Consider the following 55,478-nt stretch of genomic DNA (forward strand, 5'->3'; position numbering starts at 1 on the left):
CCTCGCGGGCCCCTCCCGCGGCGGTTCGCGGCGCATACGATGCAGGGGTGCCGAGGTGTTCACCACCTCGGCATTGCCATGCCTGGAAGAGACCGCTCGGAAGCAGTACCGGACGGCGCGGCCGCCGCCGCACCGCCCGGAGGGACACCCCGTAGGAGAACCATGCGCCTTTCCCGTCGTGCCGTGCTGCCCGCGGCCCTGGCCCTGACCGGGCTGGCCGTCACCGCGTGCGGCGGGGGTGCCGAGGCCGAGGAGCGGCCCGCGAAGCGGGCGTCCGCCCCGTCCTCCGCCACCGCGACGCCCTCCGGCTCTCCCTCGCCCACCGCGGTTCCCGAGAAGCCCGCGCCGCCCGCCGAACTGCTGCGCGGCGCCGCCCGCGTCGTACGGCCCGAGATGGCGCCCGCGAACGGCGAGAAGGTCGGCGTCGGGCAGCCCATCGCCGTCGTCTTCAAGGGGCAGAAGATCGCCAAGGAGCTGCGCGCCGGTATCGAGGGACGGCTGAAGGTCTCCACCTCCCCGAACATCCCCGGTGCCTGGCACTGGAACGAGTCCAAGGGCGACACCCGGGTCCACTTCCGGCCCGAGAAGTACTGGCCCGCAGGCACCAGGGTCACGCTCGACGCGCGTCTCGCGGACGTGAAGCTCGCCCCCGGCACGGCCGCCGCCGGCGACCGCACGGTCTCCTTCACCGTCGGCGACTCGATGATCAACACCGTGGACCTCAAGGCCCACACGATGACCGTCGTCCGCAACGGCGAGACCCTGCGCACCATCCCCGTCAGCGGCGGCGACGAGAAGAAGTACAAGACCCGCGACGGCATCAAGACCATCCTGGCCAAGGAGGGCCGGGTGATCATGGACTCGCTGTCCATCGGCATCCCGCGCAACCATCCGGACGGCTTCTACGGCTCGTACGACTACAGCATGCGCGAGACGATCAGCGGCGAGTACGTGCACGCGGCGCCCGACAACGCCGAGGCGTTCGGGAAGGAGAACGTCAGCCACGGCTGCATCGGCATGTCCACCGAGGACGCCAAGTGGCTGTACGAGCGGACCCTCAAGGGCGATGTCGTCCAGGTCGTCGGCAGCTCCGGCAAGCCCATGGACCACTTCGGCAACGGCTACGGCGACTGGAACCTGAGCTGGCAGGAGTGGCTGGCGGGCAGCGAGTTGGGGATCCGCACGGGCTGAGGTCGGGGAACCGGGGATCAGAGGTTCAGGGATTTAGGGAACCAAGTTCCGGGATACAGGCGGGACTTCCCGGGTTTCGCCGACTCGGCTCGCTCGCCGGAGTGAGCGGGTTTTCCCCAAGTCCCCCCGTTCCTGCGGATTGCCCCGAGGTTGTCCACAGGTCTGCACACGCTGCGGATTTCCTGCGTATCGTCGTGGCGTGCGGTACCGGCAGAAGGTGCCGTGAAGGGTCGTGAAGAACTGTGCGGGGCCGCGCGGCGCGTGGCCCGGCCGGGGCGGGGGAGAGGCGGTGAGCGGTGTGACGGGCATCCGTCGGACGACGCGACAAGCGGCGACGGCAGCGGGGATCTCGCGGGCGGAGCCCGGCGGAGCGCCGGCGCGGTCCGTGCCCGTGCGGTATGCGCTGCTGCCGTTGCGGATCTTCCTCGGGGTCACGTTCCTCTACGCGGGGTTCGACAAGCTCTTCGACCCCGCCTTCCTGGCGGAGAGCGGCCCGGGCTCGATCGAGGAGCTGATGCGCGCGGTGCGCGACTCCAGCGCCGCCCCGGGCCTGGTCGACCTGGCGCTGAGGAGCCCGGCCGGCTTCGGTCACGCGATAACGATCGGCGAACTCGCCGTCGGCGCGGGCACCTTGCTGGGCGCGTTCGCCCGGCTCGCGGCAGCCGGCGGTGCCCTGATCTCACTCAGTCTGTGGCTCACCGTCAGCTGGTCGGCCACGCCCTACTACTACGGCAACGACCTGGCCTATCTGATGGCCTGGCTGCCGCTGGTCCTCGCCGGTGCCCCCGTGCTCTCGGCCGACGCGCTGTGGGCGCGGCGCCGGGGGAGGCGGATACGCGCGGGCCAGGCCCGAGGGCGGTCGGACACCCGCGGCGGGTCCCCCGGCTGACCCTGGCCCCCCCGGCTGACCCCGGCCCCCGGCCGGTACGGGCAGCGGCACCGGGCCGCCGAGTGGTCGCGGCGCCTGCCGAACCGGCGCGGGCGGCGGCTTCCTCAGCGCGGGCCCGGCCCGTCCGGCCCCGTCGGCTCCGTGCCGCGCGAGCGGCGCCGCCGCATCAGATACGCGAGGAAGGAGACGGCCCCGGCCGCGCAGAAGCCGACGCCCAGAGCGGGCAGCAGCGCGAAGAAGGGGAAGTGCCAGACACCACGGGCCGCCGCGAGGTAGGCGGCGCAGCCGCCCAGCAGGACCAGCCCGACGACCAGCTTGCCCGGTTCGAACTCATGGCGTCGCATACGTCACCTGCACCTGACCGATACCGACCTTGAGCCGGACGTCCAGCGTGCCGTGCGAGGGCTGCCCGGCACGGGGCTCCAGCGTCAACTGCTTCTTCTGTCCGGGCCGCAGATCGACCTGGTCCCGGGCCTCGCCGGGCAGCCGGACGTCACCGATGCCCAGGTCGATGCTCAGCCGGGCCGTGGCGTTCGCGGGGACGACCAGCGTGAGCTGCCCCGCGCCGACCTCCGCGCTCGTGCGGACCGTGCCGCCCCCGCCCCCCTCGGGCAGGGCCAGGCCCGTCAGGTCGAGGACGCCCGTGCCGCTGCCGATCCGGTACTCGCTCTGCACGGCGGCCGTGGTCGTCGGGTGCCAGGTGGCGCGGGTCCAGTCGGCCGTCACCGACTTCGGCAGGGCGGCCGCCCCGGTCAGCAGCGCGGCCGTGAGCACGGCCGCGACCACAGTGCCGCCGCCCGTGCGGCCGTAGCAGGAGCTGACCACCATGCCGAGCCCGAAGACACCGAGCGCACAGGCCAGACCGATCTCCAAGGAGGTGCCCAGCGGATGGTGATGCCAGGTCAGACCGACACCGAGCGCGAGGGCGAGGAGGGCCGCCAGGAACGTCCAGCCGCCGAGCGGCCGGCCTGCGGCGGGCCGCCCGGCCGGCGGCCGCGCCGCCGCACGGTCCGCGCGCGGGGCCCCGGCGGGGGCGCCGGCCGTCGCGGCCGGGGCCTCCGGCCCGGCCGGGGCGGGGCTGTCGTCCGGCCCCCACAGATAGCCGGTGTGCGCGGCGCCCGTGCCGGGCGTGCCGGCGGCGCCGGGCCTGACGAGCGGGTCGCGCCACCACGACGGGGTGCCCGGCGCGGGCGGGGCCTGGGTCTCCGGGGGTGCCTCCATCGTCTTCTGGACGGCGGCGTCCTCCTGGCCCTCCGGCCTGCGGCGGTACTGCGACCAGTAGGCGGCCCCGGCCGTGGCTATGGTCAGCATCAGCGCGAACGACATCACGGCGCCGTTGTTGAGCATGGACAGGAACAGTCCGCAGCCCACCAGGGCGCACAGCACGGCCGTCAGCGCCGGACCCTCGACCCGCCCGGAGAGCAGCCTGCGGCCCTCGCTCTCGTCCTCGCCCTCCAGCGGGATCAGCAGCCACGCGAAGCCGTAGACGATCAGCCCGAGGCCACCGGCGACGGCGAGCACGCCCAGCACCACGCGGAAGATCACCGGGTCGAGGTCGAAACAGCGGCCGAGGCCGCCGCAGACGCCACCGACCACCTTGTGCTCCCGGCTGCGGCGCAGGGGCGGCCGGGCGGCCGGCGGATCACCGTGAACCGCGTCGGTCCGCCGCGCGTCCTCGCTGGTGGGTGTGTTGCTCATACGCACATGGTGTCAACCGGAAGGCGCCTGCGGCACATCTGACGACCCTGGCCGTTCCCTGAGATCGCCCCTGAGAAATTGCCGGATATCGTGACGTGTCGAACACATGCAGGGGAAACCGGAGGGGTGCAGGGTGTCTGAGTCAGTCCCGTCCGCGTCGGCGTCCCCGGCGTCCGGGCCCAGGCCGGGACCGGGTGCGCTGGTCGCCGGGCGCTACCGGCTGCTGGAGCGGGTCGGCCGCGGAGGCATGGGCACCGTGTGGCGGGCGGAGGACGAGCTGCTCGGCCGGCAGGTGGCCGTCAAGCGGCTCCGTGTCTCCCCGTACCTGGACGAGGACGACCTGGCCACCCTCTACGAGCGCACCCGCCGCGAGGCCCGCAGCGCCGCCCGGATCACGCACCCCAATGTGGTCGTCGTCCACGACGTCGTCGAGGACGAGGGCCTGCCGTGCATCGTCATGGAGTACGTGCCCTCGACGACACTCGGCGACGTCCTCAAGGAAGGCACCGTCACCCCTGACGAGGCGGCCCGGATCGGGCGCGGCATGATCGCGGCACTGCGGGCCGCGCACGCCGCCGGGGTGCTGCACCGCGACGTCAAACCCGGCAACGTCCTCCTCGGGGACAACGGGCGGGTCGTGCTCACCGACTTCGGCATCGCCCGGTCCACCGGCACCTCGACGCTGACCAAGACCGGCGAGATGGTCGGTTCCATCGACTACATCGCCCCCGAGCGGGTCAAGGGCGCCAGACCGGGCCCGGCCTCCGACCTGTGGGCGCTGGGCGCGACCCTGTACGAGGCGCTGGAGGGGCAGCCCCCGTTCCGCAGGGACACGGCCGTCGAGACGGCGTACGCGATCGTCATGGACCCCCTGCCGCCCCCGCGCCGGGCGGGGGAGCTGACCCGGCTCGTCGAGACGCTCCTGGCCAAGGAGCCGGACCTGCGGCCCCCGGCCGAACTGGCCGAACAGATCCTGCGGGAGCCCGCGGCGCGGCCGCCGACGGCCCGCATGGCCGTGCCGGACGCGGACCGCGCACCCTCCCCGGCCGCGCCGGAACCCGAGGGCGCGGAAGCCGCCGCCGGGCCCGAGGCCGCCGGGCCGGCCGGCCCCGTCCGCGGCGAGGACGCCGCGCGTGCGGACGCGGAGGCGCCCGCCGCCGCGGTCCCGCAGCCCGACGCGGCCACCGGCACGACGGCGGCGGCGACGGCGGCGACGGCGGCGACCGCGCCCACGGTCCCGGTGCCCGGTGCGGCCTCCGGGCCCTCCGCGGCCGGGGGCGAGCGGACGGCGGCCGAGGCCGCGCGAGCAGCAGCCGACGGCACGGCCGCGAGCGGCGGCACCCGCAAGAGCCGTGCCCTGCTGTGGGGTTCGGCGGCCGTCGTCGCCGCGGCCGTGCTCGCGGGCGGCGCGTACTTCCTGATACCGGGCTCCGGCACCGACGACGGCTCCGGCACCACGGCCGCCCCCCGGCCGGCGGAGGAGTCCGGGGGCGGCCGCACCGCGTCGGCGTCCCCGGCCGCCGAACCCGTGGCCGTGCCTCCCGGCTACCGGCTGGCGGAGGAGAAGAAACTCGGCTTCTCCGTACCGGTGCCGGGCGGCTGGGCCCGCGAGGCCAAGTCGCCCGGGGAGATCAACTACCTCTCGCCCGACGGCCTCGTCGGTCTCAAGATCAACGTGCGGGAGAACGCGAGCGCCGACCACCTCCAGCACTGGAAGGAGGTCGAGAAGGAAGTCCGCAAGAAGGTCGACAGGTACCAGCTGCGCGGCATGCAGGCGACCACCCACCGGGGAGAGCCGGCGGCGCTGTGGGAGTTCGGCTTCCAGGGGCGCGCCCGCTCCTGGCGGGCCGTCGACCTCGGCTTCGGGCGTCCGGGCGGCACGGAGTACGCGATCTACCTGAGCGCGCCGGAGGAGCAATGGGACAGGTACCGTCCCGTCTTCGAGGCCGCCCGCGACGGATTCCGCCCGCACCGCTGAGCGGGCTCGGCGGAGCCCGGTGCGGTTCCCCGGCGAAGCCCGGTGCGGTTCGGCCCCGAAAGGGCGTGGTGCTGTACCGGCGCAGCGCTCGGCGCCCGCCCGGCCGATTCCCCGGGTCTTCCCCGGGTCCCGTCAGGGACGACCCTGATACCCCGACCGCCCCCGACATGTGACGATCGGACCATGACCAGCCCGACACCGACGCAGCCCCGTGCCGGAGGCGCCTGCGCGCCGCCCGCCGACGGCCCCCCACTGCGCAGGCTCTACCGCAGTGCCGAGGGGCGGATGCTCGGTGGCGTGGCGCGCGGTCTCGCCGGCCACCTGGGGGTGCCCGTCTCCTGGGTGCGCACCGTCTTCCTCGCGCTGCTGCTGGCCCAGGGCATGGGCGCGGTGCTGTACGCGGTGTTCTGGTTCGTGGTGCCGCTCGGCGTCGGCGGGGTGGAAGTGCCGCGCCCGGCGCCCGCCCCGGCCGACGCCGACGGGCGCCGGCGACTGTTCGTCCGCAAGCCCGAGGCGGGCCAGGTCCTCGCCCTCGTCGCGCTCGTCATCGGCGCCGCGATCTTCGCCGACAATCTCCACCTCGGCCGCGCCAACGCCTATATCTGGCCGCTGGTCCTCATCGGCGCCGGCGTGGCCCTGGTGTGGCGGCAGGCCGACAACGCCCGCCGCGCCCACTGGATGGAGGTCGGCCGCCGCAAGCGTGTCCTGCCGCTCGCCCGGGGCGCGGCCGGAGTGGCCCTCGCCGGCATCGGTGTCACCGGCATCGTCGTGCTCCAGGGCTCGGCCGAGCGCCTGGGCACGGTCCTGCAGGCCTCCCTCGCCGTGCTGGTCGGCATAGCGCTGCTCATAGGCCCCTCGCTCGTGCGCATGGCCCAGGACCTCTCCGCCGAGCGCACGATGCGCATCCGCGCCCAGGAGCGCGCCGAGGTCGCCGCCCACGTCCACGACTCCGTGCTGCACACCCTCACCCTGATCCAGCGCAACGCCGAGGACGCTCGCGAGGTCGCCCGCCTCGCCCGCGCCCAGGAGCGGGAGCTGCGGGCCTGGCTGTACCGGCCGGAGGGCCGGGGCAAGGACGAGGCCGAGGAGCCCGAGACCCTCGCCGAGGCCGTCAAGGCGGCCGCCGCCGAGGTCGAGGACCACCACGGGGTGCCCATCGAGGTCGTCGTGGTGGGCGACTGCCCCCTCGACGAGCGGCTCGGCGCACAGATGCAGGCCGCCCGCGAAGCCATGGTCAACGCCGCCAAGTACGGTGGCGAGGGCGGTGCCGTCCAGGTCTACGCCGAGGTCGAGGGGCACACGGTCTTCGTCTCCGTGCGCGACCGCGGACCCGGCTTCGACGTGGACGCGGTGCCCGAGGACCGGATGGGCGTCCGTGAATCCATCATCGGCAGGATGCAGCGCAACGGCGGCACGGCGAGACTGCGCTCCGTGCCCGGTGGGGGAACCGAAGTGGAGCTGGAAATGGAGAGGGCGGAGAAGACGTCATGACGACCGAGGAGACGGCGGAGCGCCGGGTGCGGGTGGTGCTGGTCGACGACCACCGGATGTTCCGCACGGGCGTGCAGGCCGAGATCGGGGCCACGGAGCGGACGGGCGTCGAGGTTGTCGGCGAGGCCGCCGACGTCGACCAGGCGGTCACGGTCATCACCGCGACCCGCCCCGAGGTCGTCCTGCTGGACGTGCATCTGCCCGGCGGCGGCGGGGTCGAGGTGCTGCGGCGCAGCGCCGCGCTGATGGCGGACGCGGAGCGGCCGGTGCGTTTCCTCGCGCTGTCCGTCTCCGATGCCGCGGAGGATGTCATCGGTGTCATTCGCGGCGGGGCGCGCGGCTATGTCACCAAGACCATCACCGGCACGGATCTGGTCGACGCGGTCTTCCGGGTCAAGGAGGGCGACGCGGTGTTCTCGCCGCGCCTGGCCGGCTTCGTCCTCGACGCCTTCGCGTCCAGCGACGCCCCGCCGGTCGACGAGGACCTCGACCGGCTCACCCAGCGCGAGCGCGAGGTGCTGCGGCTCATCGCCCGGGGCTATGCCTACAAGGAGATCGCCAAGCAGCTGTTCATCTCGGTGAAGACGGTGGAGTCGCACGTCTCGGCCGTGTTGCGGAAGCTGCAGCTGTCCAACCGCCACGAGCTGACCCGCTGGGCGACGGCCAGGCGCCTGGTCTGACCCGGGGCACGCAGGGGGGAAGAAGCGGAACCCGGAGGGCTCGCGGGCCATCTACATCGGACGAAAGGCTCTCGTCCGCAGGGCCGGCCGGGGCCCGCTCCGGGGCCAGACTTCCGAAACGAGAGCTCGATGAGTCTGACGGGAACGCCGTTCCTCCTGACCGCGATCGCGCTGGTCGTGCTCGCCCTCGCGCTGCCGCTGGCGCTGTGGACGAAGGTGCGCGGCCCCGGGCTCGTACGGCAGGCCGCGCGGCTGGTCATGCTGCTGTTCGCGCAGGCCACCGCGATCGTCATGGTCTTCGTGCTGGTCAACAACGCCAACGGTCTCTTCGACACCTGGGGCGATCTGCTGGGCACCGGCGATCACGTCAAGGCGGCGGCCGACCTCGGTCCGGACGGTACGGGCGGCAAGTCGCTCGCCGAGGAGCCGAAGGTGCGCCAGCCGTTCCGGCCCGCCTCCGATGCGCGTATGGGGCCGGGCGTGCAGGAGACCCAGCTCAAGGGCCGGGTCTCGGGCGTCGAGGGCGAGGTGTACGTGTGGCTGCCGCCGCAGTACGACGACCCGGCCTACAAGGACAGGAAGTTCCCGGTCGTGGAGGTGCTGCCGGGCTTCCCGGGCTCGGCCAAGGCCTGGTTCGGCACGCTGGAGGTCAACACCCAGCTCAAGCCGATGATGGAGAAGGGCGAGATCGCCCCGTTCATCGTCGTCGCGCCCCGCACCACGCTCCTCGGCGACGTCGACACCGGCTGCGCGAACGTCCCCGGCAAGGTCAACGCCGACACCTGGCTGAGCGTCGACGTCCGCAAGATGGTCGTCGACACCTTCCGGGCCTCCGACAAGCCCGAGGGCTGGGCCGTCGCCGGCTACTCGGCGGGCGCCCACTGCGCCGCGAGGCTGGCCGTCGCCCACCCCGACCGCTACCGGGCCGGTGTCGGCCTGTCCGGCTACAACGACCCCGGTGCCGAGTCCGCCTCCCTCACCGCGAAGACCCCCGAACTGCGCGACGCGAACAACCCCTTGAAGATGCTGCAGCACGCCGCGACCCCGCCGCACGTGGCCCTGTTCCTCTCCGGTGCCAAGGGCGACGGCTACGAGGGCGGGCTGGCCGTGAAGCAGGCCGCCAAGCCCCCGACGACGGTGCAGGTGGTGCAGGTCCCCGACGGGGCGGGCGGGCACGGCACGGCCGTGTGGAAGCGGCAGGTCCCCGACGTCTTCCGCTGGCTGACCCAGCAGCTCAAGGCCGGCTGACCCAGCAGCTCAAAGCCGGCTGATCCGGCGGACCGCCCGGAGCCGACTCGCCCCGGCCGGGCGCTCACTCCGGGCGCTCACTCCGGCCGGGACGCCCCGGCGAACGGCATCTGGTCGATGGGCGCGATGCGCACCGGCGCTCCCGGGTGCGGGGCGTGGATCATCCTGCCGTCGCCGATGTAGAGGCCGACGTGGCTGACACCGGAGTAGAAGAACACCAGGTCGCCCGGGGCGAGTTGACTCCTGGCGATGCGCCGGCCGGCGTCGATCTGCGTATAGGTGGTGCGCGGCAGCGACACCCCGGCGGCCTGCCAGGCGGCCTGGGTCAGCCCGGAGCAGTCGAACGCCCCGGGGCCGGTCGCCCCCCACACGTACGGCTTGCCCAGCGCCGAGTACGCGAAGGCCACGGCCCGGGCCGCGCGCTCCGTCGGGGCCCGTGTGCCCGGGGCGGGCAGGGCGTGGGCGGCGGTCCGCAGCACCGCCGACGGGACGTCGGAAGCGTCGTCCGCGCCGTCGCCCCGTTCCGCGGTCTCCCGGTCGTCCTGCGGCAGCCGGGCCAGCAGGCGCCGGGCGTCGGCCAGCTTCGCCTCGATGGTGCGCTTGTGCCGGGCGAGCGCCTCCTGGCGGCTCCTGAGCTCGGCGAGCCGGGCGTCGGCGGTGGCCCGCACCCGGCGCACGCCGCGCAGCCCGTGCTCGTAGCGGCCGAGCGCGGCGGACTGCTCGCTGCCCGCGCGGTCGGCCAGCTCGGCCTGCTCCAGGAAGCGCTCGGGCGAGGACGACAGCAGCAGCCGTACGGTCGCGGGGATGCCGCCGTCGCGGTACTGGGCCGCGGCGTAGGCGCCCAGGGCGTCGCGGGCCGCGTTCAGCTGCCGGGTGCGGCGGGCGGCCTCGTCCCGCAGCCGCTCCAGCGCCGCCTCGACGCGGTCGGCCTGCTCCTTCGCCCCGTTGTACTGCTCGGTGGCCTCCTCGGCCTGCCGGTAGGAGCGGTCGACCTCGGCCCGCAGCTGCGCGGGGGCCGGGCGGCCCGCCGCGTGCCCGACGCCCGTCGGCGCGGTGGCGGTGGCGGCCCCGGCCAGGGCGAGCGTGGCCGCCGTGCGCACGGTGCCGGAGGCGAGCGGATGCTGTCTGGGCTTGCGGTGCGTGGCCACCTCGGCCGTCACTTCCTTCCACCTGCGTCTGCTGCCCGCCGTCGGCGCGCCCCGGGCCGGTGGGACCCGGTGGCGCCGTCCGCACGGTGGCCGGAGGCGGTCCGGACGAGGGGGGAGCGAACGGACCGCCACCGTCTTGGGGAGGACGCTAAACCGGCGGCCGACGCAGGTACGGGCATGACCACTAGTGGCCGGAATCGGCCGTGGCGTGACCGCTGGTGACCGTCCCGCTCGCGGTCGCGCGGACGGATACATCCGGCGCCTGACCGAAGCCGCGTTCCTGCCGCGCTCCGCCACCGACAGCTGCTATGCGGCCCGGGGCTCCCGCCGGGCGCGCGGTCCCCGCCGGTTAGGGTCGTGCCTCATGGACGTACTGATTCACGCCGTCGTCGGCCTGCACATCATCGGCATCGCCGCCCTCCTCGGCGGCTTCATGACCCAGATGAAGGCCATGGGCAAGGGCACGGCGCGCATGGTCCCCGCGATGCTGCACGGCGCGCTGACCATGCTGGTCACCGGCGTGGCGCTGGTGGGCCTGCACCAGGGCCAGGGCGACACCGTCAACACCGTCAAGATCGGCGTGAAGCTCGCGCTGCTCGTCGTGATCCTCGGTCTGGTCTACGTCAAGCGCGACGAGGAGAAGGTCGCCCCCGCCGCTTTCGGTACGGTCGGCGCGCTGACCGCGACGAACGTCTTCATCGCCGTCCTGTGGGTGTGACCGCGGCACTCGCGCCCGCGTGACCTCCGCTTTTTTCGTGGGGGAGCGGGAAGTTGCCGGGAGGCGGGACCGGCTGTCGGTGCGGCGGCCTAGACTCGGGAGGCGATGAGCAGCCTCTTTGACGACAGCTTCCTGGCGGACCTCGGCCCTGCGGACGAGGAGCTCCCCCCGCCGCCCGAGGGCGAGACCCCGGAGCCGGTTCCGCACGACCTCTTCGGCGGCGCCTTCGACGCGCCGGTGCCGCGCGAGGCGTACTACCGCGACGGCGCGCCGCGCCCCGCAGTGGACCCGGCCGCGCTGCTGGAGGGGATGAACGAGCAGCAGCGTGCCGCCGTCGTGCACACCGGCTCGCCGCTGCTCATCGTCGCCGGCGCGGGCTCCGGCAAGACCCGGGTGCTCACCCACCGCATCGCCCACCTGCTGGGCTCCCGGGGCGTGCACCCCGGCCAGATCCTCGCGATCACCTTCACCAACAAGGCCGCGGGCGAGATGAAGGAGCGCGTCGAGCAGCTCGTCGGCCCGCGCGCGCACGCGATGTGGGTGATGACCTTCCACAGCGCGTGCGTGCGGATCCTGCGCCGCGAGAGCAAGAAGCTCGGCTTCACCTCCTCCTTCTCGATCTACGACGCCGCCGACTCCAAGCGGCTCATGGCGCTCGTCTGCCGGGATCTGGACCTCGACCCCAAGAAGTTCCCGCCGAAGTCCTTCAGCGCGAAGATCTCCAACCTCAAGAACGAGCTCATCGACGAGGAAGCCTTCGCGGCCAAGGCCGCTGGGGGCACCTCCCAGACGGAGTCTGGGGGAGGGTTCGAGAAGACGCTCGCCGAGGCGTACACGATGTACCAGCAGCGGCTGCGCGAGGCCAACGCGCTGGACTTCGACGACATCATCATGACCACGGTGCACCTGCTGCAGGCGTTCCCGGATGTCGCCGAGCACTACCGGCGCCGCTTCCGGCACGTCCTGGTCGACGAGTACCAGGACACCAACCACGCGCAGTACACGCTGGTCCGTGAGCTCGTCGGCACGCCGGAGACCGCCCCCGAGGGGCCCGCCGAGCTGTGCGTCGTCGGTGACGCCGACCAGTCCATCTACGCCTTCCGCGGCGCGACGATCCGCAACATCCTCCAGTTCGAGGAGGACTATCCGGACGCCACCACGATCCTGCTGGAGCAGAACTACCGCTCCACGCAGACGATCCTCAATGCCGCCAACGCCGTCATCGAGCGCAACGAGAACCGCCGCCCGAAGAACCTGTGGACCCAGGCCGGCGCGGGCGCGTCCATCACCGGCTATGTCGCCGACACCGAGCACGACGAGGCGCAGTTCGTCGCCGACGAGATCGACCGGCTCACCGACGCGGGCGAGGCGAAGGCCGGCGACGTCGCCGTCTTCTACCGCACCAACGCCCAGTCCCGTGTCTTCGAGGAGATCTTCATCCGCGTCGGCCTGCCCTACAAGGTCGTCGGCGGGGTGCGCTTCTACGAGCGCAAGGAGGTCCGTGACGTCCTGGCCTATCTGCGGGTGCTGGCCAACCCCGAGGACGGCGTGCCGCTGCGGCGCGTCCTCAACGTGCCCAAGCGCGGCATCGGCGAGCGCGCCGAGGCGATGATCGACGCGCTGGCGCAGCGCGAGCGGATCAGCTTCGCGCAGGCGCTGCGCCGCGTCGACGAGGCGTACGGCATGGCGGCCCGCTCGGCCAACGCGGTCAAGCGCTTCAACGCCCTGCTGGAGGAGCTGCGGACGGTCGTCGAGTCCGGCGCCGGCCCCGCGACCGTCCTGGAGGCGGTCCTGGAGCGCACCGGCTACCTCGCCGAACTGCAGGCGTCCACCGACCCGCAGGACGAGACCCGCATCGAGAACCTTCAGGAACTCGCCGCCGTGGCCCTGGAGTTCGAGCAGGAGCGCGGCGAGGACGAGCCGGGCACGCTCGCGGACTTCCTGGAGAAGGTGGCGCTCGTCGCCGACTCCGACCAGATCCCCGACGAGGACCCGGACGGCACCGGCGTCATCACGCTGATGACCCTGCACACCGCGAAGGGCCTGGAGTTCCCGGTCGTCTTCCTCACCGGCATGGAGGACGGCGTCTTCCCGCACCTGCGGGCCCTGGGCCAGACCAAGGAGCTGGAGGAGGAGCGCCGCCTCGCCTACGTGGGCATCACCCGGGCCCGCGAGCGGCTGTACGTGACGCGGTCGGGCATGCGCAGCGCGTGGGGCCAGCCCTCCTACAATCCGCCGTCGCGGTTCCTGGAGGAGATCCCCGAGCAGTACGTGGAGTGGCGGCGTACGGGCCCGGTGGCGCCGCCGCCGTCCGCGCCGGCGTCCTCCGGAGGTCTCTCCGGCGGCGGCATCGTCTCCGGTTTCGGCTCCCGCAAGGCGGGTCCGTCCGGCTTCGCCACGCGGCGGGCGAAGGACCGGCCGGTGGTGTCCCTGGCGATCGGCGACCGCGTCACGCACGACTCGTTCGGGCTCGGCACGGTCGTCGCGGTCAAGGGCAGCGGCGACAACGCGGAGGCGACGATCGACTTCGGCGACGAGAAGCCGAAGCGGCTGCTGTTGCGGTACGCGCCGGTGGAGAAGCTCTAGCGGTTCCGGTGGCGGCGGGGCCCCGTGTCGGGGCGCCCCATCACGTCGGGTCCAGGTCGTGGTTGCGCAGCCACGGCAGCGGGTCGACGGCCGAGCCGCCGGGCCGTACCTCGAAGTGCAGGTGCGGGCCGGTGGAGTTGCCGGAGTTGCCGGAGTAGGCGATGACGTCCCCGGCCTTGACCTTGCCCGAGCGGACCCGGGTGCTGCTCAGGTGGCAGTACCAGGTCTCGGTGCCGTCCGGCGATGTCACTATGGCCATGTTGCCGTAGGCCACGTTGTACTGGGTGCGGACGGTGCCGTCGGTGGCGGCCATGACGGGCGTGCCGTAGCCGACGGGGAAGTCGATGCCGGTGTGCACCGACATCCAGTTGACGCCGGCCTGTCCGAAGTACGCGCTGAGCCCGTGCTGGTTGACGGGGAGGACGAACTTGGGGCGCTCGGCCTCCTTGCGCGCCGCCTCTTCCTCCTTGCGTTTGCGCTCCTCCTCCTGGCGTGCCTTGAGGTCGATGCGCTCCTGGGTGCGGTTCGCGCGCGTCGCGAAGTCGTTGGCGCCCTGGCTGAGTCCGGCGAGCTGGGTGTCGAGTTTGCTGTTGGCCAGGGAGGCCACGGCGGAGGTGTCCGGGGCGGCGGCGGTCTGCGTGTGCTTGACCGGATCGCCCTGCCCGCCGGAGACGGAGGCGGCCGCGATCCCGGCGACCCCTATGACGGCCGCCGAGGGCACGGCGACGGTCAACAGGGCCTTGCGGCGCGGGCGGTAGCCGGTGCGGGAGGCGGCACCCCTGCGGCGGCCGTGGCCGGCCGGCCCGGCCGGCCCGTCGTCGTGGCCGCTGTCGTCGCGGCCGCCGTCGCGGCGCGGCGGGGGGACGAGCCCGGAGAACGCCTCCATGGTCCGGGTCTCGGCGGCGGCGATCTCCTCCGCCGTGCCGCCGGTGCCCTCGGCCGTGGCCCCGTCGGGTGCGGTGGCCGCGAAGGGGCTCGTGAGGTCGACCATCAGTGTCGGCTCGTGCGGCACCTCGCCGGAGGGGCCGGGGTCGCCGAGGGTCGTGTACGCGCCGGTGTCCCAGGTCTGTGTCCGGGCGCCGGTGTCCGTGCCCCAGGCCGGGGTCTGCTCCCAGGCGCCGGTGTCCCAGGCGGGGAAGCTGTCGCCGGTGAACCAGCTCCGCTCCGGCTCCTGCCCGCCGGCCTGCGTGGGGAAGGGGAGTCCGGTGCTGCTGTCGCCGTTCCAGCCGGTCTGGTCGTGGTGGCCCCAGCCGGAGGTGTCGTAGGAGACCTGTGTGCTGTTCCAGTTGCCGGTGTCCCACAGGTGGCCCGCCGTGGTGTCCCACTGCCCGGTCTGCCCTTGGCCGCTGTCGCCGAATTCCCAGAACTGCGTCTGGCCGGTGGCGCCGTGATACGGGTCGGTGCCCGCGAGCTGTCCCCAACTGCCGCTGCCGCCACTCCAGTCGGCCGCGGCGCCGTGACCCCAGGAGGCTCCGGTGTCCCAGTTCTGTCCCGGGGTGTGGCCCCAGGTGGTGTCGTGGCCGTCCGGCACGGCGTAGCCGTGCTGCGTGCCCTGCTGCTCGTACGACGTGTAGCGCCCGTAGGAGACATCCTGCGCGGGACCGGCCGGGCCGGGGCCCGCCGACGGGTGACGGTCGTTCACCACCACTTCTCTTTCGCCTCGGGAGCAGGAGAATTAGCGGCGACTGTAGCGGGCACTATGGGATGGCGACAATCTTCGTCACGTTTCGGACGTTCGTGGGAAGGGAATTTAGCCGCCTTTCGGTGGACTGAACCCTGATGGATCGATTTGGCGTTCGGATTCAGTTCGATTCTTTTCGAGTTGAGGCGGACTTTTCTCGCGAACCGGGCCGCTCTCCCCGGGCCGTACGCTGAAGGGTCAGGCCGCGTAAGGCCTGGACCCCTGAAGGGTCAGGCCACCGACACCGCGCCCGCGGCCCCCGTCGCGGGCCGGCGCGTGGTCAGCGCCTGGCGGATGCCCGCCACGACCTGTCCGTGCACCGGCAGTGCCAGATGCCCCACGCCCGTCACCCGCACATTGCGGGCGTCGAGATCCGGGTGCTCGATGCGCGCGGTCTCCACCGGAACCATGATCTGGTCCAGGTCGCTCCAGAAACCAATGAAATGCGTGGCGCATCCGGGCGCGGGCGCGGCGAGTTCCGTCACGACATCGGAGGCCGGGCGCATCTGCCGCGCCAGGGGGTGCAGGGAAATCAGTGACGCGAGACGGGTGCCGTGGTGCGGGGTGCCGAGCGTGACCAGGGTCCGTACCCGGCTGTCGCCGCCGAGACGCTGCACGTAGTAACGGGCGATCAGACCGCCCAGGCTGTGGCCCACGATGTCGACGCGCTCCCGGCCCGTGCGCGCGCACAGCCCGTCGACGTGCAGGGCGAGGTGGGCGGCCGCCCTGCGCACATCGCGGGTCAGCGGGGAGAAGTTGAGGCAGTCGACGTCCTGCCAGCCGTGCCGGTGCAGCGAGCGGCGCAGCAGCACGAAGACCGAGCGGTTGTCGGCGAAGCCGTGCAGCAGCAGCACCGGCAGCCTGTCCCCGTCCGCCTCGCCGTCCTCCCGTGCCGGCGACGCGTCGTGTGCTGCCGGTGGCGGGGGCGGGGGTCTGCGCTCCTGCCGCACGCCCGTCGGGTAGACGAGCAAGTGCCCGGCGAGGATGGCGAGTTCGAGCGCGGTCGAGCGGACGAGCACCGCAGAGGGGCGCAGCAGCGCGCAGAGAATGCCGAGAAGAGGCAAGGGCAGGGCACTCATGGCCGACCTCCCGATGGCACACAGAAGGCGGCGGCGTGCCCCCGTGCGCACTCACGGGCAGCCGAACGGTCTGCCGCACCGCTGCGCCGGGCGGCTGACGGCACAGTGGTGCGGCGACCTCGTCGCGGCTCCCCTCGCTACCGCCCGGTGATCCGCGACCCGCGGGGACCCGGGTGGTACGACGACCCGTGTGACGCGGAAGGGCGGGGGCGGTGCGCAGCGAACGTGTTGTCCCACGTGTGATTTCCCCAACGCTCTCCTCCGCGAAACGACCGGGTGCGGGATGCTGGGGATAACGTTCGTTCACCTTCCCGGGCCCACAGTCCGGGGCACCTCGTGGCAGCCCGCCGGCAGCCGTATTCGGGAGGCAGTGATGGGAGTGACCGGTCCGATCCGCGTGGTGGTGGCCAAGCCGGGGCTCGACGGGCACGACCGCGGGGCGAAGGTCATCGCACGCGCGCTGCGCGACGCCGGTATGGAGGTCATCTACACCGGGCTGCACCAGACGCCGGAGCAGATCGTGGACACCGCGATCCAGGAGGACGCCGACGCGATCGGCCTGTCCATCCTCTCGGGCGCGCACAACACCCTCTTCGCGCGGGTCGCCGAGCTGCTGCGGGAGCGCGACGCGGCGGACATCCTGCTCTTCGGCGGCGGCATCATCCCCGAGGAGGACATCCCCCCGCTCAAGGCGCTGGGGGTGGCGGAGATCTTCACGCCGGGCGCGACGACGGCGTCCATCGTGGAGTGGGTCACCGCGCACGTCCGTCAGCCCACCGACGCCTGATCGTCGGACGCGGTCCGCCGTCGGCTCCTTCTGTGAGCGTAATCACGGCTTGAGTGTGACCTGTGATTTAGGGAGCTCCGCCCGGCGGGGATAACCTGCGAGACGGACATGCCGCGTCAACGGTGAACGTGTGCCGCCCTCGTCATAGATCGCGTCCTCACGCTGCCGCGCGGCACGCCCGCGCAGACAACGAACCGCGATATCCATGGAAAAGGGACGGACGCGCGTGGACCTGTTCGAGTACCAGGCGAGGGACCTCTTCGCCAAGCACGGTGTACCGGTGCTGGCCGGTGAAGTCATCGACACGCCTGAGGCGGCGCGCGAGGTGACCGAGCGGCTGGGCGGCAAGGCCGTCGTCAAGGCGCAGGTGAAGGTCGGCGGCCGCGGCAAGGCCGGTGGCGTGAAGCTGGCCGCCTCCCCGGACGAGGCGGTCGAGAAGGCCGGCCAGATCCTCGGCATGGACATCAAGGGCCACACGGTCCGCAAGGTCATGCTCGCCGAGACGGCGGACATCAAGGAGGAGTACTACGTCTCCTTCCTGCTGGACCGCACCAACCGCACCTTCCTGGCCATGGCGTCCGTCGAGGGCGGCATGGACATCGAGGAGGTCGCGGCCACCAAGCCCGAGGCGCTCGCCAAGGTGCCGGTGGACGCCAACGAGGGCGTGACCGAGGCCAAGGCCCGCGAGATCATCGAGACCGCCAAGTTCCCCGCGGAGATCGCGGACGGCATGGTCGAGGTCCTGCAGAGCCTGTGGACCGTCTTCGTCAAGGAGGACGCCCTCCTCGTCGAGGTCAACCCGCTGATCAAGAGCGGTGAGGGCAAGCTCATCGCGATCGACGGCAAGGTCTCCCTGGACGACAACGCCGACTTCCGCCAGCCGGGCCACGCGGAGCTCGAGGACAAGGCCGCGGCCAACGCGCTGGAGGCCGCCGCCAAGGCCAAGGGCCTGAACTACGTCAAGCTCGAAGGCGAGGTCGGCATCATCGGCAACGGCGCGGGTCTCGTGATGAGCACCCTCGACGTCGTCGCCTACGCCGGTGAGAACCACGGTGGCGTCAAGCCCGCCAACTTCCTCGACATCGGTGGCGGCGCCTCCGCCGAGGTGATGGCGAACGGCCTGGAGATCATCCTGGGCGACCCGGACGTGACGTCCGTCTTCGTCAACGTCTTCGGTGGCATCACCGCCTGCGACGAGGTCGCCAACGGCATCGTGCAGGCCCTGAAGCTGCTCGCCGACAAGGGCGAGAACGTCACCAAGCCGCTGGTCGTGCGCCTCGACGGCAACAACGCGGAGCTGGGTCGCAAGATCCTGTCCGACGCCAACCACCCGCTCGTGCAGCGCGTGGACACCATGGACGGCGCGGCCGACAAGGCTGCCGAGCTGGCCGCGGCCGCGGCGAAGTAAGGGACGAGGACTCCAACAACCATGGCTATCTTCCTCACCAAGGACAGCAAGGTCATCGTCCAGGGGATGACCGGCGCCACGGGCATGAAGCACACCCGGCTGATGCTCGGTGACGGCACCAACATCGTCGGCGGCGTGAACCCGCGCAAGGCCGGCACCTCCGTCGACTTCGACGGCACTTCGGTCCCGGTCTTCGGCTCCGTCGCCGAGGCGATGGAGAAGACCGGTGCCGACGTCACCGTCGTCTTCGTGCCGCCGGCCTTCGCCAAGGCCGCCGTGGTCGAGGCCATCGACGCGGGCATCGGCCTGGCCGTCGTGATCACCGAGGGCATCGCGGTCCACGACTCCGCCGCCTTCTGGGCCTACGCGCAGTCCAAGGGCAACAAGACCCGCATCATCGGCCCGAACTGCCCCGGTCTGATCACCCCGGGCCAGTCCAACGCCGGCATCATCCCGGGCGACATCACCAAGCCCGGCCGGATCGGCCTGGTCTCCAAGTCCGGCACGCTGACCTACCAGATGATGTACGAGCTGCGCGACATCGGCTTCTCGTCCTGCGTCGGCATCGGCGGCGACCCGGTCATCGGCACCACGCACATCGACGCGCTCGCCGCGTTCGAGGCCGACCCCGACACCGACCTCATCGTGATGATCGGTGAGATCGGCGGCGACGCCGAGGAGCGGGCCGCGGACTTCATCAAGGCCAACGTCACCAAGCCGGTGGTCGGTTACGTGGCCGGCTTCACCGCGCCCGAGGGCAAGACGATGGGCCACGCCGGCGCGATCGTCTCCGGCTCCTCCGGCACCGCGCAGGCGAAGAAGGAGGCCCTGGAGGCCGCGGGCGTCAAGGTCGGCAAGACCCCGTCCGAGACCGCCCGCCTCGCCCGTGAGGCGCTGGCCGGCTGACCGTGAGCCGCGCCGCCTGACCTGACGGTCCGGCACCCGTGGGCCCGTACCCCCGTCAAGGGGTGCGGGCCCGCGACCGTTTCAGGGCGACTGGCTCCGGTTTTGTGCCATCTGAGGCGACACGACGGCTATTTCGCGATACCGGCCGTTGCGCCCTGTTGTTGGCAGCATGGCCCCCGTGACCCAATATGCCGACCACAGCCCGCCGTTGTCGCCGCTGTCCTCGCGCGGCCGGTCCAGGGGCGGCCCGGGCCGCCCGCCCCTGACGGGCACGGTCTTCCTCGGCGGCATGGTCGCCGCGGGCCTGGGGCTGGGCACCTTCGCCGTCCTCGTCCTGCTGCTGTGGATCATCTCCCCGTACCCCGACGGCGGCCCCGCCGGGGCGCTGCGTGTGGCCGTCGACGTGTGGCTGCTCGCGCACGGCGCCGACCTCGTGCGCACCGAGACCCTCTCGGGCGTGCCCGCGCCGATCGGACTGACCCCCCTGCTGCTGACCGTGCTGCCCTGCTGGCTGCTGTACCGGGCCGCGCGCGGCGCCCTGGAGCCGCGCGAGGAACTCGGCGCACCGGCCCTCGACGACCCCTTCGCCGACCTCCTGCGCGACGACGACGGCGCGGACGGCGGTACGGACGCGGGTACGGACGACGGCGCCCCCGACCACGACGACGGCCGCGCCGCACCGGGCACGGGCGGCACCCGCCGCGAGCCCGGGGCGCGCCCGGCGCTGCCCGTCCCCCCGCGCACCGCCGTCCTCGCTCTCGTCGGCGGCTATCTCGCGGTCGCCGCGGCCGCCGCGCTCTACGCCTTCTCCGGGCCCGTACGGGTCGACCCGCTCAGCGCGCTGCTGCATCTGCCGCTGCTGGCCGGGGCCTCCGCCGCCGTCGGCGTGTGGGCGGCGGCGGGCTGCCCGAGCGCGCTCCCGGAACCCCTGCGCAGGGCCGTGGGCGGGCTCCCCAAGGGCGTACGGGGCTGCTTCACGCGCCCCCGGCTCGCCGCGGCGGTACGGGCCGCGGCGGCGGGCCTGACCGTGCTGCTCGCCGGCGGCGCGCTGCTGGTGGCCGGCTCCCTGGCCGTGCACGCGGGCGCCGCCCGCGACGCCCTGCTCCAGCTGACCGTCGCCTGGTCCGGCCGCGCGGCCGTGCTGCTGCTGTGCGTGGCGCTGCTGCCGAACGCCGTGGTGTGGGCCGCGGCCTACGGGCTGGGGCCCGGCTTCCTCGTCGGCGCCGGCAAGGTGGTGGCCCCGCTGGCGGTGGCCGGCTCCCCGGGGCTGCCGCGCTTCCCGCTGTTCGCCGCGTTCCCCGCGCCCGGGGTGCCGGGCCCGTGGGCGCTCGGGGTCGCCACGGCCGTACCCGCGGCGGCGGGCGTCGCCCTCGCGTACGGGGCCGTACCGCGCCGGGCCGCGGCCCTGAACACCTCCAGGACGCTGGAGACGGCCGTGACCGCCCTGCTCGGCTCCGTGCTGTGCGCCCTGGGCGCGGCCCTGCTGGCGTACGGGGCCTCGGGCGCGCTCGGCAACGACACCCTCGCCGCCTTCGGCCCCCCGTGGCGGCCCGCGGCGGCCGCGGCCTTCGCCTGGACCGCCGCGCTGGGCGTCCCGGGCGCGGTCGTCGTGCGCTGGCACCGCCGGCGCGCCCTGCGCCGGGGGAAACGGGACGGCACGCTCGTACCGGCCTGGTGCCGGGGCGCGGTGGCCGCGCTCGGCGTGCCGCCCCTGCCGCGGGCGGCGGCGGGGCGGGAACGGCACCGCCCGGCCGCCGCGCCCCGGGGCGGCTGGTGGACGGGGGCGGCGGCCTGGCTGGGCTTCGCGGCGGGCGGTCAGGCCCGGCCGGCCCCCGCCGCGCGTCCCGCGCGCGACACTCCCGTCGCCCCGCACGGGGACGGCGGGACCCGGCCCGTCGACGTGCTGCCGGTACGGCCCTCGCCCGAGGGCACCACCGGGCAGCGCCCGGCCCCCGACCCGGCCGCGCCCGTACGGCCCGGCCCCGGGGCGGGCGAGCGGCCGCGCCGCTGGGCGCGCTGGTGGGGCGGACCGGGGAAGGCGGCCCCGGGAGGGAAGGCGAGGGCGGGGCGGGGCCGGCACGGCCGCCCGGCCCGCGAGGCCGCGAGCCGGGCCGGGGGCGTCCCCGAAGGGGTGCGCGCTCCGGACTCCTGGCACGACTCGGGCTCCCGGCGGGCCCGTTGGGCGGCGATGCGGGAGTCCGGTGGCGGCCTGGTCCCGGAGTTCGACCCCATGGACGTGCCGGGCCCGGACGACTGACGCCGGACGGGGCCCGGCCGCGGCGGCTCAGTCCTGCTGCTTGAGGATCGGCCGCAGCTGCTTGGGCAGGTGCGTCTCGCAGGACTGGCGGGAGGTCTGGGTCAGGGCGTCGTCCACGCACGTGTAGTAGTCGCTGTAGACGACCTTGAAGACGAAGGTCGCGGCGACGATCGCCAGGGCGAGGCCGCCGGTGACCAGACCGCTGACCGCCGCCGTCGTCTGCGGACGGAAGCCGCCCTGCGCGGGCTGCGGTGCCGGGGTCTCCGGATCGGGGCGTACGGGCTTCCCCCGCAGGGAACTGACGCCCCAGTAGACCGACAGCGCGCCCAGGAGCAGGGCGATCTCGGGGACGCCGAACAGGGCGAAGAAGAACCCCCACATACCGGCCAGCAGCGCGTAGCGCGCCCGCCGCTGGGCCGGGTCGGAGGGGTCCCAGCGCGGCCCGGCCGGACGGCCGGGCGACGGCTGCTGCGGCGGGCCGCCGAAGCCGCCCTCGTGCCGGCCCGGCTGCCGGCTGCTCCACTGGCTGCCCCAGGCCGGCGGCTGCTCGCCGCCCTCCCCGCCGCCGGAGCCTTCGGAGCCACCGGAGCCGCCGGTGTCCTCCCCCTGCTGTCCGGCGGGCCGGCGGCGCGGCTGCCACGGCTGGTCGGGACGGCCCTCGGGCGGCGGCGCGAAGGGGTTGTCCCGCTGCTCGTCGGGGGACGCGGGCTTGCGCTCGGGCGACATGCGGGCGGTCCGCGCCGCGGCGGGCCCGGCGGACGGAGCGGCCGCCGTGGCCGGCGGCGGAAGGCGGTGAGCCGCGAGGCGGCGTCGGTCCGGCATGTGGAGTGTGTCTTCCCCTTGTGTGGTCGTTCCCGCACGCCCCCGGCACCCGGCCCGGCGCCTCCCTGGCGCACCGGCCGTACACCACGGCGTACTGCACACCGAACGTACGGCGTCGCGCAGGGATTCCGCGCGCTTCGTCCGCGCATTCCGTGCGCTGTCCCCAGACGCTACCTTCCGCGCACGCCCCCGTCCCGTGGGGGCCGTTGCCCGTGCCGGTATCGTTGCTGGCGGTCGGCGGCTTCGTAGAGTCCCCCGTATCCGGGGACCCTTGTGTCTCGTACGACCGTACAAAGCACCGACCACGAGCTTCGCCAGAACCCGCGAGAAAGGGCCCCGCCGTGGCCTCCCCGCTCCCCGCCCGCCTCGTCGTCCTCGTCTCCGGCTCCGGTACGAACCTGCAGGCCCTGCTCGACGCGATCGCCGCCGACCCGGAGGGCTACGGCGCCCGCGTGGTCGCCGTGGGCGCCGACCGCGAGGGCATCGCGGGGCTGGAGCGCGCCGAGCGGGCCGGGCTGCCGACCTTCGTGTGCCGGGTGCGGGACCACCCCTCGCGAGAGGCGTGGGACCACGCGCTGACCGAGGCCACCGCCGCCCACGAGCCGGACCTCGTGGTCTCCGCGGGCTTCATGAAGATCGTGGGCAAGGAGTTCCTGGCCCGTTTCGAGGGGCGGGTGGTCAATACCCACCCCGCCCTGCTCCCCAGCTTTCCCGGGGCCCACGGGGTGCGCGACGCGCTCGCGTACGGCGCCAAGGTCACCGGGTGCACCGTCCACTTCGTCGACGACGGCGTCGACACCGGCCCGATCATCGCGCAGCGCGTGGTCGAGATCCGGGACGAGGACGACGAGGCCGCTCTCCACGAGCGGATCAAGGAAGTCGAGCGAGCCCTGCTCGTCGACGTCGTGGGGCGGCTGGCCCGCCACGGCTACCGCATAGAGGGACGAAAGGTAAGGATCCCGTGACCGCCGAAGGCAGAATCCCCGAGGGTACGCAGCGGCCCGTGCGCCGCGCGCTCGTCAGCGTCTACGACAAGACCGGGCTGGAGGAGCTGGCCCGAGGGCTCGCGGCGGCGGGCGTCGAGCTCGTCTCGACGGGCTCGACGGCCGCGCGGATCGCCGCCGCCGGGGTGGCCGTGACCAGGGTCGAGGAGCTGACCGGCTTCCCCGAGTGCCTGGACGGCCGCGTGAAGACCCTGCACCCGCGCGTGCACGCCGGCATCCTCGCCGACCAGCGCCTCGACGCGCACCGCGCGCAGCTCGCCGAGCTGGGCGTCGAGCCCTTCGAGCTCGTCGTGGTGAACCTCTACCCGTTCCGGGAGACCGTCGCCTCGGGCGCGGACCCCGACGCCTGCGTCGAGCAGATCGACATCGGCGGCCCCTCGATGGTGCGCGCCGCCGCCAAGAACCACCCCTCCGTCGCCGTGGTCGTCAACCCCGGCCGCTACCAGGACGTCCTCAAGGCCGTCGCCGACGGCGGCTTCGACCTGGAGCAGCGCAAGCGGCTGGCGGCCGAGGCCTTCCAGCACACGGCCGCCTACGACGTGGCCGTCGCCGACTGGTTCGCCTCCGGCTACGCCGCGGCGGACGACAGCGGCTTCCCCGACTTCACCGGCGCCACCTTCTCCCGCGCGAACGTGCTGCGCTACGGCGAGAACCCGCACCAGGCCGCCGCCCTCTACACCGACGGCTCCGGCTCCGGGCTCGCCGCCGCCGAGCAGCTGCACGGCAAGGAGATGTCGTACAACAACTACGTCGACACCGAGGCCGCGCGCCGGGCGGCCCACGACCACGACGAGCCCTGCGTCGCCATCATCAAGCACGCCAACCCCTGTGGTATCGCGGTGGGTTCGGACGTCGCCGAGGCGCACCGCAAGGCGCACGCGTGCGATCCGCTGTCCGCGTTCGGCGGCGTCATCGCCGTCAACCGGCCGGTGTCGGTGGCGATGGCCGAGCAGGTCGCGGAGATCTTCACCGAGGTGATCGTGGCCCCCGGCTACGAGGACGGCGCCGTCGAGGTGCTGGCCCGCAAGAAGAACATCCGCGTGCTGCGCTGCCCCGAAGCCCCCACCGCCGTCCGGGAGTTCCGCCCCGTCGAGGGCGGGCTGCTCGTCCAGGCCAAGGACCGGCTGCAGGCCGAGGGCGACGACCCGGCCACCTGGACGCTCGCCAGCGGCGAGCCCCTCTCCGCCGGCGAACTGGCCGGACTCGCCTTCGCCTGGCGGGCCTGCCGCGCCGTGAAGTCCAACGCGATCCTGCTCGCCAAGGACGGGGCCACGGTCGGCGTCGGCATGGGCCAGGTCAACCGCGTCGACTCCGCGAAGCTGGCCGTCCAGCGGGCCGGCGAGGAGCGGGCACGCGGCTCGTACGCGGCCTCCGACGCGTTCTTCCCGTTCCCCGACGGGCTGGAGGTGCTGACCGCTGCGGGCGTACGGGCCGTGGCGCAGCCGGGCGGTTCGGTGCGCGACGCGGAGGTCGTGGAGGCGGCGAAGGCGGCGGGCGTGACGATGTACTTCACGGGGACGCGGCACTTCTTCCACTGACGGCTGCCGGGCCCGGAAAGGCCGGAGGCCCGGACCCCCGCATGGGGTCCGGGCCTCCGGCTCCGCCGCGCTCAGTGGCGCGGGCGGCGGAACCACTGCGTGGTGGGCTGCTTGGCCGCGAAGACGATCACGAGGATCGACAGGACGAGGGTGGCCAGGCCCAGGCCGAACACGGCGACCGTGGCGAAGCCGCTGATGATGCCGAAGGACGCGTAGACGATCGAGCCGATGCGGACGCCGTTGCCGCCCTTGGCGTAGCGGACGGCGAGCACGATGCCGAGGACGGCGAAGACCAGGGCCAGTACGGCGAGGAAGCCCACGACGCCCTTGCTGGTGTTGAAGATTGTGTCCGCGTCGACCGTCTCACCGTTCCGGTTGGTGAACGTCTCGCCGTTGGTCTCCTCCGCGGCCTTTTTGAAGACCGCGACCATCGAGAAGCACAGACCTGCGATGATCACGTGCAGACCGGCGATGACGTACAGCATGACGCGGGCCGTCTTCGCGGAGCCCGGCATCTCCAGCGGCGCGAGCGGTGCGCCGTAGGGGGCGTGGTAGCCGGCCTGGGCCTGCGGGTAGGGGGCGTACGGCTGGCCCGGGGCGGCGCCCTGCTGCGGGTAGCCGTAGCCGGGAGCGGGCTGCTGGGGCTGCCCGTAGGGGTTGTTCTGGTCGCCGAAGCTCATGGTTGTGGGAGTTCCTCCGTTGATGACGTGCGGGGACGACGCGGACGTCCGGAGGAGCAGTGGTGTCGGCGGCTCGCCCCCCGCTTCGCCCGCGGCACGCGGATCATCGTGATCGGGCCTTCCGTTTTTGTCCAGCTGATACCTCTGTGAGCGATGCATAAGGGCGCGTGGATCCTCCCGGATTGGAACCCTGGCCGCCGGATCCGGGAGGATGGGGGTATGACCGCCCAGATTCTCGATGGCAAGGCCACCGCCGCAGCGATCAAGTCCGAACTCACCGCCCGTGTGGAGGCGCTGAAGGCGAAGGGGGTCCGGCCCGGCCTGGGCACCCTCCTCGTCGGCGACGACCCCGGCAGCAAGTGGTACGTCGCGGGCAAGCACCGCGACTGCGCCGAGGTCGGCATCGCCTCGATCCAGCGTGAACTGCCCGGCACCGCCACGCAGGAGGAGATCGAGGCGGTCGTCCGCGAGCTGAACGACAACCCCGAGTGCACCGGTTACATCGTCCAACTCCCGCTCCCCAAGGGCATCGACACCAACCGTGTGCTGCAGCTGATGGACCCCGCGAAGGACGCGGACGGCCTGCACCCGATGAGCCTGGGCCGGCTCGTGCTCAACGAGCCCGCCCCGCTGCCGTGCACCCCGCACGGCATCATCGAGCTGCTGCGCCGCCACGACGTGGAGATCAACGGGGCGCACGTCGTGGTCGTCGGGCGCGGGGTGACCGTGGGCCGTTCGATCGGTCTGCTGCTGACCCGCAAGTCGGAGAACGCGACCGTGACGCTGTGCCACACCGGCACCCGGGACCTGTCGGCGCAGCTGCGCCAGGCCGACATCGTCGTCGCCGCCGCGGGCGTGCCGCACCTGGTCAAGCCGGAGGACGTCAAGCCGGGCGCGGCCGTACTGGACGTGGGCGTCTCGCGCGACGAGAACGGCAAGATCGTCGGCGATGTGCACCCGGGCGTCGCCGAGGTGGCCGCCTGGATCTCCCCGAACCCGGGCGGCGTCGGCCCGATGACGCGGGCCCTGCTGCTCGTCAATGTCGTCGAGGCCGCGGAGCGCGCCGCCGGAATCGGCGATGCGGGCTGAATCGGGCGCGGGCTCGCCTTCGGGCGGGGGCGCGTCGGGCGAGCGGCCGTCCGGCAACGGTACGGCCGCCGGCCGTACTTCGCCGTCCGGCGAGGGGCCGGGGCGGAAGCCGGGCGCGGCCGCGGAGCCCGTCGGCGGCCCTGAGAAGCCCTCCCGGGGCGCGGGCGCGGGTATGGGCACGGCAGGCTCGTCCGGGGACGCCTCCGCGCGGCGGCAGGCTTCCGGCAAGGGCTCGCGCGGAGAGCCGGCCTCCCCGAAGGCCTCCGCCGGCCGGGCGCCCGGTTCCGGGGAGCCCCGGAACGCCCGGGAGGCCCGCTCCGCGAGGTCGCGGCGGCCCCCGAAGTTCACCCAGGACACCGCGCGGCCCGAGGGCGGCGGGCGGGCGGCGCCCGGGGGTGCCCCGGCGCCGGCCCGGCAGTGGCCGTTGCTGACCGTGCTCGCGGTGACCGGCGCGGGGCTGCTGACCGTCGCTCTCGGCGCCCCCCGCGCCGGGACGCTGATCATCGGGCTCGCGCTCGTCGGGGCCGCGGTGCTGCGCTGGGCGCTGCCGTCGGTGGGCATGCTGGCCGTCCGTTCCCGGTTCACCGACGTGATCACGTACGGCGGGCTGGGCGCGGCCATCGTGCTGCTGTCGCTGATGACGCAGCCGCACCCCTGGCTGAAGCTGCCGTTCCTGGACGAGGTCCTGCACTTCGGCGTGGGCCGGTAGCCGGGGCGGCGCCGGAGGGGACGGACGTGCCCCGGCAGCCGCCCCCGCCGGGGCCCGTACGGCCCGTACGTCACTCACGGCCGGCGGCGTGGGCCGGGGCTATGTTGAGGGCGAGAGTTCCCGTCCTGCCCCGCGCGCGAGAGGGACGTACCACGCCATGGCCAAGACCAACAGGATCACGGTAGCCGCGCCCGTCGTCGAGCTCGACGGCGACGAGATGGCCCGCATCGTCTGGCGGGCCGTCAAGGAGACGCTCATCCTGCCGTATCTCGACGTCGAGCTGGAGTACTTCGACCTCGGGATCGAGAACCGGGACGCCACCGGCGACCGGGTCACGGTCGACGCCGCGCACGCCGTCGGCAGACGCGGCGCCGGCGTGAAGTGCCCGACGATCACGCCGGACGAGGCCCGGGTCGAGGAGTTCGGCCTCAAGGCGATGTACCGTTCGCCGAACCTCACGATCCGCGGGATCCTCGGCGGCGTGCTCTTCCGCGAGCCGGTCGTCGTCCCCGGTCTGCCGCGCCCGGTCCCCGGCTGGACCGAACCGGTCGTCATCGCCCGGCACGCCTGCGGCGACCGCGCGACGGAGCTGCGGGTGCCAGGAGAGGGCACGCTGACCCTGGCGTTCACCCCCAAGGACGGCGCGGAGCCCGTCGAACTGGAGGTGTACGACTTCCCGGGCCCCGGCGTCGCCCTCGCGACGTACGACCTGGACGCCTCGGTCCGCGATTTCGCGCGCACGGCCTTCCGCTACGGGCTGGAACGCGGCTGCCCGGTCCACCTCTCCACGAAGAACGTCTCCCTCAAGAAGTACGACGGCCGCTGCAAGGCGCTCTTCCAGGAGGTCTACGACGCCGAGTTCCAGGCGGACTTCGAGCGGGCCGGGCTGGTCTACGAGCACTGCGGCGCCGACGCCATGGCGCGGGAGGTGTTCAAGCGGCCCGGCGGCTTCGTGTGGGCCTGCAGGAGCCACGACGCCGACGTCTTCTCGGGCATCGTCGCGCAGGGTTTCGGCTCGCCGGGCCTGATGACCTCGGTCCTGCTGACGGCCGACGGCCGCACCCTCCTCGCGGAGGCCGGGCACGGCACGGTCACCCGGCACTACCGCCAATACCAGCAGGGCGGGGCCGCCGCCACCGACCCGGTCGGATCACTGTTCGCCTGGACGCGCGCGCTCGCGCACCGGGGCGCCCTCGACGGCACTCCGGAGGTCACCGCTTTCGCGCGCACACTTGAGCAGACCTGCGTCGAGACCGTCGAGGGCGGTCAAATGACCAGGGACCTGGCGCAGTTGACCGGCCCCGACCGGTCCTGGCTGACGACCGAGCAGTTCCTCGCGGCCGTGGACGAGAACCTGGGCAGGAAGCGGGCGGCCTCGGTCTGAGGGCGCGGGGAAGCGGGGCCGGGTCACCATCCGGTATCGGGGAGTGCGCCGGAAGTGACCAGGGCGCATACTGATCGGCGATCGACCCCAATGCCACCGTGCGCCCCGTCACCGGGAACTGCCATGCTGGGGTGGGGCATCCCTTCTGGGTAGCACCGGGCTGCGGGAAGGGGCGCCCGGCGGCACGGCAACACGGCACGGGCAGACCACCGCACGTATCGGGGGACAGGGGAGTGCAATGCCTCGTTCTCGCTGGAGGGCGCTACCGGACGAACTCGACCCGGAGGTCCGCGAGTTCACCGAACAGCTGCGCAGGATCGTCGAGGGCAGTGGCCTGAGCCTGGGCGCCGTCGCGGACCGCACCGGCTACAGCAAGACCTCGTGGGAGCGCTATCTGGGCGGCAGACTGCTGCCGCCGCTGGGTGCGGCGGAGGCCCTGGCCGAGGTGACCGGCACCGACGTCGGTCACCTCGGCACCTTGTGGGAGCTGGCCGAACGGGCCTGGAGCCGCTCGGAACTGCGGCACGACGTGACGATGGAGTCGGTCCGGGTCGCCGAGGCGCGGGCCGCGCTGGGGGTCGTCCGCGCGCCCGCCCCCCGGGAGCCGGTGACGGCCGCGCCGCACCCCGGGGCCCCGCGCACGCACGCGGACACCGAGGAGATACGGGCGGCGGAGCGGCCCGGGGCAGCGGGGGCGCAGGCGGGGGCCCTGGTGCCCAGAGGCCCGGCGCAGTCGCCCGATCTCCGCGACCGCGCCATCCCCGACGAGCGGGGACACACCTCGCGCAGCCGTATCACCCTGTTCGTCCTGAGCGCCGTGGGTGCCGCGCTGGTGATCCTCGCGGCGGTGCTGCTGCTCGGCTCGGGCGATGACGACTCCTCGCCGGGCGCGGCCCCGCAGCCGGCCGCCCCGCCCGCATCCGGCCCCGGACCGTCCTCCTCCGCCGCGAGCGCGTCGGCCGCCCCGGCCGACGCCCGCTGCGCCGGCGCCGCCTGCACGGGCAGGGACCCGCAGACGACGGGCTGCGGCGCGCAGGCGTCGACGGCGCGGACCGCCACGGTGGGCACGGCCCGCATAGAGGTCCGCTACAGCGCCGTGTGCGGGGCGGCCTGGGCGCGGATAACGAAGGCCGTCCCGGGGGACACCGTGCGGATAAGCGCCGTCGCGAAGGCCGGTGAGCCGGCCCGTACCGAGTCCGGCAAGGTGGCCCGCGCGGCCGACGGTTACACCCCCATGGTCGCGGTCGCCGGCCCCGGCGAGGCGAAGGCGTGCGCGACGCTGACGTCGGGCGTGAAGGGCTGCACGGCGGCGGGATGAGCGCGGCGGTACCCACCGGGGGCGGCTGCTCGCACGGTGGAGGGGGAACGCGAACAGCCGCCCGGTGGTGCACCCGTGGGGGGTGGTGGGGACCGTTTGCCCGCGATCCGGGGCGGCATGCAAGGCTTTGCCGAGGCGTTATCGGGCGGGTATCGGGCGGGGTCCGTGAGCCGGGCGGGAGGGGTGCGTTCCGGGGCATCCCGCCGGGCCGGCACGGGAGTTGGCTGCCCCAGGAGGCCCGTACCGGCCCGTTGGGCGCGGAAGCCCCGGGCGTACCGGCGCACCCTTACACCCCGGGCGTCCCGCGCGCACGGCGCGTACCCCGTGGCGGGCCGACGGTGAGGCGTCCCACACGGGGGCGGCCGCTCACGCGGAGCGCGGTCGGATAGCCTGACGCCGGGTCTCCAGCACACCGGCGGAGATCCCCACTCTGGGCAGGGACACCCACACCGGTTCGCAGCAGGAGATCGCCATGACCCGCACTCCCGTCAATGTCACCGTCACCGGCGCTGCCGGTCAGATCGGCTACGCGCTGCTCTTCCGCATCGCCTCCGGTCAGCTCCTCGGCGCGGACGTGCCGGTCAAGCTGCGGCTCCTGGAGATCCCGCAGGGGCTGAAGGCCGCCGAGGGCACGGCGATGGAGCTCGACGACTGCGCGTTCCCGCTGCTGCGCGGCATCGACATCACCGACGACCCCAACGTGGCCTTCGCGGGCGCGAACGTCGCGCTGCTGGTGGGTGCCCGTCCCCGCACCAAGGGCATGGAGCGCGGTGACCTGCTGGAGGCCAACGGCGGCATCTTCAAGCCGCAGGGCAGGGCCATCAACGACCACGCCGCTGACGACATCAAGGTCCTGGTGGTCGGCAACCCGGCCAACACCAACGCCCTGATCGCCCAGGCCGCCGCGCCGGACGTGCCGCGCGAGCGCTTCACCGCGATGACCCGCCTCGACCACAACCGCGCCGTCTCGCAGCTCGCGCGGAAGACCGGCGTGGCCGTCTCCGAGATCCGCAGGCTGACGATCTGGGGCAACCACTCCGCGACCCAGTACCCGGACATCTTCCACGCGGAGGTCGCCGGCAAGAACGCCGCCGAGACGGTGAACGACGAGGCGTGGCTGGCCGACACCTTCATCCCGACCGTCGCCAAGCGCGGCGCCGCCATCATCGAGGCCCGCGGCGCCTCCTCGGCCGCCTCCGCCGCGAACGCCGCCATCGACCACGTCCACACCTGGGTCAACGGCACCGCCGAGGGCGACTGGACCTCCATGGGCATCCCCTCCGACGGCTCCTACGGGGTGCCCGAGGGCCTCATCTCCTCCTTCCCGGTCACCGTCAAGGACGGGAAGTACGAGATCGTGAAGGGTCTGGAGATCAACGAGTTCTCGCGTACCCGTATCGACGCCTCCGTCCAGGAGCTGGTGGAGGAGCGCGAGGCCGTCCGCGGCCTCGGCCTCATCTGACCCCCGGTCACCCGGCCCCACATCGGCCACGGTGCGCAGCTCTGCGCACCGTGGCCGATTGCTTTTCTCCCGGAGGATTTCCCGGATTTCCTGGATTTCCCGGTTCTACAGGGGTCTTTGGACGTGGGTGGAGTCGGCGTCGAGGAGGGTGCCGTCGGCGCCGGCCGGTGCGACGGCGGGCACGGGGGTGCCGTGCCGGTCGACCAGGGTGGAGTGGGCCTCGCCGGGGGAGAAGGCGTGCCGCTCCCCCCACTGGCGCAGGGTGAGGATGACCGCGAAGAGGTCGCGGCCCGCGTCGGTGAGCACGTATTCCTGGCGGCGGCCCGAGGGTGCGGTGCGCTGGGCGAGGAGCCCGTGAGCGGTGAGCTTGCGGAGCCGGTCCGTGAGGATGTTGCGGGCGATGCCGGTGCGTCGCCGGAACTCGGTGAACGACCGTGCCCCGTCCATCGCGTCGCGCACGACGAGCAGGCTCCACCGGTCGCCGACGAGGTCGAGCGTACGGGCGACGGGGCAGTCGGGGTCGGTCCATTCGGAGTTCGGGGCGCTCGCGGTGGAACGCGGCATTGACACCTCCCGATGGGTTGCGGATTGAAACCATCATGCCGTAGCGTCAAAACGGTTGCGATCTGCTACTGATTTGGGGTGGGGCGTGATGAACGGGTGGCGGCGTCTGCTGCTCGCGGTGGTGTGCGGGGTCGCGGTGGCGAGCATCTATGCCGCGCAGCCGGTGCTGGAGCCCATGGGACACGACCTCGGCCTGTCGCCGGACCTCTCCGGATGGATCGTCTCGACCGGCCAGTTCGGCTACATCGCGGGCCTGTTGCTGCTGGTGCCGCTCGGTGACGTGGTGGCCGACAGACGCCGGCTCATCGCCGTGCACCTGGCGGCCACAGCGGCGGGCACGGCGCTGACAGCCGTCGCATCGGCTGCGTGGACGGCGTTCCTGGGGCTCGCGGTGGCCGGGGTGTTCGCGGTCGTGGTGCAGACCACGGTGGCCTACGCCGCGTCGGTCTCGCCGCCCGCCGAACGCGGACGGACCATCGGTGTCGTGACCTCGGGTGTCGTGATCGGCATCCTCGGCGCGCGCGTCGTCACCGGCGCCCTCGCCGACGTGTGGAGCTGGCGGAGCGTCTACGCCGTGCTCGCGGCCCTGTCCGTCGGGCTCGCGGCCCTCGTCCTCGCCGTACTGCCGCCGGACGAGCGGCCCGGGGGACACCCCGCTCCGGGCTACCGGCACACCCTCGGCTCGCTCGGCGGACTGTTCACGGAGCGCCTCTTCCTGACGCGAGGGATCGTCACGTTCTTCCTGTTCGCGTCGTTCGGGACGCTGTGGAGCGGCGTGGCCCTGCCGCTGGCGGACGCGCCGTGGCACCTGACCGAGAGCCAGATCGGTCTCTTCGGCATCGCCGGTCTCGCCGGTGCGCTGGGCGCGGCACGCGCCGGCCGGTGGGCGGACGCGGGACGGGCGGCCCCGGTCAGCGGCTTTGCGCTCGTCCTGCTGATCGCCTCGTGGGCGGCGATCGGGCAGCTGACGTGGGCGCTGTGGCTCCTCGTCATCGGCATCGTCGCCCTCGACTTCGCGGTCCAGGCCGTGCACGTGAGCAACCAGCACATGCTCACCTCCGCGCACCCCGAGCGCCTCAGCAGCGTCATCGGCGGCTACATGGTCTTCTACTCGCTCGGCTCCGCGCTCGGCGCGGCCGCGACCACCGCCGTCCACGCCGCGCACGGCTGGGCGGGCTCCAGCCTCCTCGGCGCCGGCTTCGCGGCCTGCGGCCTGCTCGTCTGGGCGGCCGGCGGACAGGCCGGACCGGCACGCCCGACGAAGTCCCGCTAACGCACCGCGACCAGGACGTGGCTGTTGCCGAACTGCCAGACCGGGCCCACGTGTTGGAAGCCCGCCGCGCGCAGCAGCGCCGTGTGCTCGGTCAGCGTCGGATGGCAGTCCTCGCCCGCCGGCAGGGAGCAGCGGCGGCGGGCGGCGAGCAGGGCGGTCAGCTCCGGGTCGCAGGCGACCGCCGCCCACCAGGAGTCCCAGTCCTCGTGCCGGTAGGCCCGCAGCCGCTCGGCGCGGCGGCGGCCGACGGCGGCCGCGATGTCGGAGAGCCGCGGGGTGCCCTGGTGGAGGTGGTCGCCGTTGATGAGGACGCCGCCGGGCCGCAGCCGGGCGGCGAGCTGGCCGTAGACCCGGCGCAGGGCGGGTTCGCCCAGATAGTGCAGGGCCGTCGTGGAGACGGCCGCGTCCAGCGGGCGGTCCAGGGCGAGCCGGTCGAGCCAGCCGGGCGCCCCGATGACGGCCTCGACGTAGCGGGCGGCGTGCGCGTAGTGGGTGCGGCCCAGCTCCAGCAGCAGCGGATCGGCGTCCACGGCCAGCAGTTCGGCGTCCGGCAGCCGGCCCGCCAGCCGCGCCACCAGGGAGCCGGGCCCGCAGCCCAGATCGACGATCAGGGGGCTCGTGCGGCCGGCCGTCACGTACTCGACCACGTCGGCGATCACGGTGAACCGCTCCTCGCGGTCGACCGCGTACCGCTGCTGCTGGCACTCCCAGCGCTCGACCCACCGCGCCGCGGTCGCCGCGCTCAAGGCCATCCCGTCGCACCTCCCTCGCCGTCCGGCGGACGGCCCCGCACCGCCAGTTGAAAATCATTGCAGACTGGCGAGGACGGAGAGCAACGCGTCGATCTCCTCGGGGGTGTTGTGGACGTGCAGGCTGACCCGTACGGAGCTGTCCTTCTCGCTCGCCCCGGCCTGGCAGTGGCTGTCGCAGCGCACCATGAAGCCGTAGCTGAAAAGGATGAAGCCGAGATCGTTCGAGCCGATCTCGCGGTGCCGGAAGGTGACGATGCTCGTGCGCCGCTGCACCGTGGAGCCCGCGGGGAGACTGGCCCGGCAGCCCAGGACCTCGTAGGCGTCCAGCCCGCTCAGCCCGTCGGTCAGCCGGGCCCCCAGCGCGGTGCACCACTGCTCGACGCGGTCGGGGCCGGCCTCCTGGAGCCAGTCCAGCGCCGCTTCGAGACTCGCGATGCCGACGGTGTTGGGGGTGCCGTCCCAGCCGCCGGGCCGGAAGGCCGGCCCGCGCTGCTGCCGGGCCCACACGGCGCCCGTGCCCGGCAGGGCGAGCGTCTTGTGCCCGGAGAACACCAGGAAGTCCACGTCGAGTTCGGCGAGCGAGACCGGAAGGTGGCCGACGCTCTGCGCGGCGTCCAGACAGATCGGCACCTCGGGGCCGACCGCGCGCCGCACGCGGTGGACGTTCATGTCGGCGCCGTAGACGTGGTGCACGTGCGTGACGGCGACGAAGCGGGTGCGGGGGCCGACGAGTTCGCCGAGCCGCCGCGCATCGTAGTCACCGGACCCGGCCTGGCACGGCAGCGCACGGACCGTCACCCGCACGCCCTGACGCGCCAGCAGATCCCGGGCCTCCAGCCACGGCGCGAGGTTGGCCTGGTGGTCGGTGAACGGGACGACGATCTCGTCGCCGTCGGCGAGCAGGCCCGGCAGCCAGTCGCGGGCGATCGTCCGCAGCCCCTCGGTGGTGCCACCGGTGAAGTGCACGGCCGACCGCCCGGGCGCCGGATCGCCGAGGAACTCCTTGATCCGCTCCCGGGTCCGCTCCACCAGCGCCGTCGTGGTGTTGGCCCACGGGTAGGTGCCCCGGCCCGCGTTGGCGTTGGAGGAGGTGAGGTAGGACCAGGCGGCGTCCAGGACCGCCCGCGGCTTCTGCGAGGTGGCCGCGCTGTCCAGGAAGACCAGCCCCGGATGCGCCGTGATGATCGGGAACTGGGCGCGCAACGGCCGTTGCCACGCGGCGAGTTCCTCCAGCGGCCCGGCCATGTCAGTCCCGCACCAGCGGGGCGCCCGCGTCGCGCCAGGCGATGATGCCGCCGGCCAGGCTCCGCGCGTCGGGGTGGCCCATGCGGGTGAGCAGCGCGGCGTACCGGGCCGACTGGTCGCCGACCGGGCACGCGAGCAGCACCGGCTGCCGCTTGCCGAACGGCAGCCCGCCCCGCAGGAGTTCGCCGAAGAGCTCGTCCACGATGTTGAGCGAGCCCTCGATGTGCAGCGCCGCGTACGCGAACGGGCTGCGCAGGTCGATCACCAGAGGCCGGGCCGTGGCCAGCCACTCCCGGGCCGCCCGGGGCGTGATGCTCGGCGCGGACTCCACCTCGGTGTCGGTCAGGGTCGCCACCGAGTTCTTCACGGGCGGCCGGTCGAAGAGCTCGGGGCGGTGCCGGCGGACGTACCCGGTGTAGCTCTCCCCCCGGTCGCAGACGATGAAGACGGCGGTGGTCGGCTCCGGCAACTCCTCCTGTACGGCCCTCAGTTGCCGCACCGTGCCCGTGTACGCGGCCCCGCCCGTGGGTCCGGCGAGGATGCCGCAGCGGCGGGCGAGGACGAGCATGCCGTCGATGGCCTCGTCGGTGCCGACGGCCTCGATGGTGTCGTAGGTGCCGGGGTCGAACAGCCCCACCTCGTGCACCTCGTCGATGTTGCGGATGCCGGGGATGAACTCGGACTTGCGGGCGACGAGCCCGACGACGCGCACGTCCGGGTTGTGCTCGCGCAGCACCGCGGCCACCCCGGTGGAGGACCCGGCGGTGCCCACGCACGCCACGAACCAGTCCGGGGCCCGCCCCTGGAGGTCCGCCACGATCTCCGGCCCGGTGCCCTCCGCGTGCGCCTGGGTGTTACGGGCGTTGAAGTACTGGTCGGTGTGCAGATGGGCGCTGCCCGGCCGGGTGAGCTCCTGGTGGAAGAGGGTCAGCGGGTCCTCGGTGAGCATCGGGTCCAGACACTCGCTCTGCCCGGGCAGTTCCTCGATCTCGGCCCCCAGCAGCAGGAGCAGGTCCTTGATCTCCGGCACCCGCATCCGGTTGGTGACGCTCTTGAACGGCAGCCCGTGCAGCCCCGCGATGAGGGCCAGCGCCTTGGCGGTGTTGCCGCTGGACAGCTCCACGACGGTCTCGCCGCGCCGTACGGCCTCCGGCAGACCGGGCCGGGCCATGTGCCAGGCCGCGCGGTCCTTGACCGAACCGAAGGGGTTGAGCATCTCCAGCTTCGCGTACAGGTCGACGTTGCGCAGCCCGTGCACGGAAGGGTCGATGCGGACCAGCGGGGTGTCGCCGATGGCCTCGGTGATGCTGTCGTACCTCATGTCCGCTGCACCTCCGGACGCGTGACCGGCCAGTACTTCTCGTCGAGACACCAGCTCCAGCCGCCCGCGCCGGAGCGCCGCACGGCGACCTTGCGCGCGGGCGGCTGCCCCTGGGCGCGGGTGGCGTGGAAGTCCATGCAGTATCCCGCCGTGTTGGCGAAGGCGAGAAGGTCCCCGGGGCGGGGGAGCCGGGGCAGGAAGACGGTCCTGCGGGTGATGAGGTCGCTCTCCAGACAGAGGCTGCCGACGAGGTGCACACCTGCCGGTGCCCCGGCGGCCGGTCCGTCGCCCTGGGGGACCAGCACCGGATCCATGAGCACGCCGTGCTCCTCCAGCCCGATGTCGCTCGCCTTCGCCGCGAGCCGGACCAGGGGCGGCCCCGTGTCAGGGGTACGGACGTCCAGGACGCGCGCGAGCGTGAGCCCGCACTGGTCCAGCAGGGCCCGGCCCGGCTCGGTCCACAGCTCGCACAGGCTGTCCAGCAGCAGGGTGCCGAGCGGCCGGCCCAGCAAGGGGGCGGGCCGCGCGAGGAGTTCGTCCAGATAGGCGGGCCCGGCGACGGGTCGGTGGCAGGGGTAGAGCCCGAGGGTGCCGCGCAGCACCCCGTTCTCCGTACGCAGCCCGTAGCCGTGGCCTCCCCGGGTGAGCGGCTGCCCGCGGCCGAGGACGGCCTCGGCCAGCGCGCTGGTGTAGCGCTCCCACTGGGCGCCGTGCGCAAGGTAGTTGACGCCGAAGCCGCCGCCGATGTCCACGGCCCGGGGCTGGAATCCGCGCTGCCGCAGGGCGTCCAGCGCCAGCAGACAGCCTTCGAGGGCCACGGCCTTCTCGTCGAGGCTGGTGGTGTCGAGGTGGTAGGCGGTGCCGATGGGCTCGACGGTGTCGCGGTGGCGTTCGAGCGAGTCGAGGAGGGCGTCCAGCTCCTTGGGGTACGTACCGAAGCGGCTCGGCCGGGAGCGTACGCGCACCCCGGGGGACTCGAAGCCGGAGAGCCGCAGCAGGACGGGGACCCGGGGCAGGCCGTACTCCCGGACGAGCGCGGTGAGTTGCTCCAGCTCGCCCCGGCTGTCGAGATGGACGGTGGTCCCGGTGCGCGCGGCGAGCCAGAGGAACTCGGGGTCCTTGGGGCCGGTGCACAGGAGACGGTCCGGGGCGAAGCCGGAGCCGAGCGCGTGCTGGAGCTCGCGCAGGGAGGCGGCGTCGAGGGCGGCGTCGGTGGCGGCGAGGTGCCGGACCAGGCAGTGGGCACCGTTCGCCTTGTGGGCGAGGAGGACACGGCCCGTCAGCCGGTGGCGTCCGTACACGGCGCGGAAACGCCCGACGTTCTCGCCGAGTTGACCGGGTATCAGGACGGCCAGCGGCGATCCGAGAGCGCCGACGAGCGTGTGCAGGAATGCGCGTTCACCCAGCAGCGCGGCCAACGGCCGTTCCAGCCGCGGCTCCAGATATAACGGGTCCTCGTGCATCCCGGGTGTCCCTCCCAGCGTCCCCTGTACGGGGTGACGGCGGACCGCTTGTCAGCGTCGAAACGTTACGGTTCCTTTCCAGAAGTGCGCGGTTTACGCGCGGGGGGCGGGCGCGGGCAGGGGTATTGCCGAGGTTTTCACAGCGTGATCATCATGAGGATCTCGTCCCGGTCGTCCCCGGGCGCGACGCGCAGCGCTCCGGGCCGCCGTCCGGTCTCCTTCCAGCCCAGCCGCCGGTAGAAGTCCTCCAGCCCGAGCCCGGCCCGTACGGCCACGTGCAGTTGTTCCAGACCCATCTCGTCCCGGGCGAGCCGGGCGACGCGGCGCACCAGTCCGGCACCGATGCCCCGGTGACGGTGGGCGGGGTGCGTCTGGATGTGGTTGAGCGTCCCCCAGTGCGCGATGAACGGATGCGCCGACCGGTGCACGACCAGCCAGCCCGCGAGCGCCTCCCCGACGGTGGCCAGCAGCAGCCGGCTGCGGTCGGGGGCGAGCCCGGCGACGAGGTGGTCTGCGGCGGGCACGACATCCGCGAAGACGACGGGCGGGGGCGGGAAACGGTCGGAGACGACGGCGCCGCCGGCGTTGCTGACGGCGACCCAGCAGCCGATCAACTGGGCGCGGAGGGCGGGGGAGAGGTGGTGGGGGTGGGTGATCTGGGTGTAGGCGGGGGAGGGGTGGGCGGTCATGGGGGGTGATGGTGGCAGAGGCGGGGCGGGTGGGGGAAGGAAGGGCCAGCACCCGGGCAGCGCCATGGCGCCGGGGCGTCATGCGGGACGGCCCTCGTCGGGACGGGCATCCCGGCCGAGGGCCTGATCACCGTGGAACGGTAGCTTCCCGATGACTGGGTCGCAGTCTATGGCACGCGGCCCTTTCAACTCCCCTTCATCCACAGGCTCGTGGGCGGCGTGCTCCCCCGTCAGTCGAGGCCGCAGAGTTCGTCCAGGTGGGCGCGCAGCACCTCGGCGCAGTTCCGGGAGCTGACGAGATCGGGGTGCAGCACGGCGGTGAGGCCGAGTCCGTCGAGCAGTGCCGCCAGGCGTTCGGCCTCCAGGTCCAGATCCCGCCCGGGGCGCAGGGTTTCGGTCGCGTCGAGGCGCTCCAGGACGCGGCGGGTGAGCCGTCTGGTGGCCTGCGCGGTGCGGTGTGAGAGGCGCCGGAAGGCCGGGTTGGTGCGGGCGGCCGCGGTGAAGTCGTGGAAGACGGTGACCTCCGCGCGCCGCTGCTCGTCCAGGGGCAGCAGCTCGGCCAGGAAGTCGGCCGCCAGGCGCAGCCGGTTCGCGCGGTGGTGCCCGGCCAGGTCGCCGATGTGCTCCAGGCGCCGGTTCAGCCGGGCTTCGAGGCGGTCGAGCATCGACTGCATCGCGAAGTTCATCAACTCCTGCTGGCTCGCGAAGTAGTGCCGCAGGGAACCGATGTTGAGCCCGGCTTCGTCGGCGACGGAGCGCAGGGAGGCCCGTTGCAGACCGTCGCGCACGACGACCCGGAAGAGGGCGTCGACGACGTCGCGGCGGCGGGCATCGGGGTCGACGAGTTTCGGCATGCCCCTGTTGTATCACGGCCGTGATAAATTGTTTGTGTCACACACGTGATAAATAACGGTGGGAGGCTCGTGTGGAGCGCTATCTCGATCTCATGCTTCTCCGGTTCGGCCTGGTCGCGGGCGGCATCGTGGTGCTGGCCCTGGTGGCCTTCGCGGTCGCCGTGACCCTGAAACGCCGGGGCGGGCTCGACCGGGCCCGCCGCTACGCGGACCCGGCCGTACGGGCCGCGGCGCGGGCCGCCGCCCGGCGGCTGGAGGGCGATTCCTCCCGGTCGCGGCGAGGGGACGGCCGGCGGTGAGCGGCCGTACCGTCGCGGCGGCGGACTCGTCCTCGCTCCTGCATCACTTGCTGATGGACTACGTCGTCAAGGGCGTCATCGTGGTCGTGGCCCTGGCCGTCCTGGCGATCGGGATGGTGGTGGTCTGGCGGAGGGCGGGCCGGGGGAGGGGGTGACGCGCGGACCTCAACGCACCGGCGTCGTCAGGTCACTTGTGGATGACGAGCAGCATCGTGTCGTGCAGCTCCGCCCCGTCCACCGGGCGCGCCCGGCCGGTCTTCCTGTATCCCCAGGCCCGGTAGGCGGCCTGCGCCGCCCCGGCTTCCGGGTGCACATTGAGCCGTACGTACTCGGCCCCGGTGCTCTCGACGACCGCGTCGTGCAGGCGGCGGGCGATGCCCTGGCCGCGCCAGGGTGCGCGTACGGCCAACTCCAGGAGGTCGAAGCCGTGTTGGCCGCCATCGGCCAGCAGGCGGCCGAGCGCCATGCCGACGGGCTCGCCCGTGTGCGTACGGGCGAGGGCGGCCCGGAAGGAGCGCTCCCGGGCCGCCGTCCGGAAGCGGTGGAACGTCGCCGCGACGTCGTCCTCGGTCTCGCGGTAGGGCGGTTCGGCGAACGCCTCGGCGTAGATCCGGCGGAACGCCTCCTCGGCCCGCGCGGCGGCCGGTGCCTCCAAGTGCTCGACAGTGATGCCTTGTTGTGCCCTGTGCGCCATGTGTTCAACAGCCATTCTGTGCAACGGAATTCATCGGTTCAGGGGAGAAAGGTGTGCTGCCTCATCGGTGAGCAGCCTTCCCCTGCGTGACCCCATAAAGCCATACCAATCGCATATTGCGGGATGAAACGCCGGAGGAAAGTGGCCCGGGCGGGCGTGTGGTTGACCCCTCACTATTGCTGTCGTCAGGGGCTGGCACGGCCAACAGACGCGTGGTTATGATCTTGCCGAAGGAGCGGGAGATCCGTGCGGATGTAATTGATTCTTTCCCGCTCGATTCCCGGCGGCCGTATCGAGAAATATCGAGAACGCGGCGCCTGCCGGGGACACTTGGCAACTGGGGGTACATCCATGCAGCAAAAACAGTACTTACTCCTGCTCGGGGCCGACCAGTATCTTCGCGAACGGGCCTTCTCGGGGGCGAAACAGGCCGTCGACCTCCCCGTCTGGGCAGCTGCGGAAGACCCCGTACGCAAGCTGAACCGCACGTTCGACAACATGCTGGCAGCCGATCCCAAGGACCCGGAATCCCTGCTGAGGGCCATCCGGGCGCAAGCCGCGCGCGGCTGGCACCCCAGAATCGTCGTTCCGCTCAACGACTGGACGGTGGATTCGGCGAACGCCGTGAACCGCACCCTGGGGCTGGGCGGACTGGACGCCACGGCGGTGACCAACGCCCGGAACAAGTACGCCATGAAGCAGACTCTTCTGGCTGCCGGCGTGCGGACTCCGCGATCCCAACTGGTCCAGTCCGAGGAGGAATTGCTCGACGCCGTCGAGTCCATCGGGCTGCCCGTGGTCATCAAGCCGTACGACTTCGGCGGCAGCGGCGGAGTCGTCCTGGCCACCACGCGCGAGGAGGCGATTGCCGGTCTCGCGGAGTCGAGGGCCGTCATCGAGCGGTACGGATCGTCGTTCAACATCCTCGGCGACAAATACCTTGTCGAGCAGTTCGTCGATTCCGATGACGAGGTGTCCGTCGAGGTCCTCTGCGGCGCCGGCCGTGCGCAGGTCCTCGCCGTGACCGAGAAGTACCTTTCCCCGCGCCCCTGGTTCGCCGAGGTCGCGCACCTGGTGCCGAGCCACCGCACAGGGGACCCGGTCCTGACCGACCTCGCCGTACGGGCCTGTACGGCGCTGGGCATCGACCGGGGTCTCGCCCACGTGGAGGTCAAGTTCGGCGCGGACGGTACGGCCTGGGTGATCGAGGTGGCCGCCCGGCCGGGCGGCGACGGGATCATGGACCAGGTCGAGCGGGCCTACGGGCTCAACCCCTATCGGCTGCACGTCGGTTCGTATCTCGGATCCGACCTCTTCGACGTCGTCGGCGGCGCGGAGCCCATCAGGACCTCGGCCATCGCGTTCCTCAAGGCCTCGCCCGGCCGGATCCAGGACATCGTCGACGGGAAGCCGCTGCCGCCCGAGGTGCGGAGCATCAACATCAGCGCCAAGCGCGGTGATTTCTCTCAGGCCGCCCAGAACTGGAGCACCAGGGAGGGCCTCGTCGAACTCGAATGGGACGAGCTGTTCCGTGAGAAGACCGCGCTGCCGGTGACCATGGCGAAGGAGTTGTCCGACCAGATCTTCGTGACCGAAGAGACGGCCGGCGAGTGAAGCGGTACACGCTCTACTCCGCTCTCTACCGATTCTTCAACGGAGTGGTGCTGCTGCTCCTGAACTGGCACATCGCTTCCTCGCAAGGGGGAGGCTATGACGCACTCGCCATCTCGACCACGCTCTCCTTCATACCGGCCGTCTTCGTTCCGCCGCTGATCCGCTTCACTCCGATCGCCGGCGGGGCCAGGATGACCGCCGCGGGGCTCGCCGGGGTCTCCCTGACCCTGATCCTGATCGCGGCCGGCTACGACCATGTGCAGGCGGTGGTCGCCCTCAACTTCGTTCTGTGGATCTTTTTCTTCTTCCTGGAATCGAGCTGGGAAGTGTGGTTCAACGACGAGGCGTCCGGGCTCGACAATGCCACCCTGCGCAAGCACAGCTCGCTGACCATGACCGTCAACCAGGTCGCGCTCATGGTGGGCCCGCTGTTCGCGCCGCTGTTCACCCGCGTGATCCGGGCCGAGTGGGTGCTCGTCGTCTGCGCCGTCCTGTTCGCCGTCGTCGCGGTCATGAGCCTGGGATCGCACCGTACGGCGGCCGCCACGGAGCAGACGCAGAAGGAGGCCGGGCCGAAGAGCGCGGACGGTCTCAGGGTGCTGTACCTCCTCGCCTTCATGCTCGTCTGGCCCATCCTGGGAACGTTCAACCTCATGCTGCCGTTGCAGGCCCTCGCCCACGGCGGAAGCATGTTCACCGTCGGAGTCCTGGACATGCTTCTCGGCATCGGGATGGCGATCGCGGGGACCTTCCTGCACCGCCTCACGGAACGCCTGGGCATGCGCTGGGTACTGGCGGGAGCCGCCGTCGCCGTGGCCGCCGCGATAGCGATCTGGCTCTTCGTCCCGGCATTCGGGGCGCCGCAGATGGTCGCCGTCTTCGCTCTTGGATGCGCCTTCGGCTCCCTGCGGGTCATCCTTCGCGCGGAAGCGGCATCGAATTTCTCGCCGCGACAGGTCGGCGCGATCGTGGCGAATGCCAACGCCTGTTCACTCGTCCTGCTGGCCGCGGTCCTGGCGGGCGGAAGGTTCTTCTCCTCCCAGATCTGGCTGGCCCCCTTCGCCCTGACGCTGTTGTTCGTTCTCGCGTTCCACCGAATTCGTAAGGCCCAGAGCAGTCAGCTCATACCGAACGAGGTGTCCACATGACGTTAGCCACTGATTCCCGAGGCGTTCCGCAACTTGTCGGACAGCCTTCGGACATGGAGTCCGTCGAGAGCGCGATCGTTCAATTGCTCTCCATGACCCTGGACCATGAACGATGTCGTCGCTCCACCAGGTCCGCACCACCCGTGGCACTCCAGCTCATCCTCGCGGTGGACCTGCTGTGCTCCATGGAGCGACCGGCGGTCATGGAGGCCGCGACGATCTGCGCCTCCCTCAAGGAGACCGCACCGACCGAGGCGCGGACCACGGCGATGCTCTCCGCCATCGATTTCTGGACCGCCGGGGATCTCGTCACCGCCCGGAACGGCTTCCAGACCATCGTCGACACGTATCCAGGGGATGCCGTGTCGGTCTTCGCCGTGCACATGCTGGACTTCTACATCGGTGACGCGCCGCACATGCTGGCGTCGATCGCGGAGGCCATCGAGTTCTTCGCGGCCGGTGACCCGGTCATCGGCTATCTGCACGGCCTGCACGGATTCGCACTCGAAGAGAGCGGCCTGTTCGCCACGGCGATCGAACGCTGCCGGGTCGCACTGGAACTGAACCCCGACGACATCTACGCGATGCACGCGATGGTGCACTGTCTCTACGAGACAGGCCGCCACGAGGAGGGGGCCCGCTACATCCGGCAGTACATGCGCGGCCGGGACGGCGCGACTCCCATGCGTATCCACGTCTGGTGGCACTACGCGCTGTTCGAGCTCTACGCGGACAACATCCAGGAAGTCCTGGCCTGCTACCGCTTCGGCATCCGCAGGAAGACGTCACCGCGCTCGACCGAGGACCTGGACGCCGTCACGCTGCTCTGGCGTCTCGCCCTGATCAAGCCGTCGCTCGACCTCTCCGCCTACTGGCAGTCGCTCTACCAGGACTGGGAGCCCTACCTGGAGGAGAGCTGGTACCTCTTCAACGACTTCCACGCCTACCTCACCTACTGCCAGGCCGGGGAGTACGGCCGCGCCGACTCCCTGCTGGAAGCGGTCCTGGCGCGCGGCAAGGAGGTCCCCGAGGAAATGGCCGACATATTCCTCGGCTTCCGGTCCTTCACGGCCGGTGACTACACCGATGCCACGGACCGGCTGGCCAGGTCCTACCACCGCTCGTTCCTGATGGGCGGCAGCAACGCCCAGCGCGATGTCATCGAGCTCACGGCGGTCGAGGCCGCTCTGCGCTCGCGGAACCACGAAGTCGCCCAGCGCCTTCGCGATTCCGGCAGGATTTTCCGGCACCAGAGCCCCGTACTCCAGGAGTACGAAGACCGACTGGCGGCTCTGCGTGCATCAGAGAACCACACACAGGGGGAAATGAAGTGAGTCTTTACCAGGCGATTCTCGACGAAACCGCGACCGAGGGACTGCGGCTGACCACCGTCGGGCTCGCGGACCGGAACACCGTGTGGCAGCTGGACAGTCCGGCCGGCTTCGCCGTCAAGGTGACCCGGGGCCGGGCAGCGCTCTTCACCTGCGAGAAGGCCGCCGCGCTGACGCTGGACGCGCTCAGGGAGTGTTGCGCGCCCTTCGGGGTCGGTGAAGCGGTCGAGTGCGGCGAATCGCAGTACATTCTGGCGGTCGGGCTTCTCGACGACACCGAGCTCATGGTGGCGGGAACGGACGCCGATGTCACCGCCTCCGCGGTGGAGTTCTCGCCCACCAGCGACGACGTACGCAGCATCGCCGGATCGATCGGCGACTACTACTACGGCTACGAGGACCGCTACCGGACCGTGTACGAGAACGGCGCCCACCTGTGGGAGTCGGCGGAGCCCAACGCTTCGCTCCTGCAGATGATCCAGGAGTGCCCGGACGTCTTCTCGGGGCGGATCATCGACCTGGGATGCGGCGAAGGCCGCGACTCCCTCTACCTGTTGTCGCAGGGCCACGACGTCGTCTCGGTCGACGTGTCGCACTCGGCTCTGGCCCGCGCGCGTGAGCGGGCCGCTGCCGCGAACCTGGATGCCTCGGGGTTCGTGGAGCGCGACATCATCTACCTGCGCGGCTTCGACGAGAACAGCTTCGACCTCGCCATGAACATGGGCTGCCTCCACATGCTCGTCGACGAGGAGCAGCGAGCGCGCCACATCTCCCGCGTCTTCGAGATCCTTCGCCCCGGCGGGCACTTCATCGTGGACCACTGCGCGAGCGAATGGGGGAAGGGTTTCTTCTCCGTCCCGGACTACGAGGAGGTCGCCGCCGACTTCGTGCCGGGCCGGGTGATGACCAGGAGGATCCGGGTCGAAGGCGGCGAGAAGAACGTCGGCCTGGAGGTACTGCCCTTCTCGGAGCGGTCGGGTGACGCCCTGGTCGAGGAGATCAGCCGGCACGGCTTCAGACTGGTGAACAGCACGCACACCGACACCGAGGCGTTCGGGTCCTCGACGATGGTCCTGTTCCAGAAGCCGGGTGGCGGCGAGCAGACCTCCTGATTTCCACCTCACATGTGCCTGCGGCGGCCCCCGGTTGTACCGGGGGCCGCCGCTTCGGCATTGCTGAACAGCCGGGGTCGGCTACGAAGCGGCTGCCACGGCATCGCGGGCATACCAGCTCGCACGGCAGGGCCAGCAGGCGGGGGCCGTGGGCCGGGTTGATGCGGGCCACCAACGGGTTCGCCTCCGCCGCCGGGCGGGCGTGTACGGGCCGATAGGTCGGGTAACCGTGCGGCAGCTGTTGCGGTGTGGCGCCGAAGGGGATGAGCGGGCCGTCCACGTCGAGGAACAAGAGGGGCAGTGCGGAGCTGGTCACGATCACACGGTAGCGACTGGAGAGGCCGGGCACCCCGGTGCGGGGAGGGTCGGAGGAGGCGCTGCGGACCGCGTTCGCCATCGCACCGCAAATGACGGAGATACACCGGGGCGACTGTGGCGCCCTGTACTGGCTGATCCGTTCGCGGGATCTCGCGGAGCGGCGGTTCGACCGGGCGGTGGTGACGCTGCAGTGCGGCTGACGGGCGTCGCGTGAGTGTGTCCGGGATGGGCGTGTGCGTGCCATGCGCCGCGCGTCCCTGCTACCTGCCCGGCGAGTGCGTACGGGCGTGACGTGCCCGGGAAGCAGACGGCCCTCGCCGGGACGGGCATCCCGGCTGAGGGCCTGATCATCGAGGAACGGCAGCTTCCCTATGAACTGGGGCCGAGGGTATCGCTCGGGGCCCGTCCTTCGCGGCCGTGGCTCACCCCCGCCACCACCCTCAACCGCTGGTGGCGGGCCCGGACAAGCCCGGGAGGGACCTGACCGGCCGGCGGCGTCCACCGGTTTCGCCACGCGCGCTGGGCAACCATGTGGCCAACGAGCGCGCGCGGCAAGGGCGGTGGACGTCACCGACCGGTCAGGGCCTGACAGGGGCCGTCAGGGTGTGGCCGGGATCGTCCACTTCTGGTTGCTCGCGCTCGTGCAGTCGCGGATCCGCAGTGGCGTGCCGTCGGCCGTGGAGGGCGCGGTCAGGCAGCGGTTGGAGGCCGGGTTGCGCAGGCGGCCGTTGTCCTTGACCCACTTCTGGTTGTCGCCGCCGTTGCAGTCGTAGACCAGGACCGGGGTGCCGTTCCCGGTCCCGTTCTCCGCCACGTCCAGGCACATACCGCTCGTCATGAGGTGCAGGGCCTTGTCCTTGCCGAGGACCCACTGCTGGTTGTCGCGGCCGGTGGGCGGCCGGAGGACGGCCGGTGTGCCGCCGCGCGCTCCGCCGGAGGCGTCGATCACCTTGCCGGCGGGGCCGGTCACCGGCCCGCGCACCGAGTTGCCCACGGCGTTGCTCTGTACGCTGCCGCCGTTGGTGACGTCGATGCGGCTCGTGCCCGGGCAGCTGTTGCTGGCGCTGGTGCTGGAGACCTTGGCCTTGACCTTGCCGTTGTCCCCCTCGGGCGGGCCGAACCGCGCCTGGGAGTACGGCTGGTCGTAGCAGGAGGCCCGGGAGTCGTTCCACTCGAAGTACTCGGTCCAGTCGACCATGCCGTCGGGGGAGATCCTGTCCGAGGCGGCACGGATGCTGCCGAGCTTGAACGAGCCGCCGGTGGTCTCGTCGGTCACTGTGACGCCGAACCAGCGGTTGCCCTCGTTGGCGACCCGGGTGCGGTAGGTGTGGCCCTCCTGCCAGTCGTACTTGATCCGGCAGCTCTTGCCCTCGCCCTCGCCGCCGAAGTCGACGCAGTAGCTGCCCTGCGACCCCGGCCTGGCCTCGGTGGCGTCCCATACGGAGAACAGGAACGTGCGCTTCTCGCCCGGGCCGTTGGCCTGCATGCCGGTGTAGGCGCCGTTGCCCTTGGTGAAGCCGAACTGGTGGCTCCAGAAGACGTTGGCGGCCCGGCCCGGGTCCTTGGTGACGGTGGTGCGGAACGTGACGTTCGACAGGCCCGTGGTGCTGCGGGGGAAGTCGTAGTTGGTGTACGAGCCGGGAGTGTCGGACGCGGCCGCCGGGCCGGCCGTGGCGACGGTGACGCCCGTCGCCTGGACCAGGAGGGCGGCCGCGGCTGCCCAGCCGCGCAGGGTGCGCGGGCGGGTGCGTGAATTCATGGGGGGTGGTGCCTTTCGTGGGGGATGCCTTTCCGGCGCGGCGATCATGCAATGCCGGGGCGGAGTCGGCCAGGGACCAAAGTCCCTTACACAGAAAGGTCGTTGCGGGCTTTCCGTAAGGCCGTCGTGGGTTTCCCGCAAGGCCGTCGCGGGTTTCCCGCAAAGGGAATGGCCGACGGCGGGCTTTACCAATTCTTGGTGTAATTGGCCGGGAATTCGGGCCAGTGTCTTCCGCACAGCACGGCGTCCTTCCGGCTCCCACGGGCCGGTCGCCGCTCCCCCCTGCGTCGAGGAGGAATCCGCTCATGACGGAATGCGGAAGACGGCGGTACGGCCGCCGCAGCGATCGGATCACGGGCTGACACCCGCCGGCGGGAACCGCTCCCACCGGCCCCCGACCGGCCGCCGCGGGCCCACCCCCGAGCCCGTACGGCCGTACCGGCCCGGCCCGCCTCCCGGATCCCCCTCGGGCGGCCGGGCCGGGCCGCCCTCGCTCACGGTCTGTGCCGCATGAACCACTTCACCCCCCACCGTTTCACCATCGGTTTCGACCTCGACCTCACCCTCGTCGACACCCGTCCCGCCGTCCGCGCCGCCTACCGGGCCCTGTCGGCGGCCACCGGCGTGTACATCGACGTCGACACGGCCGTAAGCCGTGTCGACCTGCCGATGGAACAGGAGTTGCGCAACTGGTTCCCGGAGGACCAGGTCACCCGGGCGCGCGACGTCTGTGTGGCGGACTGTCCACGGCACGGTGTCACGCTCTCGCCCGCCATGCCGGGCGCCCGCGAGGCCGTCGCCGCCGCCCGGGCCATGGGCGGCAGGGTGCTGGTCACCACCGCGCGGCACTCCCGCAACGCCCTCCTCCATCTCGACCATCTCCGGATCGCGGCCGATGTCGTCGAGGGCTCGCTGTGGACCGGGAGCAGGGGCGTCGCCCTGCGCCACTACGGTGCCGCGTTCCATGTGGGCGATCACATCGGCGACATGCACGCCGCGCGGGCGGCCGGAGCGCTGGCCGTGGGCGTCGTCAGCGGCTTCTGCGGCGCGGAGGCGCTGCGCTCGGCGGGGGCGCAGGTGATCCTGCCGGGTCTGGGACACTTTCCCGCGTGGCTGCACGGGCACCTCGGGGGCGCCTGGCCTGCGGACGCGAACCAGTAGCGCCCCGGCTCTGCGGCGGATACGGGCCGGAGCTCGCATCCTCGCAGGGGCGGGGCGCCTTTCTGCCATCACGGCAGCAGATCGCTCAATACTGCTGAACAGTCAGGGCCGGCTACGACGCGGCCGTCACGCCATCGCGGGACAGGAAGTCCACGCAGGCGTCGGTGAGACAACTCAGGCTGTCCACAACGGGAACCGAGAAGATGTCATGGTTGCGCAGCACCGTGAGATCCGTGCACCCGTACAGCACGGCGTCGATGTCCGACGGGAGCGTGGCCGCGAACTCCCGCATGGCGGCCGCCGGTTCAGCGGGGTCCACGAAGCGGAGAAGATCCATGATGGCCGCCTGTACCACCTTCTGGCCGGCCTCGTCTGGAGCGACGATCTCCACGCCGAAATCGGCGGCGCAGTCGCTGTACAGCCCGGAGCGGACGGTGGCCGCCGTGGCGAGCAGGAGGACACGGCGGTGCCCGGCATCGCGCAGGCGGCCCAGCGCCGCTTCGACCATGTCGAGAAGGGCGATGTCACGCTCCCGCACCAACGGCCTGAGATAGGTGTGCAGCGTATTGCACGCCATTCCCACACACGTGGCACCGGAAGCTTCCAGCACGTCCAGCGACTGGGTCAGCAGACGGTCGACCTCGGACTCCTCCGCGGTGTCGAAGTGGCCTCTGACGAAAGCCTCCTCAAGTCTGGCCGGGAGCGGAACGCTGTGCATCACCACGTCCGGATAGGCGCCCCGCAGACGCGACTGGTATGCGGCAACGACCCTCAAGTAGAGGTCGGAAGAGGCGTCCGGGCCGACGCCGCCGATGAGACCGAACCGTCCGGGTATCTGCTGGGCAGCCGCCCCTGACAGTGAGTTCGTCATGTATCGTCCTTCAAGTTCTGATGGAACGTGGTGGATAAGGCGTGATGATGCGGCTACGCAACGCGCCGGCGTGACAGCAGAGCGCGGATGAACGCGATCACCACAAGTGCCAATGTCGCGCTCAGGGTTGCCACGAGTTGCGTGCGCGCCGATGCGTCAGTGCACATGAGCAGCAAGATCGCACCCATGGCCGCTATCGCGAGCCAGGACAGGTACGGAAAGCCCCACATCCGGACCACGAGCAGTTCCGGTGACTCCCGCTCCAGGCGCCTGCGCAATATCACCTGCGAAACGGCGACCGTCATCCATACGACGAGCAGCGCCCCGCCGGCCGACTCCAGCAGATACTCGAAAACGGTGTCCGGCCACCAGTAGTTGAGCAGCACGGCGAAGAAACCGAATCCTGCCGAGGCGGCGACCGCCAGTTGCGGGGTGCCGCTGGCCGACGTCCTCGTCAGCACGGGCGGAGCGATGCGCCGACTGGACAGAGAGAAGATCATGCGCGACGCGCCGTACATGCTGGCGTTCAGCGACGACAGCAGTGCCACCAGAATGACGACATCCATGATGTGGGCCGCTGCGGGCACACCGATCTGATCGAGCATCGCGACAAAGGGGCTGCGCCCCACCACGGCGGAGTCCCACGGCAGCAGCGTGACGATGACAGCGATGCTGCCGACGTAGAACACCAGGATCCGGAACACCGCGCTGCGTACGGCCCGCGCGACCGAACCGGACGGATTGGTGGACTCGGCCGCCGCGATGGTCACCACTTCCAGGCCACCGAAGGAGAACAGCACGGCCAGAACTCCGGCGATCACCCCGGTACTGCCGTGCGGCAGAAACCCGTCGTGGCCCGTGAGGTTGGTGAGTCCGGGCGCCGAACTGCCCGGCATGACCCCGATGATGGCCGCCACACCGAGTCCCAGAAAGATGACGATCGCCGCGACCTTGAGCCCGGCGAACCAGAACTCGAACTCACCGAAAGAGCTCACGGCCAGGAGGTTCAAGCCGGTGAAAAGGAGCATGATGGCCAGGGTGAAGGCCCACTGGGGGACCATCGGCAGCCATGCGTTCAAGGTCTTCGACGCGGCCGTCGCCTCGGCCGCGATCGCCACGCAGAGCGCTCCCCAGTAGAGCCATCCCACCGTGAAGCCCGCCCAGTTGCCCAGCGCCTTCTCCGCGTACACCGAAAAGCTGCCGCTGGATGGCATGGCAGCGGCCAGCTCACCGAGCATGCGCATGATGAGGATGGCCAGCCCCGCGGCGACCAGATAGGAAAGGAGAATGCCCGGCCCGGCAACACGGATACCCGCACCGGAACCGACGAAGAGACCTCCTCCGATCACCCCTCCGAGGGCAAGCATGGTCATGTGCCGAGGCCGCAGGCCAGTGCCGAGACGACTCGAATCGGCACTGTCTTCCGTTGAATTACTCGTTTCCTGGTCGGCGGATGGTAATGCCGTCGGCGTAGTACTCATCAAGAGATCCCCCCTCAAGATTTATGGAAACGCCCCGCCGTGGACGGTTCTGGCCACGAAATGGACCGCGACTGGGTGCCGGGGTGTCCGGGGCGTGGGTGCGGCCACCGTGATCACGACCCTAACCGAGGGGGAGGGGAGGGCCGTGTGCGGGGCAGGATGCGGAATGCATGGTTCCGTTCAATCCCGGGCACGGCTACCGGGAGCGGTGCACCACGCAACGGCGAGCCGGGTGGACCGGCCGGGTGTTATGAACTCGGTATGTGCTCAACGGTCGTTTGCCGCAAAGGAATTCATCGGACCAGGGGAAGCGGTTCCGTTCCCATTCGGGTTGCGGCTGTCCGGGGTGCCGTCAGATCGTGAACTACTCGTGCGGGATGCTGCGTTCCCACACTGCTTCGAAGTCGTTGGCGCACAACTCGATGACGGTCTGGTCCTCGGTGCACTCGAAGCCGGCATCGGCACCATCACCGGTGAAGTGGTTGAACCTCACCAGGTGATCGTCGAAGAGCCAATACTCGTTTCCCGGGAGTGCGATGTCCGAAGCGCGCCGACGCGGCAGCCAGCGGACCCGTTCGCTAACGGCGACGTTTCCGATCACGGGGAAGCCGGGGAGACCCCCTTCGAAGAGGGTGCTTCGAGCCGCTGCCGCAGCCACTCGCCGAGAACGTCGAAGTCCCCATCGGTGAGCCCCAGTCGGGCGTCGACACGATGGAGGAGAGCGGGTCCGCTGTGATGTGCTGCCACCCACCTGCGGTCCGCTTCGGTGATCTCGTCGTCGACCCAGGCGAAGGGGCGGCCGGCCGCCCGGTCGACGAGGCCGCGGGTCTTCCAGTGGAGACCGCTCCGGTCGTCCTCGTCGGAAGACTCGGACGTCTCCGGCCAGTCCACTACGGGCAGTTCCGGGAGTCCGAGCCAGGGGGAGACGCACTCGTTCGCGTCGGACATCCACGTCGTCGCCCATACCAGCTCGCAGGGCAACGCCATCAGGCGCGGGCCGTGGGCCGGATTGATGCGGGTCACCAGCGGGTTCGCCTCCGCTGCCGGGCGGGCGTGTCGGGACCGGTAGGCCGGGTAGCCGTGCGGAAGTTGTTGTGGCGTGGCGCCGAAGGGGATGAGGGGGCCGTCGATGTCGAGAAAGAGGAGAGGCAGTCGGGGGGTGTTCACCACTGCACCGTAGCGGCCGTGTTCCTCTGGCGGTGTAGTAGGTGACCTTGAGTCCACGGGTGTGCCTCGCGCTGTGCGGGGCATGACCACGAGCGGAGGTTCGAATACCGCGTCACCCAAAGGGGGTTGGGCGGTTCACTCCGCCTGCCGAGGCCTGTCGGGTCCCCTATGCTCCACCTCGCCGAGGGCTAGTGTTCCCGAAACGAAGTGTGGTGGTTGCAGCCGTGCCTGCCCCGCAGCGACGTGAACCGTCGAAGGCGTTCGTCACCGAGTTCTGCGTGCTGCTGCGCACGCTGCGCGTGGATCGGGGCTGGACGCAGAAACGGCTTGGCGAAGAGGTTCATCTGTGTCATACCGTCATCTGCCGGTACGAGTCGGGTGACCTCATCCCCAATGAAAAGGTTGTGAGGGACCTGGACGAGGCCCTCAAGGCGGACGGGTCCCTGACCGAGGCTTGGGACCGGCTCAACGACACACCGCAGGCCCGATGGGTGCAGCGGTACTTCAAGTTTGAGTCCCGGGCCACAGCCATCCGCCACTGCGCGGACTTCGTACCAGGGGTGCTCCAGACGAGAGAGTTCGCGCGAGAAGTCCTGCGGCGTGGCGTCGAGTTCTACGGAGGCGACCTGGAGGAGAAGGTGGAGTACCGCATGCTGCGTGCGAGCCTCCTCCTGCGCGAGGGCGCGCCGACTTTCTCGGCCTTCGTCGAGGAGCAGGCACTCCATGTGACCTTCGACGATCCGGACATCATGCGCGGCCAACTGTCGCACCTGCTCGCGATGAGCGAGAAGCCGAACATCCGGATCCGCGTGGTCCCCTTCGACAGGAAGGGGATGTTCGTCAGCGTGCCGTGCTTGACGATCTTGACGTCGCCGGACGGCCGTGACGTCGTCCACCTGGCGGGCCCGCTTCGTGATCAGTACATCACCAAAGAGCAGGAAGTGCAGGAGTACATCGCTCTCTGCGATCACCAACGGGACCAAGCACTGACCGAGTCCGAATCAATCAGTCTGATGCGCAACTTGCTTGAGGAGAGATACCCGTGTCCATGAAGCCCCGCGCGTTGAACGATGCCGCCTGGCGCAAGAGCACCTACAGCAAAGGAGGGAACCCGAACGACTGCGTCGAGGTAGCCGACCACCTCCCCGGCACCGTGCCCGTACGCGACTCCAAACACCCCGGCGGTCCCGTCATACTCTTCGGCGACTCCGCCTGGTCGAACTTCGTGAGCCGGGTAGCTGCCGCCGACGGCGTGTCCGCCTGATCGCTGCTGCGGACGCCGACGGCCCCGCCGGGGCGGGCGGAAGGTCCAACCGGGTCGCATGACCCGCTTCGGCTACGCCCGTCACCGGCGGGGCACACGGTCCTTCACTCCCACCCGCATCACACGCCCGTTCCCCCGAAAGAACGTCCGCGACGATTTCTGGACCCCCATCCGTCACACGACGGGGTCACCGGCGACGCTTCCGGCCTATTCTGGGGCTTCCGAACTAGCGTCAACTCTTCTGTTCTCACAGGTGAGTTCGACGATCGGGGGATCACGTGTCATTACCAGCTCAACCGGCTCAACCAGCCCAACCCGCTCAACCGATCCAACCAACCCAACCGGCCCAACACCTCCCTCCCCAGGTCCAACAGCCCAGACCCGTCCGGAACTTCTCCCGGAGCGAAGCGACCCGGCTGCTGTGCGCCGGCGCCTACTTCGACCTCGACTTCCGTAAACGGATCATCGAGGAGCTCGTGGAGCACGAGGAGCGGCCCGTCGCGCCCTCGCTCGGGATCGACGCCGTGCCGGTGCTGGCGCACGCGTTGCGGGCGCGGCGGCAGGACGTGGTGACGGCGGGGCTGCTGCTCGCGCTGTGGGTCGGGTTCTTCGTCGTGGCGATCGCGAACGGTATGGAGGGGGTCTCGCTCGGTGTGGTGCCCGGGGTGCCCTGGCCCCTGCTGTACGGGTTCGTGTGCCTCGCGCACTGGGGCGGCCACGCGTCCGCCGGGCGGGGAGCGGTCTACAACCTCGACAAGGCGACGCTCCGGGAGGCGGTCAAGGGCAAGGCGTCGATCCGGGTCCTGAAGACGGTCGGCCCGCCCGTCCTGCTGATCATCTACTGGATCATGGCGCTCGTGAACATCGCCGACGACTGGTCAGCGGTGGTCTTCCCCCTCGCGATGGCCCTGCCCGTGTGGGCGCACCGGCACCGCGTGGACGAGGTGATGCGGCAGGAGCTCGGCCGGCAGGAGTTCGCCCGGCGGCGGCGTGCCGTGCCGGGTGGCCGGCGGCAGTACCGGCGGATCGCCGCCGCCATCGACCGCGAGCAGTACGCGGGGCTGACGATCTACGACCCTTCCCGGCCGTTCGTCGGGATGGGCAAGCCGTACGAGCCCTGGTCGTTCGCGCTGGAGCTGCGGCGCCGCGAGGGAGCGCCGCTGGGCGGGCCGCAGTTGACGGGGCGCGCGGTCGTCGACATGATCCGGCCCCGGCTGGAGGCGCTGCGGGACTCGGCCGCCGCGACCAGCAAGGACCGGCTCAAGGACCTGGAGATCGAGGAGTTCGTCTACTTCCCGGTCGGGCCGCACCGTTCGCAGGTGCCGTACCAGGAGGACTTCGTCGTGC

51 protein-coding genes and 1 pseudogene (1 of these 52 running past the window's edge) are annotated in these 55,478 nt (G+C 71.8%); 31 read left to right on the forward strand and 21 right to left on the reverse strand.

Annotation, left to right across the window (positions count from 1 at the left end; all coding sequences use genetic code 11):
* Nucleotides 1-162 precede the first annotated feature (162 nt).
* Nucleotides 163-1,191 (forward strand): L,D-transpeptidase, encoded by a 1,029-nt coding sequence (locus ACFP1Z_RS27280; RefSeq protein ID WP_390320290.1) that lies wholly within the window; start codon nt 163-165, stop codon nt 1,189-1,191.
* Between the two features lie 385 nt (nt 1,192-1,576).
* Nucleotides 1,577-2,080 carry a DoxX family membrane protein gene (locus ACFP1Z_RS27285; RefSeq protein WP_390320291.1) on the forward strand — a complete coding sequence of 168 codons (504 nt, stop codon included), beginning with the start codon at nt 1,577-1,579 and terminating at the stop codon, nt 2,078-2,080.
* 104 nt (nt 2,081-2,184) lie between these two features.
* Here ACFP1Z_RS27285 and ACFP1Z_RS27290 read toward each other — a convergent pair whose 3' ends face one another.
* Entirely contained in the window at nt 2,185-2,424 is a 240-nt protein-coding gene (locus ACFP1Z_RS27290; RefSeq protein ID WP_390320292.1) for a hypothetical protein, read from the reverse strand.
* Nucleotides 2,411-3,778 carry a PspC domain-containing protein gene (locus ACFP1Z_RS27295; RefSeq protein WP_390320294.1) on the reverse strand — a complete coding sequence of 456 codons (1,368 nt, stop codon included), beginning with the start codon at nt 3,776-3,778 and terminating at the stop codon, nt 2,411-2,413. Before ACFP1Z_RS27295 ends, ACFP1Z_RS27290 begins: the two co-directional genes overlap by 14 nt.
* 247 nt (nt 3,779-4,025) lie before the next feature.
* Between ACFP1Z_RS27295 and ACFP1Z_RS27300 the strand changes: the two genes are divergently transcribed.
* From ACFP1Z_RS27300 to ACFP1Z_RS27315, 4 genes are all read left to right on the forward strand, one after another.
* On the forward strand, nt 4,026-5,756 hold the full coding sequence (locus ACFP1Z_RS27300) for a serine/threonine-protein kinase (protein ID WP_417801288.1): 1,731 nt from the start codon (nt 4,026-4,028) through the stop codon (nt 5,754-5,756).
* A gap of 183 nt (nt 5,757-5,939) precedes the next feature.
* Nucleotides 5,940-7,247 (forward strand): PspC domain-containing protein, encoded by a 1,308-nt coding sequence (locus ACFP1Z_RS27305; protein WP_390320296.1) that lies wholly within the window; start codon nt 5,940-5,942, stop codon nt 7,245-7,247.
* Complete coding sequence (locus ACFP1Z_RS27310; protein ID WP_390320297.1) at nt 7,244-7,927, forward strand: LuxR C-terminal-related transcriptional regulator; 684 nt, start codon at nt 7,244-7,246, stop codon at nt 7,925-7,927. The genes ACFP1Z_RS27305 and ACFP1Z_RS27310 overlap by 4 nt, the downstream gene beginning before the upstream one ends.
* A 129-nt stretch (nt 7,928-8,056) precedes the next feature.
* Nucleotides 8,057-9,175, forward strand: coding sequence for an alpha/beta hydrolase (locus tag ACFP1Z_RS27315; RefSeq protein ID WP_390320298.1), 1,119 nt, complete (start codon nt 8,057-8,059; stop codon nt 9,173-9,175).
* A 77-nt stretch (nt 9,176-9,252) separates the two neighbouring features.
* On the opposite strand, the gene ACFP1Z_RS27320 is transcribed toward ACFP1Z_RS27315, so the two are convergent.
* Nucleotides 9,253-10,335, reverse strand: coding sequence for a C40 family peptidase (locus ACFP1Z_RS27320; RefSeq protein ID WP_390320299.1), 1,083 nt, complete (start codon nt 10,333-10,335; stop codon nt 9,253-9,255).
* A 352-nt stretch (nt 10,336-10,687) separates the two neighbouring features.
* Between ACFP1Z_RS27320 and ACFP1Z_RS27325 the strand changes: the two genes are divergently transcribed.
* Both ACFP1Z_RS27325 and pcrA read left to right on the forward strand, forming a co-directional pair.
* Nucleotides 10,688-11,041 carry a hypothetical protein gene (locus ACFP1Z_RS27325; protein WP_390320300.1) on the forward strand — a complete coding sequence of 118 codons (354 nt, stop codon included), beginning with the start codon at nt 10,688-10,690 and terminating at the stop codon, nt 11,039-11,041.
* Between the two features lie 105 nt (nt 11,042-11,146).
* The gene (gene pcrA / locus ACFP1Z_RS27330) at nt 11,147-13,627 is read left to right on the forward strand and encodes a DNA helicase PcrA (protein ID WP_390320301.1); all 2,481 of its coding nucleotides are present in this window, start codon (nt 11,147-11,149) and stop codon (nt 13,625-13,627) included.
* Between the two features lie 40 nt (nt 13,628-13,667).
* On the opposite strand, the gene ACFP1Z_RS27335 is transcribed toward pcrA, so the two are convergent.
* Together ACFP1Z_RS27335 and ACFP1Z_RS27340 are read right to left on the reverse strand one after the other, a co-directional pair.
* Nucleotides 13,668-15,269 carry a peptidoglycan DD-metalloendopeptidase family protein gene (locus ACFP1Z_RS27335; RefSeq protein WP_390320302.1) on the reverse strand — a complete coding sequence of 534 codons (1,602 nt, stop codon included), beginning with the start codon at nt 15,267-15,269 and terminating at the stop codon, nt 13,668-13,670.
* Nucleotides 15,270-15,538: 269 nt separating this feature from the next.
* Complete coding sequence (locus ACFP1Z_RS27340) at nt 15,539-16,387, reverse strand: esterase/lipase family protein (RefSeq protein WP_390320303.1); 849 nt, start codon at nt 16,385-16,387, stop codon at nt 15,539-15,541.
* A 373-nt stretch (nt 16,388-16,760) separates the two neighbouring features.
* On the opposite strand from ACFP1Z_RS27340, the gene ACFP1Z_RS27345 reads away from it, so the two are divergent.
* The 4 genes from ACFP1Z_RS27345 to ACFP1Z_RS27360 all read left to right on the forward strand — a co-directional run bounded on the left by ACFP1Z_RS27345 (nt 16,761) and on the right by ACFP1Z_RS27360 (nt 21,745).
* Complete coding sequence (locus ACFP1Z_RS27345; RefSeq protein WP_390320304.1) at nt 16,761-17,174, forward strand: cobalamin B12-binding domain-containing protein; 414 nt, start codon at nt 16,761-16,763, stop codon at nt 17,172-17,174.
* Nucleotides 17,175-17,400: 226 nt separating this feature from the next.
* Nucleotides 17,401-18,582, forward strand: a complete 1,182-nt coding sequence (gene sucC, locus ACFP1Z_RS27350; RefSeq protein ID WP_390320306.1) for an ADP-forming succinate--CoA ligase subunit beta — start codon at nt 17,401-17,403, stop codon at nt 18,580-18,582.
* Between the two features lie 21 nt (nt 18,583-18,603).
* Entirely contained in the window at nt 18,604-19,488 is an 885-nt protein-coding gene (gene sucD, locus ACFP1Z_RS27355; RefSeq protein ID WP_390320307.1) for a succinate--CoA ligase subunit alpha, read from the forward strand.
* 169 nt (nt 19,489-19,657) lie between these two features.
* On the forward strand, nt 19,658-21,745 hold the full coding sequence (locus ACFP1Z_RS27360) for a cell division protein PerM (RefSeq protein ID WP_390320308.1): 2,088 nt from the start codon (nt 19,658-19,660) through the stop codon (nt 21,743-21,745).
* 27 nt (nt 21,746-21,772) lie between these two features.
* On the opposite strand, the gene ACFP1Z_RS27365 is transcribed toward ACFP1Z_RS27360, so the two are convergent.
* Complete coding sequence (locus ACFP1Z_RS27365) at nt 21,773-22,567, reverse strand: hypothetical protein (RefSeq protein WP_390320309.1); 795 nt, start codon at nt 22,565-22,567, stop codon at nt 21,773-21,775.
* Between the two features lie 341 nt (nt 22,568-22,908).
* Between ACFP1Z_RS27365 and purN the strand changes: the two genes are divergently transcribed.
* Nucleotides 22,909-23,532 (forward strand): phosphoribosylglycinamide formyltransferase, encoded by a 624-nt coding sequence (purN, locus tag ACFP1Z_RS27370; protein ID WP_390320310.1) that lies wholly within the window; start codon nt 22,909-22,911, stop codon nt 23,530-23,532.
* The gene (purH, locus tag ACFP1Z_RS27375) at nt 23,529-25,109 is read left to right on the forward strand and encodes a bifunctional phosphoribosylaminoimidazolecarboxamide formyltransferase/IMP cyclohydrolase (RefSeq protein ID WP_390320311.1); all 1,581 of its coding nucleotides are present in this window, start codon (nt 23,529-23,531) and stop codon (nt 25,107-25,109) included. The genes purN and purH overlap by 4 nt, the downstream gene beginning before the upstream one ends.
* 71 nt (nt 25,110-25,180) lie before the next feature.
* Here purH and ACFP1Z_RS27380 read toward each other — a convergent pair whose 3' ends face one another.
* Entirely contained in the window at nt 25,181-25,789 is a 609-nt protein-coding gene (locus tag ACFP1Z_RS27380) for a hypothetical protein (protein WP_390320312.1), read from the reverse strand.
* Between the two features lie 219 nt (nt 25,790-26,008).
* Here ACFP1Z_RS27380 and ACFP1Z_RS27385 point away from each other — a divergent pair, with 219 nt between their 5' ends.
* The 5 genes from ACFP1Z_RS27385 to ACFP1Z_RS27405 all read left to right on the forward strand — a co-directional run bounded on the left by ACFP1Z_RS27385 (nt 26,009) and on the right by ACFP1Z_RS27405 (nt 31,751).
* Nucleotides 26,009-26,878, forward strand: a complete 870-nt coding sequence (locus ACFP1Z_RS27385) for a bifunctional methylenetetrahydrofolate dehydrogenase/methenyltetrahydrofolate cyclohydrolase (protein ID WP_390320313.1) — start codon at nt 26,009-26,011, stop codon at nt 26,876-26,878.
* Entirely contained in the window at nt 26,868-27,587 is a 720-nt protein-coding gene (locus tag ACFP1Z_RS27390) for a DUF3017 domain-containing protein (protein ID WP_390320314.1), read from the forward strand. The genes ACFP1Z_RS27385 and ACFP1Z_RS27390 overlap by 11 nt, the downstream gene beginning before the upstream one ends.
* Nucleotides 27,588-27,744: 157 nt before the next feature.
* Nucleotides 27,745-28,971, forward strand: a complete 1,227-nt coding sequence (locus tag ACFP1Z_RS27395) for an NADP-dependent isocitrate dehydrogenase (protein ID WP_390320315.1) — start codon at nt 27,745-27,747, stop codon at nt 28,969-28,971.
* Nucleotides 28,972-29,209: 238 nt separating this feature from the next.
* Nucleotides 29,210-30,289, forward strand: coding sequence for an XRE family transcriptional regulator (locus ACFP1Z_RS27400; protein ID WP_390320316.1), 1,080 nt, complete (start codon nt 29,210-29,212; stop codon nt 30,287-30,289).
* A 472-nt stretch (nt 30,290-30,761) separates the two neighbouring features.
* A complete protein-coding gene (locus tag ACFP1Z_RS27405; RefSeq protein ID WP_390320317.1) occupies nt 30,762-31,751 on the forward strand; it encodes a malate dehydrogenase in 990 nt (329 codons plus the stop codon).
* Between the two features lie 105 nt (nt 31,752-31,856).
* Here ACFP1Z_RS27405 and ACFP1Z_RS27410 read toward each other — a convergent pair whose 3' ends face one another.
* Nucleotides 31,857-32,315: a winged helix-turn-helix transcriptional regulator gene (locus ACFP1Z_RS27410; RefSeq protein ID WP_390320318.1), complete on the reverse strand. Its 459-nt coding sequence runs from the start codon at nt 32,313-32,315 to the stop codon at nt 31,857-31,859.
* Between the two features lie 88 nt (nt 32,316-32,403).
* Here ACFP1Z_RS27410 and ACFP1Z_RS27415 point away from each other — a divergent pair, with 88 nt between their 5' ends.
* On the forward strand, nt 32,404-33,588 hold the full coding sequence (locus ACFP1Z_RS27415; RefSeq protein WP_390320319.1) for an MFS transporter: 1,185 nt from the start codon (nt 32,404-32,406) through the stop codon (nt 33,586-33,588).
* On the opposite strand, the gene ACFP1Z_RS27420 is transcribed toward ACFP1Z_RS27415, so the two are convergent.
* The 6 genes from ACFP1Z_RS27420 to ACFP1Z_RS27445 form a co-directional block, all read right to left on the reverse strand.
* The gene (locus ACFP1Z_RS27420) at nt 33,585-34,340 is read right to left on the reverse strand and encodes a class I SAM-dependent methyltransferase (protein ID WP_390320320.1); all 756 of its coding nucleotides are present in this window, start codon (nt 34,338-34,340) and stop codon (nt 33,585-33,587) included. The genes ACFP1Z_RS27415 and ACFP1Z_RS27420 overlap by 4 nt on opposite strands.
* Nucleotides 34,341-34,394: 54 nt before the next feature.
* Nucleotides 34,395-35,585, reverse strand: coding sequence for an aminotransferase class V-fold PLP-dependent enzyme (locus ACFP1Z_RS27425; protein WP_390320321.1), 1,191 nt, complete (start codon nt 35,583-35,585; stop codon nt 34,395-34,397).
* A 1-nt stretch (nt 35,586) separates the two neighbouring features.
* Nucleotides 35,587-36,906, reverse strand: coding sequence for a pyridoxal-phosphate dependent enzyme (locus tag ACFP1Z_RS27430; RefSeq protein ID WP_390320322.1), 1,320 nt, complete (start codon nt 36,904-36,906; stop codon nt 35,587-35,589).
* The gene (locus ACFP1Z_RS27435; protein WP_390320323.1) at nt 36,903-38,369 is read right to left on the reverse strand and encodes a type III PLP-dependent enzyme domain-containing protein; all 1,467 of its coding nucleotides are present in this window, start codon (nt 38,367-38,369) and stop codon (nt 36,903-36,905) included. Before ACFP1Z_RS27435 ends, ACFP1Z_RS27430 begins: the two co-directional genes overlap by 4 nt.
* Before the next feature lie 137 nt (nt 38,370-38,506).
* Nucleotides 38,507-39,058, reverse strand: coding sequence for a GNAT family N-acetyltransferase (locus tag ACFP1Z_RS27440; protein WP_390320324.1), 552 nt, complete (start codon nt 39,056-39,058; stop codon nt 38,507-38,509).
* 230 nt (nt 39,059-39,288) lie between these two features.
* Entirely contained in the window at nt 39,289-39,912 is a 624-nt protein-coding gene (locus tag ACFP1Z_RS27445) for a TetR/AcrR family transcriptional regulator (RefSeq protein WP_390320325.1), read from the reverse strand.
* A gap of 71 nt (nt 39,913-39,983) precedes the next feature.
* Between ACFP1Z_RS27445 and ACFP1Z_RS27450 the strand changes: the two genes are divergently transcribed.
* Both ACFP1Z_RS27450 and ACFP1Z_RS27455 read left to right on the forward strand, forming a co-directional pair.
* Nucleotides 39,984-40,211: a hypothetical protein gene (locus ACFP1Z_RS27450; protein ID WP_390320326.1), complete on the forward strand. Its 228-nt coding sequence runs from the start codon at nt 39,984-39,986 to the stop codon at nt 40,209-40,211.
* Nucleotides 40,208-40,366: a hypothetical protein gene (locus ACFP1Z_RS27455; protein WP_390320327.1), complete on the forward strand. Its 159-nt coding sequence runs from the start codon at nt 40,208-40,210 to the stop codon at nt 40,364-40,366. Before ACFP1Z_RS27450 ends, ACFP1Z_RS27455 begins: the two co-directional genes overlap by 4 nt.
* A 32-nt stretch (nt 40,367-40,398) precedes the next feature.
* On the opposite strand, the gene ACFP1Z_RS27460 is transcribed toward ACFP1Z_RS27455, so the two are convergent.
* Nucleotides 40,399-40,920 (reverse strand): GNAT family N-acetyltransferase, encoded by a 522-nt coding sequence (locus ACFP1Z_RS27460; protein ID WP_390320328.1) that lies wholly within the window; start codon nt 40,918-40,920, stop codon nt 40,399-40,401.
* A 336-nt stretch (nt 40,921-41,256) separates the two neighbouring features.
* Between ACFP1Z_RS27460 and ACFP1Z_RS27465 the strand changes: the two genes are divergently transcribed.
* Genes ACFP1Z_RS27465 through ACFP1Z_RS27480 form a run of 4 tightly spaced genes read left to right on the forward strand, consistent with a single transcriptional unit; the run spans nt 41,257 to nt 46,110 of the window.
* On the forward strand, nt 41,257-42,519 hold the full coding sequence (locus ACFP1Z_RS27465) for an ATP-grasp domain-containing protein (protein WP_390320329.1): 1,263 nt from the start codon (nt 41,257-41,259) through the stop codon (nt 42,517-42,519).
* A complete protein-coding gene (locus tag ACFP1Z_RS27470) occupies nt 42,516-43,667 on the forward strand; it encodes an MFS transporter (RefSeq protein WP_390320330.1) in 1,152 nt (383 codons plus the stop codon). The genes ACFP1Z_RS27465 and ACFP1Z_RS27470 overlap by 4 nt, the downstream gene beginning before the upstream one ends.
* 53 nt (nt 43,668-43,720) lie before the next feature.
* Entirely contained in the window at nt 43,721-45,001 is a 1,281-nt protein-coding gene (locus ACFP1Z_RS27475; protein WP_390320331.1) for a tetratricopeptide repeat protein, read from the forward strand.
* A complete protein-coding gene (locus ACFP1Z_RS27480) occupies nt 44,998-46,110 on the forward strand; it encodes a class I SAM-dependent methyltransferase (protein ID WP_390320332.1) in 1,113 nt (370 codons plus the stop codon). The genes ACFP1Z_RS27475 and ACFP1Z_RS27480 overlap by 4 nt, the downstream gene beginning before the upstream one ends.
* Before the next feature lie 112 nt (nt 46,111-46,222).
* Here the strand turns inward: ACFP1Z_RS27480 and ACFP1Z_RS27485 are convergent.
* A pseudogene (locus ACFP1Z_RS27485) lies at nt 46,223-46,429 on the reverse strand (hypothetical protein); the annotation flags it as partial.
* A gap of 88 nt (nt 46,430-46,517) precedes the next feature.
* Between ACFP1Z_RS27485 and ACFP1Z_RS27490 the strand changes: the two are divergent.
* Entirely contained in the window at nt 46,518-46,628 is a 111-nt protein-coding gene (locus ACFP1Z_RS27490; RefSeq protein ID WP_390320333.1) for a DUF1963 domain-containing protein, read from the forward strand.
* A 398-nt stretch (nt 46,629-47,026) separates the two neighbouring features.
* Here ACFP1Z_RS27490 and ACFP1Z_RS27495 read toward each other — a convergent pair whose 3' ends face one another.
* Nucleotides 47,027-48,187 carry an RICIN domain-containing protein gene (locus ACFP1Z_RS27495; protein WP_390320334.1) on the reverse strand — a complete coding sequence of 387 codons (1,161 nt, stop codon included), beginning with the start codon at nt 48,185-48,187 and terminating at the stop codon, nt 47,027-47,029.
* Nucleotides 48,188-48,697: 510 nt separating this feature from the next.
* Between ACFP1Z_RS27495 and ACFP1Z_RS27500 the strand changes: the two genes are divergently transcribed.
* A complete protein-coding gene (locus tag ACFP1Z_RS27500; RefSeq protein WP_390320335.1) occupies nt 48,698-49,348 on the forward strand; it encodes an HAD family hydrolase in 651 nt (216 codons plus the stop codon).
* 112 nt (nt 49,349-49,460) lie between these two features.
* On the opposite strand, the gene ACFP1Z_RS27505 is transcribed toward ACFP1Z_RS27500, so the two are convergent.
* The 4 genes from ACFP1Z_RS27505 to ACFP1Z_RS27520 form a co-directional block, all read right to left on the reverse strand.
* Nucleotides 49,461-50,219: an aspartate/glutamate racemase family protein gene (locus ACFP1Z_RS27505; protein WP_390320336.1), complete on the reverse strand. Its 759-nt coding sequence runs from the start codon at nt 50,217-50,219 to the stop codon at nt 49,461-49,463.
* Between the two features lie 53 nt (nt 50,220-50,272).
* The gene (locus ACFP1Z_RS27510) at nt 50,273-51,700 is read right to left on the reverse strand and encodes an amino acid permease (RefSeq protein WP_390320337.1); all 1,428 of its coding nucleotides are present in this window, start codon (nt 51,698-51,700) and stop codon (nt 50,273-50,275) included.
* Between the two features lie 364 nt (nt 51,701-52,064).
* On the reverse strand, nt 52,065-52,358 hold the full coding sequence (locus ACFP1Z_RS27515) for a DUF6879 family protein (protein ID WP_390320338.1): 294 nt from the start codon (nt 52,356-52,358) through the stop codon (nt 52,065-52,067).
* Nucleotides 52,298-52,870, reverse strand: a complete 573-nt coding sequence (locus tag ACFP1Z_RS27520) for an HAD domain-containing protein (RefSeq protein WP_390320339.1) — start codon at nt 52,868-52,870, stop codon at nt 52,298-52,300. Before ACFP1Z_RS27520 ends, ACFP1Z_RS27515 begins: the two co-directional genes overlap by 61 nt.
* Nucleotides 52,871-53,079: 209 nt before the next feature.
* Here ACFP1Z_RS27520 and ACFP1Z_RS27525 point away from each other — a divergent pair, with 209 nt between their 5' ends.
* The 3 genes from ACFP1Z_RS27525 to ACFP1Z_RS27535 all read left to right on the forward strand — a co-directional run.
* The gene (locus ACFP1Z_RS27525) at nt 53,080-53,919 is read left to right on the forward strand and encodes a helix-turn-helix domain-containing protein (protein ID WP_390320340.1); all 840 of its coding nucleotides are present in this window, start codon (nt 53,080-53,082) and stop codon (nt 53,917-53,919) included.
* Nucleotides 53,916-54,131 (forward strand): DUF397 domain-containing protein, encoded by a 216-nt coding sequence (locus ACFP1Z_RS27530; protein WP_390320355.1) that lies wholly within the window; start codon nt 53,916-53,918, stop codon nt 54,129-54,131. The genes ACFP1Z_RS27525 and ACFP1Z_RS27530 overlap by 4 nt, the downstream gene beginning before the upstream one ends.
* Nucleotides 54,132-54,607: 476 nt before the next feature.
* Nucleotides 54,608-55,478: the 5' portion of a hypothetical protein gene (locus tag ACFP1Z_RS27535; RefSeq protein WP_390320341.1), read on the forward strand. It continues 632 nt past the right edge of the window; only the first 871 of its 1,503 coding nucleotides appear in the window; the start codon lies at nt 54,608-54,610; the stop codon falls past the right edge of the window.

This window comes from Streptomyces gamaensis (assembly GCF_042656465.1).
Lineage (GTDB): Bacteria > Actinomycetota > Actinomycetes > Streptomycetales > Streptomycetaceae > Streptomyces > Streptomyces gamaensis.

Coding starts and splice junctions, on each gene's coding strand:
- ACFP1Z_RS27280 (WP_390320290.1), top strand. CDS start 163: ATGCGCCTTTCCCGTCGTGCCGTGCTGCCCGCGGCCCTGGCCCTGACC.
- ACFP1Z_RS27290 (WP_390320292.1), bottom strand. CDS start 2,424: ATGCGACGCCATGAGTTCGAACCGGGCAAGCTGGTCGTCGGGCTGGTC.
- ACFP1Z_RS27295 (WP_390320294.1), bottom strand. CDS start 3,778: ATGAGCAACACACCCACCAGCGAGGACGCGCGGCGGACCGACGCGGTT.
- ACFP1Z_RS27300 (WP_417801288.1), top strand. CDS start 4,026: ATGGGCACCGTGTGGCGGGCGGAGGACGAGCTGCTCGGCCGGCAGGTG.
- ACFP1Z_RS27305 (WP_390320296.1), top strand. CDS start 5,940: ATGACCAGCCCGACACCGACGCAGCCCCGTGCCGGAGGCGCCTGCGCG.
- ACFP1Z_RS27310 (WP_390320297.1), top strand. CDS start 7,244: ATGACGACCGAGGAGACGGCGGAGCGCCGGGTGCGGGTGGTGCTGGTC.
- ACFP1Z_RS27315 (WP_390320298.1), top strand. CDS start 8,057: ATGAGTCTGACGGGAACGCCGTTCCTCCTGACCGCGATCGCGCTGGTC.
- ACFP1Z_RS27325 (WP_390320300.1), top strand. CDS start 10,688: ATGGACGTACTGATTCACGCCGTCGTCGGCCTGCACATCATCGGCATC.
- pcrA (WP_390320301.1), top strand. CDS start 11,147: ATGAGCAGCCTCTTTGACGACAGCTTCCTGGCGGACCTCGGCCCTGCG.
- ACFP1Z_RS27340 (WP_390320303.1), bottom strand. CDS start 16,387: ATGAGTGCCCTGCCCTTGCCTCTTCTCGGCATTCTCTGCGCGCTGCTG.
- ACFP1Z_RS27345 (WP_390320304.1), top strand. CDS start 16,761: ATGGGAGTGACCGGTCCGATCCGCGTGGTGGTGGCCAAGCCGGGGCTC.
- sucD (WP_390320307.1), top strand. CDS start 18,604: ATGGCTATCTTCCTCACCAAGGACAGCAAGGTCATCGTCCAGGGGATG.
- ACFP1Z_RS27360 (WP_390320308.1), top strand. CDS start 19,658: ATGGCCCCCGTGACCCAATATGCCGACCACAGCCCGCCGTTGTCGCCG.
- ACFP1Z_RS27365 (WP_390320309.1), bottom strand. CDS start 22,567: ATGCCGGACCGACGCCGCCTCGCGGCTCACCGCCTTCCGCCGCCGGCC.
- ACFP1Z_RS27380 (WP_390320312.1), bottom strand. CDS start 25,789: ATGAGCTTCGGCGACCAGAACAACCCCTACGGGCAGCCCCAGCAGCCC.
- ACFP1Z_RS27385 (WP_390320313.1), top strand. CDS start 26,009: ATGACCGCCCAGATTCTCGATGGCAAGGCCACCGCCGCAGCGATCAAG.
- ACFP1Z_RS27390 (WP_390320314.1), top strand. CDS start 26,868: ATGCGGGCTGAATCGGGCGCGGGCTCGCCTTCGGGCGGGGGCGCGTCG.
- ACFP1Z_RS27395 (WP_390320315.1), top strand. CDS start 27,745: ATGGCCAAGACCAACAGGATCACGGTAGCCGCGCCCGTCGTCGAGCTC.
- ACFP1Z_RS27400 (WP_390320316.1), top strand. CDS start 29,210: ATGCCTCGTTCTCGCTGGAGGGCGCTACCGGACGAACTCGACCCGGAG.
- ACFP1Z_RS27405 (WP_390320317.1), top strand. CDS start 30,762: ATGACCCGCACTCCCGTCAATGTCACCGTCACCGGCGCTGCCGGTCAG.
- ACFP1Z_RS27410 (WP_390320318.1), bottom strand. CDS start 32,315: ATGCCGCGTTCCACCGCGAGCGCCCCGAACTCCGAATGGACCGACCCC.
- ACFP1Z_RS27415 (WP_390320319.1), top strand. CDS start 32,404: ATGAACGGGTGGCGGCGTCTGCTGCTCGCGGTGGTGTGCGGGGTCGCG.
- ACFP1Z_RS27420 (WP_390320320.1), bottom strand. CDS start 34,340: ATGGCCTTGAGCGCGGCGACCGCGGCGCGGTGGGTCGAGCGCTGGGAG.
- ACFP1Z_RS27425 (WP_390320321.1), bottom strand. CDS start 35,585: ATGGCCGGGCCGCTGGAGGAACTCGCCGCGTGGCAACGGCCGTTGCGC.
- ACFP1Z_RS27430 (WP_390320322.1), bottom strand. CDS start 36,906: ATGAGGTACGACAGCATCACCGAGGCCATCGGCGACACCCCGCTGGTC.
- ACFP1Z_RS27435 (WP_390320323.1), bottom strand. CDS start 38,369: ATGCACGAGGACCCGTTATATCTGGAGCCGCGGCTGGAACGGCCGTTG.
- ACFP1Z_RS27440 (WP_390320324.1), bottom strand. CDS start 39,058: ATGACCGCCCACCCCTCCCCCGCCTACACCCAGATCACCCACCCCCAC.
- ACFP1Z_RS27445 (WP_390320325.1), bottom strand. CDS start 39,912: ATGCCGAAACTCGTCGACCCCGATGCCCGCCGCCGCGACGTCGTCGAC.
- ACFP1Z_RS27460 (WP_390320328.1), bottom strand. CDS start 40,920: ATGGCTGTTGAACACATGGCGCACAGGGCACAACAAGGCATCACTGTC.
- ACFP1Z_RS27465 (WP_390320329.1), top strand. CDS start 41,257: ATGCAGCAAAAACAGTACTTACTCCTGCTCGGGGCCGACCAGTATCTT.
- ACFP1Z_RS27475 (WP_390320331.1), top strand. CDS start 43,721: ATGGAGTCCGTCGAGAGCGCGATCGTTCAATTGCTCTCCATGACCCTG.
- ACFP1Z_RS27490 (WP_390320333.1), top strand. CDS start 46,518: ATGACGGAGATACACCGGGGCGACTGTGGCGCCCTGTACTGGCTGATC.
- ACFP1Z_RS27495 (WP_390320334.1), bottom strand. CDS start 48,187: ATGAATTCACGCACCCGCCCGCGCACCCTGCGCGGCTGGGCAGCCGCG.
- ACFP1Z_RS27500 (WP_390320335.1), top strand. CDS start 48,698: ATGAACCACTTCACCCCCCACCGTTTCACCATCGGTTTCGACCTCGAC.
- ACFP1Z_RS27505 (WP_390320336.1), bottom strand. CDS start 50,219: ATGACGAACTCACTGTCAGGGGCGGCTGCCCAGCAGATACCCGGACGG.
- ACFP1Z_RS27510 (WP_390320337.1), bottom strand. CDS start 51,700: ATGAGTACTACGCCGACGGCATTACCATCCGCCGACCAGGAAACGAGT.
- ACFP1Z_RS27530 (WP_390320355.1), top strand. CDS start 53,916: ATGAAGCCCCGCGCGTTGAACGATGCCGCCTGGCGCAAGAGCACCTAC.